This is a genomic window from Anaeromyxobacter soli (genome assembly GCF_022808855.1).
In the GTDB taxonomy this organism is placed as follows: Bacteria; Myxococcota; Myxococcia; order Myxococcales; family Anaeromyxobacteraceae; genus Anaeromyxobacter; species Anaeromyxobacter soli.
The window spans coordinates 17,120-73,235 of the sequence record NZ_JAKZLF010000008.1; the positions used below are offsets into that span (position 1 = coordinate 17,120).

48 protein-coding genes and 1 tRNA gene (1 of these 49 only partly in view) are annotated in these 56,116 nt (G+C 73.9%); 23 read left to right on the forward strand and 26 right to left on the reverse strand.

Going from position 1 to position 56,116, the window contains the following annotated elements; genetic code table 11:
* Positions 1–182: 182 nt before the first annotated feature.
* Positions 183–258: transfer RNA gene (locus tag MLV88_RS07925), tRNA-Asn, on the reverse strand.
* A gap of 283 nt (positions 259–541) precedes the next feature.
* Here MLV88_RS07925 and MLV88_RS07930 point away from each other — a divergent pair.
* Positions 542–1,372, forward strand: coding sequence for a SirB1 family protein (locus MLV88_RS07930; protein ID WP_242336598.1), 831 nt, complete (start codon positions 542–544; stop codon positions 1,370–1,372).
* Between the two features lie 26 nt (positions 1,373–1,398).
* Here MLV88_RS07930 and MLV88_RS07935 read toward each other — a convergent pair whose 3' ends face one another.
* Genes MLV88_RS07935 through MLV88_RS07945 form a run of 3 tightly spaced genes read right to left on the reverse strand, consistent with a single transcriptional unit; the run spans position 1,399 to position 3,519 of the window.
* Positions 1,399–1,782 (reverse strand): (2Fe-2S) ferredoxin domain-containing protein, encoded by a 384-nt coding sequence (locus MLV88_RS07935; RefSeq protein ID WP_242336595.1) that lies wholly within the window; start codon positions 1,780–1,782, stop codon positions 1,399–1,401.
* Positions 1,783–1,825: 43 nt separating this feature from the next.
* Complete coding sequence (locus tag MLV88_RS07940) at positions 1,826–2,608, reverse strand: SDR family NAD(P)-dependent oxidoreductase (protein WP_242336629.1); 783 nt, start codon at positions 2,606–2,608, stop codon at positions 1,826–1,828.
* A gap of 2 nt (positions 2,609–2,610) precedes the next feature.
* Positions 2,611–3,519 (reverse strand): HAD family hydrolase, encoded by a 909-nt coding sequence (locus tag MLV88_RS07945; RefSeq protein ID WP_242336627.1) that lies wholly within the window; start codon positions 3,517–3,519, stop codon positions 2,611–2,613.
* 126 nt (positions 3,520–3,645) lie between these two features.
* On the opposite strand from MLV88_RS07945, the gene MLV88_RS07950 reads away from it, so the two are divergent.
* Positions 3,646–5,493 (forward strand): serine/threonine-protein kinase, encoded by a 1,848-nt coding sequence (locus tag MLV88_RS07950; protein WP_243337253.1) that lies wholly within the window; start codon positions 3,646–3,648, stop codon positions 5,491–5,493.
* Between the two features lie 80 nt (positions 5,494–5,573).
* Here the strand turns inward: MLV88_RS07950 and MLV88_RS07955 are convergent, their stop codons facing one another.
* The 3 genes from MLV88_RS07955 to MLV88_RS07965 form a co-directional block, all read right to left on the reverse strand.
* A complete protein-coding gene (locus MLV88_RS07955) occupies positions 5,574–6,059 on the reverse strand; it encodes an FKBP-type peptidyl-prolyl cis-trans isomerase (protein WP_243337255.1) in 486 nt (161 codons plus the stop codon).
* Between the two features lie 289 nt (positions 6,060–6,348).
* Complete coding sequence (locus MLV88_RS07960; RefSeq protein WP_243337257.1) at positions 6,349–8,628, reverse strand: glutamine amidotransferase; 2,280 nt, start codon at positions 8,626–8,628, stop codon at positions 6,349–6,351.
* Between the two features lies 1 nt (position 8,629).
* Positions 8,630–9,397 carry a DUF4159 domain-containing protein gene (locus MLV88_RS07965; RefSeq protein WP_243337259.1) on the reverse strand — a complete coding sequence of 256 codons (768 nt, stop codon included), beginning with the start codon at positions 9,395–9,397 and terminating at the stop codon, positions 8,630–8,632.
* A 103-nt stretch (positions 9,398–9,500) separates the two neighbouring features.
* On the opposite strand from MLV88_RS07965, the gene MLV88_RS07970 reads away from it, so the two are divergent.
* Complete coding sequence (locus MLV88_RS07970; RefSeq protein ID WP_242354555.1) at positions 9,501–10,163, forward strand: hypothetical protein; 663 nt, start codon at positions 9,501–9,503, stop codon at positions 10,161–10,163.
* 126 nt (positions 10,164–10,289) lie between these two features.
* Here the strand turns inward: MLV88_RS07970 and MLV88_RS07975 are convergent, their stop codons facing one another.
* Positions 10,290–11,261 (reverse strand): sigma-70 family RNA polymerase sigma factor, encoded by a 972-nt coding sequence (locus MLV88_RS07975; protein ID WP_243337261.1) that lies wholly within the window; start codon positions 11,259–11,261, stop codon positions 10,290–10,292.
* Positions 11,262–11,501: 240 nt separating this feature from the next.
* On the opposite strand from MLV88_RS07975, the gene MLV88_RS07980 reads away from it, so the two are divergent.
* A complete protein-coding gene (locus MLV88_RS07980) occupies positions 11,502–13,511 on the forward strand; it encodes a DEAD/DEAH box helicase (RefSeq protein ID WP_243337263.1) in 2,010 nt (669 codons plus the stop codon).
* A gap of 191 nt (positions 13,512–13,702) precedes the next feature.
* Positions 13,703–16,171: a PAS domain S-box protein gene (locus MLV88_RS07985; RefSeq protein WP_242336570.1), complete on the forward strand. Its 2,469-nt coding sequence runs from the start codon at positions 13,703–13,705 to the stop codon at positions 16,169–16,171.
* A gap of 190 nt (positions 16,172–16,361) precedes the next feature.
* Here MLV88_RS07985 and MLV88_RS07990 read toward each other — a convergent pair whose 3' ends face one another.
* From MLV88_RS07990 to ruvX, 6 genes are all read right to left on the reverse strand, one after another.
* Positions 16,362–17,654 carry a M23 family metallopeptidase gene (locus tag MLV88_RS07990; RefSeq protein ID WP_242336567.1) on the reverse strand — a complete coding sequence of 431 codons (1,293 nt, stop codon included), beginning with the start codon at positions 17,652–17,654 and terminating at the stop codon, positions 16,362–16,364.
* 136 nt (positions 17,655–17,790) lie between these two features.
* Positions 17,791–19,281, reverse strand: coding sequence for a SpoVR family protein (locus MLV88_RS07995; RefSeq protein ID WP_242336564.1), 1,491 nt, complete (start codon positions 19,279–19,281; stop codon positions 17,791–17,793).
* Positions 19,282–19,289: 8 nt separating this feature from the next.
* Positions 19,290–20,396 (reverse strand): DUF444 family protein, encoded by a 1,107-nt coding sequence (locus MLV88_RS08000; RefSeq protein ID WP_242336561.1) that lies wholly within the window; start codon positions 20,394–20,396, stop codon positions 19,290–19,292.
* Positions 20,397–20,440: 44 nt separating this feature from the next.
* A complete protein-coding gene (locus tag MLV88_RS08005) occupies positions 20,441–22,513 on the reverse strand; it encodes a PrkA family serine protein kinase (RefSeq protein WP_242360461.1) in 2,073 nt (690 codons plus the stop codon).
* A 130-nt stretch (positions 22,514–22,643) separates the two neighbouring features.
* Positions 22,644–23,681, reverse strand: a complete 1,038-nt coding sequence (gene mltG, locus MLV88_RS08010) for an endolytic transglycosylase MltG (RefSeq protein WP_243337265.1) — start codon at positions 23,679–23,681, stop codon at positions 22,644–22,646.
* Positions 23,678–24,091 (reverse strand): Holliday junction resolvase RuvX, encoded by a 414-nt coding sequence (gene ruvX, locus MLV88_RS08015; RefSeq protein WP_242336552.1) that lies wholly within the window; start codon positions 24,089–24,091, stop codon positions 23,678–23,680. Before ruvX ends, mltG begins: the two co-directional genes overlap by 4 nt.
* A gap of 189 nt (positions 24,092–24,280) precedes the next feature.
* Here ruvX and MLV88_RS08020 point away from each other — a divergent pair, with 189 nt between their 5' ends.
* From MLV88_RS08020 to MLV88_RS08040, 5 genes are all read left to right on the forward strand, one after another.
* Positions 24,281–25,210, forward strand: a complete 930-nt coding sequence (locus MLV88_RS08020; protein WP_242336549.1) for a hypothetical protein — start codon at positions 24,281–24,283, stop codon at positions 25,208–25,210.
* 10 nt (positions 25,211–25,220) lie between these two features.
* On the forward strand, positions 25,221–25,637 hold the full coding sequence (locus MLV88_RS08025; protein ID WP_242336546.1) for a hypothetical protein: 417 nt from the start codon (positions 25,221–25,223) through the stop codon (positions 25,635–25,637).
* A gap of 179 nt (positions 25,638–25,816) precedes the next feature.
* The gene (locus MLV88_RS08030; protein ID WP_242336545.1) at positions 25,817–26,017 is read left to right on the forward strand and encodes a cold-shock protein; all 201 of its coding nucleotides are present in this window, start codon (positions 25,817–25,819) and stop codon (positions 26,015–26,017) included.
* 93 nt (positions 26,018–26,110) lie between these two features.
* Positions 26,111–26,332, forward strand: coding sequence for a translation initiation factor IF-1 (gene infA, locus MLV88_RS08035; RefSeq protein ID WP_012097326.1), 222 nt, complete (start codon positions 26,111–26,113; stop codon positions 26,330–26,332).
* Positions 26,333–26,365: 33 nt separating this feature from the next.
* The gene (locus tag MLV88_RS08040; RefSeq protein WP_242336542.1) at positions 26,366–27,490 is read left to right on the forward strand and encodes a heparan-alpha-glucosaminide N-acetyltransferase domain-containing protein; all 1,125 of its coding nucleotides are present in this window, start codon (positions 26,366–26,368) and stop codon (positions 27,488–27,490) included.
* Between the two features lie 63 nt (positions 27,491–27,553).
* On the opposite strand, the gene MLV88_RS08045 is transcribed toward MLV88_RS08040, so the two are convergent.
* Positions 27,554–29,470 carry a transglycosylase domain-containing protein gene (locus MLV88_RS08045; protein ID WP_243337267.1) on the reverse strand — a complete coding sequence of 639 codons (1,917 nt, stop codon included), beginning with the start codon at positions 29,468–29,470 and terminating at the stop codon, positions 27,554–27,556.
* Positions 29,471–29,585: 115 nt separating this feature from the next.
* Between MLV88_RS08045 and MLV88_RS08050 the strand changes: the two genes are divergently transcribed.
* From MLV88_RS08050 to MLV88_RS08060, 3 genes are all read left to right on the forward strand, one after another.
* Complete coding sequence (locus tag MLV88_RS08050; RefSeq protein WP_242336537.1) at positions 29,586–30,806, forward strand: energy transducer TonB family protein; 1,221 nt, start codon at positions 29,586–29,588, stop codon at positions 30,804–30,806.
* Positions 30,807–30,957: 151 nt separating this feature from the next.
* Complete coding sequence (locus MLV88_RS24530; RefSeq protein WP_242360468.1) at positions 30,958–32,070, forward strand: TonB family protein; 1,113 nt, start codon at positions 30,958–30,960, stop codon at positions 32,068–32,070.
* A 78-nt stretch (positions 32,071–32,148) separates the two neighbouring features.
* Positions 32,149–32,631, forward strand: coding sequence for a methylglyoxal synthase (locus MLV88_RS08060; protein WP_242336531.1), 483 nt, complete (start codon positions 32,149–32,151; stop codon positions 32,629–32,631).
* Positions 32,632–32,679: 48 nt separating this feature from the next.
* Here MLV88_RS08060 and gcvPB read toward each other — a convergent pair whose 3' ends face one another.
* The 6 genes from gcvPB to folD form a co-directional block, all read right to left on the reverse strand.
* Positions 32,680–34,251: an aminomethyl-transferring glycine dehydrogenase subunit GcvPB gene (gene gcvPB, locus MLV88_RS08065; RefSeq protein ID WP_242336528.1), complete on the reverse strand. Its 1,572-nt coding sequence runs from the start codon at positions 34,249–34,251 to the stop codon at positions 32,680–32,682.
* 2 nt (positions 34,252–34,253) lie between these two features.
* Positions 34,254–35,591 (reverse strand): aminomethyl-transferring glycine dehydrogenase subunit GcvPA, encoded by a 1,338-nt coding sequence (gene gcvPA, locus MLV88_RS08070; RefSeq protein WP_242360469.1) that lies wholly within the window; start codon positions 35,589–35,591, stop codon positions 34,254–34,256.
* 88 nt (positions 35,592–35,679) lie between these two features.
* The gene (gene gcvH / locus MLV88_RS08075) at positions 35,680–36,066 is read right to left on the reverse strand and encodes a glycine cleavage system protein GcvH (RefSeq protein ID WP_242336522.1); all 387 of its coding nucleotides are present in this window, start codon (positions 36,064–36,066) and stop codon (positions 35,680–35,682) included.
* Between the two features lie 17 nt (positions 36,067–36,083).
* Positions 36,084–37,166: a glycine cleavage system aminomethyltransferase GcvT gene (gene gcvT, locus MLV88_RS08080; RefSeq protein ID WP_243337270.1), complete on the reverse strand. Its 1,083-nt coding sequence runs from the start codon at positions 37,164–37,166 to the stop codon at positions 36,084–36,086.
* A gap of 200 nt (positions 37,167–37,366) precedes the next feature.
* Entirely contained in the window at positions 37,367–38,503 is a 1,137-nt protein-coding gene (locus MLV88_RS08085) for a metallophosphoesterase (RefSeq protein ID WP_242336516.1), read from the reverse strand.
* Positions 38,500–39,345, reverse strand: a complete 846-nt coding sequence (folD, locus tag MLV88_RS08090) for a bifunctional methylenetetrahydrofolate dehydrogenase/methenyltetrahydrofolate cyclohydrolase FolD (protein ID WP_242336513.1) — start codon at positions 39,343–39,345, stop codon at positions 38,500–38,502. Before folD ends, MLV88_RS08085 begins: the two co-directional genes overlap by 4 nt.
* 129 nt (positions 39,346–39,474) lie before the next feature.
* On the opposite strand from folD, the gene MLV88_RS08095 reads away from it, so the two are divergent.
* The 3 genes from MLV88_RS08095 (at position 39,475) to add (ending at position 41,252) form a co-directional block, all read left to right on the forward strand.
* Positions 39,475–39,693 (forward strand): hypothetical protein, encoded by a 219-nt coding sequence (locus MLV88_RS08095; RefSeq protein WP_242336510.1) that lies wholly within the window; start codon positions 39,475–39,477, stop codon positions 39,691–39,693.
* A 74-nt stretch (positions 39,694–39,767) separates the two neighbouring features.
* On the forward strand, positions 39,768–40,244 hold the full coding sequence (locus MLV88_RS08100) for a hypothetical protein (protein WP_242336507.1): 477 nt from the start codon (positions 39,768–39,770) through the stop codon (positions 40,242–40,244).
* 12 nt (positions 40,245–40,256) lie between these two features.
* Positions 40,257–41,252 carry an adenosine deaminase gene (add, locus tag MLV88_RS08105; protein ID WP_242336505.1) on the forward strand — a complete coding sequence of 332 codons (996 nt, stop codon included), beginning with the start codon at positions 40,257–40,259 and terminating at the stop codon, positions 41,250–41,252.
* Between the two features lie 68 nt (positions 41,253–41,320).
* Here the strand turns inward: add and MLV88_RS08110 are convergent, their stop codons facing one another.
* The 5 genes from MLV88_RS08110 to purM form a co-directional block, all read right to left on the reverse strand.
* On the reverse strand, positions 41,321–42,619 hold the full coding sequence (locus MLV88_RS08110) for a DUF6178 family protein (protein WP_242336502.1): 1,299 nt from the start codon (positions 42,617–42,619) through the stop codon (positions 41,321–41,323).
* A gap of 168 nt (positions 42,620–42,787) precedes the next feature.
* Positions 42,788–43,009, reverse strand: a complete 222-nt coding sequence (gene rpmB / locus MLV88_RS08115) for a 50S ribosomal protein L28 (RefSeq protein WP_242336499.1) — start codon at positions 43,007–43,009, stop codon at positions 42,788–42,790.
* A 129-nt stretch (positions 43,010–43,138) separates the two neighbouring features.
* Positions 43,139–44,692 carry an NAD(P)-binding protein gene (locus MLV88_RS08120; protein WP_242336496.1) on the reverse strand — a complete coding sequence of 518 codons (1,554 nt, stop codon included), beginning with the start codon at positions 44,690–44,692 and terminating at the stop codon, positions 43,139–43,141.
* 89 nt (positions 44,693–44,781) lie between these two features.
* Positions 44,782–45,474, reverse strand: a complete 693-nt coding sequence (gene purN / locus MLV88_RS08125) for a phosphoribosylglycinamide formyltransferase (RefSeq protein ID WP_242336493.1) — start codon at positions 45,472–45,474, stop codon at positions 44,782–44,784.
* Positions 45,471–46,505, reverse strand: coding sequence for a phosphoribosylformylglycinamidine cyclo-ligase (purM, locus tag MLV88_RS08130; RefSeq protein ID WP_242354617.1), 1,035 nt, complete (start codon positions 46,503–46,505; stop codon positions 45,471–45,473). The genes purN and purM overlap by 4 nt, the downstream gene beginning before the upstream one ends.
* A gap of 359 nt (positions 46,506–46,864) precedes the next feature.
* On the opposite strand from purM, the gene accD reads away from it, so the two are divergent.
* The 7 genes from accD to hisZ form a co-directional block, all read left to right on the forward strand.
* Entirely contained in the window at positions 46,865–47,722 is an 858-nt protein-coding gene (gene accD / locus MLV88_RS08135) for an acetyl-CoA carboxylase, carboxyltransferase subunit beta (protein WP_242336487.1), read from the forward strand.
* A 62-nt stretch (positions 47,723–47,784) separates the two neighbouring features.
* Positions 47,785–48,996 carry a bifunctional folylpolyglutamate synthase/dihydrofolate synthase gene (locus MLV88_RS08140; RefSeq protein WP_242336484.1) on the forward strand — a complete coding sequence of 404 codons (1,212 nt, stop codon included), beginning with the start codon at positions 47,785–47,787 and terminating at the stop codon, positions 48,994–48,996.
* Between the two features lie 91 nt (positions 48,997–49,087).
* Positions 49,088–50,635 carry an AMIN domain-containing protein gene (locus MLV88_RS08145; RefSeq protein ID WP_242336481.1) on the forward strand — a complete coding sequence of 516 codons (1,548 nt, stop codon included), beginning with the start codon at positions 49,088–49,090 and terminating at the stop codon, positions 50,633–50,635.
* Positions 50,636–50,676: 41 nt separating this feature from the next.
* Positions 50,677–53,172, forward strand: coding sequence for an LPS-assembly protein LptD (locus tag MLV88_RS08150; RefSeq protein ID WP_242336478.1), 2,496 nt, complete (start codon positions 50,677–50,679; stop codon positions 53,170–53,172).
* Positions 53,173–53,252: 80 nt separating this feature from the next.
* On the forward strand, positions 53,253–53,897 hold the full coding sequence (locus MLV88_RS08155; RefSeq protein WP_242336475.1) for a TetR/AcrR family transcriptional regulator: 645 nt from the start codon (positions 53,253–53,255) through the stop codon (positions 53,895–53,897).
* 204 nt (positions 53,898–54,101) lie between these two features.
* Entirely contained in the window at positions 54,102–55,688 is a 1,587-nt protein-coding gene (gene serA, locus MLV88_RS08160) for a phosphoglycerate dehydrogenase (RefSeq protein WP_243337272.1), read from the forward strand.
* A 115-nt stretch (positions 55,689–55,803) separates the two neighbouring features.
* Positions 55,804–56,116: the beginning of an ATP phosphoribosyltransferase regulatory subunit gene (hisZ, locus tag MLV88_RS08165; RefSeq protein WP_242336469.1), read on the forward strand. The gene runs 716 nt beyond the window's last position; 313 of the gene's 1,029 nt are visible here — the first part of the coding sequence; it begins with the start codon at positions 55,804–55,806; its stop codon lies beyond the right edge, outside the window.

Sequence of the window (56,116 nt, forward strand, 5' to 3'; positions counted from 1 at the left end):
TACACCTTCAGGTTCGTGTGGGCGGGGGCGGCGGGGGGTGCGGGGGGGGCGGTGTGCCCCCCGGCCCGCGCCTGACTCCCTCGGTGCGAGCACCCGCAAGCATCCGGGAGGATCCTGCGGAGAGTCTCGGTAGCTTCAATGGACGACGGGCGGTTGAGCCAGGCCCAACCGCCCGTCCGAAATGGCTCCCCAGGCATGACTCGAACATGCGACCCGGTGATTAACAGTCACCTGCTCTGCCAACTGAGCTACTGGGGAATGGCAGGGGCGCGAATCTAGAGAAGGACCGCGGGCGCGTCAAGAGGGTATGCGACCCGTTTCGGCGGGTCGCGTACCGCCCACGATCGACGCCGCGGCAGCGAACGATCTTCGCGGCGCAGGGCCCACGAACCGCCCACCGTGTGATCAGCCGAGGCCGACGGCGCGCCCGAGGGCCGGACCCGGCAGCTATACTCGGCTCCGTGACGACGCCTCTCGCCTCCTGCGGCCGGCTCGCCGGCACGCCCGCCGGCCGGGCGCTCGCCCCCGCAGCGGTGGCGCGATGACCGCCGGCGGCCTCGCGCGCGAGCGGTTCGCCGCGGTGATGGCCCGCGATCCCATCCCGCTCGACGAGGCTGCGCTGGCGATCGCGGCGGAGGAGTACCCACACCTCGACGAGGCTGCGTACCTCGCCCGGCTCGACGCGCTCGCGGCGCGGGTCGTCGCCCGCTCGCCGGCTCCCGCCCGCGCCGCCTCGTTGCTCCGCGCGCTCCGCGAGGTGCTCGCGGGGGAAGAGGGGATGCACGGCGGGTCGACGGATTACGACGACCCGCGCAGCTCGTTTTTGAACGAGGTGCTCGACCGCCGCGTCGGCCTGCCGATCACGCTGTCCGTCGTGTACATGGAGGTCGGGCGCCGCGCAGGGGTCTCGCTTGACGGCGTCGGGATGCCGGGCCACTTCCTCGTGCGCTACCTCTCGCCCTCGGGCGCCGAGATCTTCGTGGACGCCTTCCACGGCGGGGAGATGCTCTCCGCCGACGACTGCCTGTCCCGCTACCGCGAGCGCACCGGGCGCGATCTCGACCGGCGCCTGCTCGGTCCATCCACCCCGGGCCAGATCGTGCTGCGCATGCTGGGGAACCTGCGCCGCCTCTACACCGCGCGGAAGGACGACCTCCGCGCCTGGTGGGTGCTCGACCGGATCCTGCTCGCCGCGCCGAGCCAGCTCGCGGCGCTCCGGGATCGCGGCCTCGCCGCGGCCCGGCTCGGAGCGGGCCGCTCGGCGGCGCGCGACCTCGAGACGTACCTCGCGCGCGCCCCGGACGCCCAGGACTCCGACTCGGTCCGCGCGACGCTGGCTCAGCTCCACGACGGGCCTGAGCTCGCGAACTGAGCGGGCTCCCCGGCTGCGGCTTCCGCTCAGCGCTCGCCGCCGCTCTTCGGATCACCCGGCGGTGCCGCGTCGGCGGCGCGCGCCGGAGGTCCGGCCTCGAGGCGCCGCAGCCGGAGCCGCTCGACCGGCTCGCCGCCCACGAGGTGGCGCTCGACGATCTCCGCGACGTCCGCGACCGAGACGTGGCCGTACCAGACGCCCTCCGGGTACACGACGATCGACGGGCCGAAGGCGCAGGCGTCGAGGCAGCCGGCGGCGTTCGCGCGGATCTGCTTGTCGAGCCCGCGGCGCTTGAGCTCCTCCTTCAGCGCCTGGCGGATCGCGGGCGAGCCCTTGCGCCCGCACGAGCCTCGCGGATCGTCCTCGGCCCGCACGTTCTCGCACACGAAGACGTGGTGGCGGAAGCGCATGCGGTGGTCCTAGCGCCGCGGGCGCCCGCCCGCACGCGAGTCGCTACGGCTCGCGCGCGACGATCTGACCGCGCGGCACGACCAGCAGCGCGCCTCCCGAGACGCAGAGGTCGTCCCCCACGAGGTGCCCGGAGGCCTCGCTCGCGAGGTACAGGCACGCGTGCACGACGTCCGCGACCTCGCCGACGCGCCGGTTCGGGAGGGCGCCGGCGATCGCCGCGCCGACGTCCTTCAGCTCCGCCTCCGCCATGGGCGTACGCACCCAGCCCGGGGAGACCAGGTTCACCCGGGTGCGCGGCGCGAGCTCCACCGCGAGGCTCATCGCGAGCGACTGGAGCGCGCCCTTCGTCGCCGCGTAGTGGCCGTGGCGCGCCTCGCCACGCTGGCCGGCGGTGGAGCCGATGAACACGACGTTGCCGCGGCCGTTCCGCCCCAGGTACGGCGTCGCCTCGCGCACGAGGTAGAACGCGCTGAACACGTTGACGCGGAAGATCTCCTCGAGCTGCGGTCCGGCGATCCGGTCGATGGGGCCCTCGTTCCAGATCGCGGCCGAGTGCACGATCTGGTCGAGCCCGCCGAGCGCCTTCACCGTGGCGTCGACCAGGTGGACGCAGCCGGCCTCGGTGCCGAGCTCGGCCCCGATCGCCACCGCGCGCCCGGGGTAGCGGGCCGCGAGCGCCTCCGCGGCCGCGCGGTTCGAGCGGTAGTGGACGGCGACCTTCATGCCCTGCGCGAGGAACGCCTCGGCGACGCCGAGGCCGATGCCGGACGAGGCGCCCGTGACGAGCGCGCAGCGCCCTGCGAGATCCGAGTAGCTCACCTGCACGCTCAACGCCGCCTCCGCTTCGCGCCGCGCCGGGCCGCCGGCACGGTCGCCTCGGGCGCCGTCCAGCGCGCGCCGTCGAGGACGTCCAGGATCTGCACGAACGAGGCGATCGACAGCGGCCACCGCGGCGTGTCCACGTCGGCCACGTGGCGCCGCGTCACGGCCTTCGCCGAGATCACCGCGAGCCTCTCGCGGTACTCCTTCGAGATGTACGTGCCGTACTCGGCCCAGACCCCCACGGCGCCGCACGCCTGGGCGACCGGCATGTCCTTCTTCGGGTTGTCGCCGACGTAGAGCACCTCGGTCCCCTCGAGCCCGAAGTCGCCGAGGACCCGGCGCAGCCCCGCCGGGCTGGGCTTCTCCGCCGCGCGCGGCAGCTCCACGACCACGGTCTTCTTGGAGCGGTAGGCCCCGGCCGCGTCCTTGCGGCGGATCTCGGGGTCGACGTTCTCGGGCAGGTCATAGCCCTTGAGCGCGTAGACCGCGTCGAAGAGACCGTCCAGCTCGAGCATCTGGATGCGCAGCTCGAGCGCGTTCCGCGGCGCGTCGGAGAGGGCGATGACCTTGAGCCCCCGCGCGCGGATCTTCTCGAGCGTCTCGCGGACGTGAGGGTAGGGGTGAAGGTAGCGCCGGCGCGCCTCGGCGAACGCGCGCCGCGCGGGGCGGATGACGAGCGCGTCGAACGAGTCGAAGTCCGCCTCGTACGGCCGGAAGAGCGACGACTCCTGGATCGCGAACGGGTACTCGTTCGACTCGTGGCGGGTATAGACCGCCTTCAGGGACTGGACGATCTCGATGCGGGGGCGGCCCGTGGTCTGCTCGAGCGAGGCGACCATGGCCTCGAGGCTCGGGACGATGTAGTCGACCCATGGGTAGAGCGTGTTGTCGAGGTCGGTGACGACGGCCTTCATGCGCGGCACGCGCGCATCGTAGCCGGTGGGTCCGCCACCCGCCACGCCCGTGTGCCGACGTGGGCGTGGGTGCGCCGCGCGCTGCGGGCGGGCGCCGCGGGCGGGCAGGGTGTAGATTCGGCGGCGATGGCCCCGACCGATCGCTTCGAGATCATCGCGCCGCTGCCGTCTTCCTCCGGGTTCCGCCGCGCCCTCGCCGTGGACCGCTCAGGGCCGCCCCGCGCGGTCGTGCTCGCGTTCGCCCCGGCGCGCGTCGCCGACGATCCGGTTCGACTCGCGGCGCTCGCGCGCGACGCCGAGGCCGCGGCGCGCGTGCGGCACCCGAACGTCGTGCCGGTCGACGGCCTCGAGACCGTCGGGGGCGCCGTCGCGGTGGTCGAGCCGCACCGGCCCGGTCCTTCGCTCCGCGACCTCCTCGACGCCGCCGGGCGGCTCCCTCCGGACGTGGCCGCCCGCGTCGTCGCCGACGCCTGTGCCGGGCTCGCGCGCGTCCACGCGCTCGATCCCGGCGATGGTCGCCCACTCGCGCACGGCGCGCTCTCCGCCGAGCGGCTCGTCGTCGCAGCGGACGGAGCGACGGTGCTCACCGGCCTCGGCGCCGGGCTCGGAGAGGAGACGGCCGCGGACGTGCGCGCGCTCGCCGCGATCCTGCACGAGTGCCTCGTCGGCGAGCCCCCGCAGGCGCCGCTGCGGCCGCTCGACGCTCCCGGCATCCCGCCCGCGCTGGCGGCGGTCGTCGATCTCGCGCTCGGCGCGACGGGGGGACAGCCCCTGCGCTCGGCGGGCGTGCTGGGCGAGGCGATCGCGGCCGCGCTGCCGCTCGCGCCCCGCGAGGCGGTGTCGGCCTACGCCGAGGCCATCCTCCCGGCGGACGAGGGCGAGCGTGCGGCGCTCGCGCGCCTCGTCGCGCGAGCCACGGGAGAGGACGCCGAGGCCGATCTCGCCGTCGAGCTGCTGGAGGACGGCGAGCCGGCCATGGCGGCGGCCACCCCGACCGCGACCCCCACCTCGAGCGCGACCCCGACCCCGACCCCGAGCCCGACCCCGAGCCCGACCGCGATGGCTACGGGCAACCCGGTCGGAACGGAGACCCCGGCCTCCTCGGTGAACCCGCTCCTGCCGGAGCAAACGGCTCTGCCGGTGCAGCCGGTCCCGAGCACGACCCCCGTCCCGGCAGGACCGCGCGAGGCGGCTCTTCCTGAATGGTTCGCTCCCTCCGCGGCCGAGGCGCGCGCTGGCTCGGTGCTCCCTGAGCCCGTCGTCATCCCCGCGCGCGTCGCGCCACAGGCGCCCGCGCCCGCCGTCGCGCCGACGCCGGTGCAGGTCCCGCGTCCTGCGGATCCGTTCTCGCCGCAGCCGGTCGCCTCGGGCGGAGTGGCTGCTCCTTCGCCGGACACGGTGTCCACGTTCCCCGCGCCCGTCGCCGCAGCGCCGCGGCGCTCGCGGGCCCCGCTCGCGATCGCCGCGCTGTGCCTTCTCGTCGGGTTCGGCGGGGGCTTCGTCGCCACGCGCGGCAGGATCCTCCCCGACCTCGTCCGCGCGGACGTCGCCGGACGCGAGCCCGCACAGGCAGCCGAGGTCCGCCCCGAAGCGCCCGCAGCGGGCGGCGCGGCAACGGCGAGGCCCGCCTCCACGGCGCCCGCGGAGGACGCCGGAGCTCCGCCCAGGGCTGCCGCGGCGGAGCCTGCTGCGGCCGCGCCGGCGAAGCCGGCGAAGCCGGCGAAGAAGGCGCCGCCCCGCCGCGTCGCCGCGGCTGCTCCGTCGGCAGGGAAGGGGTTCCTCGTCGTGACCGCGCCGGCGGAGGCCGAGGTCCTCGTCGACGGAAAGCGCGTCGGTATGGGCGACGTGCGGCGCGAGGTCGACGTCGGCGCCCACCGCGTCGAGGTCCGGCTCGGCGGCGCCAGCGTGGCCGAGCGGTTCTCGATCTCGCGGGGCGAGACCTGGACCTACGACGTGACGCCCACCGTCAAGTAGCCGCGGGCGCCCGGACGAGGCTCCGCCCCGCGACGGCGCCGGGGCCGTCGCGCGAGGGTGAGCGTGAGCGGCATCCGTCTCTAGTGGTCGTGCCCTTCCGGCCCGTGGGCGTGACCGTGCTCCCGCTCCTCTTCGGTCGCCTCGCGGACGTCACGGACCGTGATGTCGAAGAAGAGCGTCTTGCCGGCGAGCGGGTGGTTCAGGTCGATCAGGATCTTGTCGCCCCGGACCTCCCGGATCACGAACGGGACGGGCTCGCCGTCCTCGCCTTCCGCCGTGAGCTCCATTCCGGGCTGGGGCTGGAAATCCGGCGGGAAGGCGGTGCGGTCGACCTCCTGGACGCCGCGCGCGTCGTGCTCGCCGTAGCCGTCCTTGGGCGGCACGGTCACCTGCTTGCGATCGCCGGCGGACAGCCCCTCGAGCGCCGACTCGAGGCCGGGCACGATCTGCCCCTCGCCGTGGAGATAGGTGAGGGGCTCGGCAGGCTCGGAGGCGTCGATGACCTTCCCGTCGCCGAGGTGGAGCGAGTAGTCGATGCCGACGACGGTTCCGTTCGAGATCTTCATGGCTCGAAAGATAACGCGCCGGCCGTCCCCGCGAACGGGTACGGCCGGCGCGCAGTCCGGGATTCGCAGCCGTGCCTGCTGACCCGGGAGGCGACTGGTGCCGCATGTCGACCTTTGCAGTCGACGTGCCGGTGGCCACCCGCGTGTGCGGGGAACGGCGCAAGGCCTGGAAATCCGGGGGCTCGGCTGGGTGGCCTCGGCCGCGGGCTCCCCCGGGGATCGCTCGGGGAGAGCGAAACGCCTGCGCGGCCGCGCTTCCGCCTCGAAAGCTTTGCGACCGCCCGCGCGGCTACCAGTAACCCCAGCGGCGCCGGAGGACCCACTCGACGGCGAGCACGCCCGCCAGGGCGGCGAGGTACCACCAGCGATCCCACACCGGCACCGACTTGCGCCGGCCGATCTCGACCACCTCGGGATCCGCGAGCTTCAGGTCGGGGAGGCGGCCGCCCGGAAGGGCCGAGAACGCACCGCCCGTGGCCTCCGCGAGCGCCGAGAGCAGCTCCGGGCGCGGCGCCGCGTCGGAGTCCTCCGGGCCGGAGCCGCGCACCGCCACCGCGCCGGTCGCGACCTCGCCGTCCCGGCCGTGCGCGACGATCTTGTAGGCGCCGGGGCCCGGCGCGACGAGCTCCACGCGCGCGACGCCGTCCTCCCCCGCCACCGCCTCGCCTCGCGCGACGCTCCGGCCGTCGTCGTCGACGAGCTCCGCCGCGACGCGGTCGCCGGCGGCGGGCCCGAAGTCCGGTCGCCGGGAGGTGACCGCGATCCCGACCGGCGCCCCGGGCTCGACGGCCGGTGCATCGGGCTCGACCTGCAGGGGCGCGAGGCCCGGATCGCGCACGAGCCAGCGCAGGGCCTGGTTCCAGAAGCGCAGGTACGCGCGGTTCCCCTGGCCCGACTCGGCGGCGAGGAACCCCCAGCGCCAGGTTGCGTCGGTCGCGACCGCGAGCGTGCGGCCCTCGCCGACCTCGCGCACCGCGACGAGCGGCGCGGGGCGGCCCTCGACGAGGACCGCGGGCGCCTCGAGCAGGACCGAGGCGCCGGCGCCGGGCGCGAGCGCGTGCGTGAGGTTCACCGCGGTGACGGGCGGCAACCCGCGCCAGACCCCCTCGTTCGCGGCGTCGCCCGGGGCGAGGCTCGTCACGGGGTGGCGCTTCCCCTCCGAGGTGAGCCGGGGCGCGATCTCGCCCTCCGCCATCGACGAGCCGTCGATCGGCGCGACGGGGAGGATCTCGGCGAGCGCCGTCTCGCCGTAGCGCCCGTCGCCGAAGCTCTGCTCGCCGCCGACCATGGCGAGCGCGCCGCCCCCGCGCACGTACTCGCGGAGCGCGGGCAGGAAGCGCTCGATCTCGAGCCCGCGGTACGGGGCGTAGGCGAAGTTCACGAAGACCACCGCGTCGAACGTCCGGAGCTGCTCCCCGAAGATCTCCGCCACCGGAAACGGGATGAGCGACAGGTCCTGCTGCGGCCCCGCGTCGTCGGCGTTCGAGCGGAGGATGAAGAAGCTCACGAGATCGACGTTGGGATCCTGCTTGAGCAGGCCGCGCAGGAAGCGCACGTCCCAGCTCGGCCGCCCGGCGACGAGCAGCACGCGGACGCGGTCCCGGATGACGCGCAGCACGAAGGAGCGCGCGTTGTTCTCGACGACCGCCTCGCCCGGGAACACCGGGGCCGCGACGGTGAAGACGAAGGTCCCCGTCGCGTCCGGCGCGAAGGAGAGCGGGACGGTGTAGCGGTCGCGGCCCCGCTCGAGGCGGACGGTGGCCGAGGCGACGACCGCCCCCTCGCGGCGCAGGACGAGCCGGACCTCCTCGTCGGAGAAGCCGCGCGCGCGGAGCGTCACGTCCACCGTGACGGTGTTCCGGACGAACGCGAACTCGTCGACCGCGACGCGCTCGATGGCGAGATCCTTGGGCGCCCCGCGCCCGACCGCGACGGCGTTCACCGGGATCCCGAGCGCGCGCGCCTTGGCGCGGGCCTCCGGGCCCACGCCCTCCGAGAGCGCGGCGTTGTCCGCTCCGTCCGACACCACGAGCAGGCCGGCGAGCCGCCGCGTCGAGCCGCTCGCGCCCGAGGCGACCGCGTCGAGCGCCCCGAGGAGGTCCGTCCGGCCCGCGCGCCCGGGGACGCCGCGCGCGGCCTCCGCCGGATCCACCGGCGCGACGTCCGCGCCGAACGTGTACCACTCGAGGTCCACGCGGTCCGAGAGCCGCTCGAGATCGGCGCGGTGCGCGGCGAGGAACGCCCCGGCCGCCGCGGCGCGGGGCTCGCCGTCCCGCTCCACCGGGAAGTTCATCGAGCGTGAAGCGTCGAGGAGGACGGCGAAGCGGTTGCGGACCCGCGCGGTCTGGAGGAGCTCGACGGCGGGCTCGAGCAGGAGGAACAGCGCGAGGACCGCCGCGAGGGCGCGGAGCGCGACGAGGGCTGCGCGCCGGGCGCGGCGCGGCTCGGAGCGCAGCCCCCGCAGCGCGAGGACCACGGCGCCGGCCGCGGCGAGCGCGGCCAGGGCGATCGCCCAGGTCGGCAGCGGCGTGAGCGCGGTGAGCCGCCAGGCGTTGTACCCGCCGTCCACGCTAGCTCCGCCTGCGGAGGATGAACGGGAGGTGCACGGCGTCGTCCTTGTAGTCCGTGCAGAGCGCGTACATCGCGAGGTTCACGCCGATGCGCAGCGCCGTCTCGCGCTGCGCCTCGCCGCCGGGCGTGCACGGATACTCCCAGTCGCCGAGCTCCGTGCGGGCCCATGCGCCGCCGAGATCGTTCTGCGAGTAGACCACCGCGAGTCGCCCGTCGAGCGTCTGCGCCTCGACCCAGGGCTTCACGAGCACGCGGCCGCCCTGGCGATCGAGGAGGTAGAACGTCTTGTTGAGGACGTGCTCGCGCGGCACGGGCGCGAGCGGGGAGGCGGGGAGCACCCGCGCGAGCTCACGGCGGACCGAGGCGTCGAACGGACCGGCCTCGGTGCCGTCGGCGGAGTCCACGACGAGGAATCCGCCGTACTGCAGGTGGCGGCGGAGGGCGGCGCGCTCGGCGTCGGCGAAGGGCGGGAGCGGGCCCGCCCCGGCGAGGTAGAGCCACGGCCAGCGGTGGAGCCCGGGATCGGAGAGCCGCACCGCGGCCGGTGCGCTCGCCGTCTCGATGGACGTCCGCCGCGCGAGCTCCCACCCGAGGCGGCGCAGCGCGGACGGTCGCGGGTTCCAGCTGCCGCCGTGCTGCACCTGGGCGAGGACGAGCTTCGAGGCGTCGGAGAACGCGCGAGCGCGCCGGGGGAGGGCGGCGAGGGTGGCGGCGGCCGCCGCCGCGGCGAGGAACGTGCGGCGTGGGATACGGGTCGGGCCGGGCATCGATCTCGCGCAGATCTTAGGCGGAAACCGGCGCGGGCGCCCGCGGAATCCCGGCACGGGCGCCAGGTTGGCGCGCGCTCCACCCGCTGCTAGGGTGTGCGCCGTGTCGGTGCTCAAGAGCGTCCTCGACCTCGCAGCGCGCGCCGTCGCGGCCGCGGCCGACCTGGGCCGCCTCGCGGAGCTGCTGCGCGACCGAGGGTTCGCGGTCGCGCTCGCGGCGGGGCTCCTCGGTCTCGCGGCGCTCACGGTCGCGGCGCGGTTCCCGCGCGGGCTGGCCGCGGCGGGCGGGGCGGTCCTCGCCGCCCTCGCCGCGTACGCGCTCCGCGGCGCGATCGCGGCGCACCTCGGGATATCGCTCGCCGTGGCCGCGCCCGTCCTCGCCGTCGTCGCGGGCGCCGCCTGCGCGCTCGTCCCGCTCGCGTTCCCCGCCGCCGTGGGCGCGCTGCCCGGGCTGCTGCTCGGCCTCCACGCGCCCATCGCCGGCCGCGCCGAGCTGGGCGCGGCGATCGGCGCGCTCGTCGCCGGGCTGGTCGGGCTGCTCTTCGCCCGGTTGGTGGCGGTCGGCTTCGCCTCCGCCGTGGGCGGCCTCCTGGTGGGCGCCGCAGCGGTCGCGCTCGGAGGAGCCCGCCCCCTCGCGCGAGAGCTCGTCACGCACCCGCTCGCGATCGTGGCCCTCGCCCTCGTGCTCGCCGTCGCGGGCGCCGCCTACCAGCTCGCCCACGGGGTCGCGCCGGCGCGCGCCCCGCGCCCGCCGCCAGCCGCCTGAGCGACGACGCTCGCGATCGACTCCCGGCGCGGCGAGTCACGCCCGGCCACGCGGGGCGTCCGGCTCAGGGCGTCGCTCGCTCGGGCCGGGCGCCAGCCGCCGGCTCGAGGGGCGCGATCGCGGCCATCAGTCCTCGGGCGGGCCGAGCAGCTCGAAGTCCGGGATCTCCGCGCGCAGGTAGTCCCGCAGCCGGGCCGTGAGCTTCGCCTCGATCTGGCGCGCCCGCTCGCGGGTGAGCTTGAAGCGATCGCCGATCTCCTGGAGCGTCAGGGGCGGCTCTCCATCGGGGGGCAGGAGGCGCCGGTCGAAGATGTAGCGCTCCTTCTCGTCCTTGATGGTCTGCGAGAACGACTGGAGCTTCTCGCGGAAGATCCGGCGGAGCTGCTCGTCGCCGATCTGCTCGTCGGGCGCGCTCGCGCCGTCGAGCGCCAGGCGATCGAGGCGGGTCTGGCGCGCGTCGTCCTCGTCGCTGCGGAGAGGGGCGTCGAGCGAGACGTCCTCGCTCGACATCCGCGCGGTCATCTCGAGGACGTCCTTCTCCTCGACGTCGAGGTTCTTCGCGAGGAGGCGGGGAGTGGGATCGATGCCGCGGGCGAGGAGCTTCTCGCGCTCCTTGGACAGGTTGAAGAAGAGCTTGCGCTGGGCCTGGGTGGTGCCGAGCTTCACCATCCGCCAGTTCTCCATGAGGAACCGGATGATGTACGCGCGGATCCACCACGCCGCGTAGGACGAGAGCTTCACGCCCTTCCACGGGTCGTACTTCTTGACGGCCTGCATGAGGCCCATGTTCCCCTCCTGGACGAGGTCCAGGACCTGGAACGCGGTGCGGCGGTACTCGTGCGCGATCTTCACCACGAGGCGGAGGTTCGAGGCGACGAGGCGATAGGCGGCGTCGACGTCGCCCGTCTCGCGGTACCGCACCGCGAGCGCGTGCTCCTCCTCGCGCGAGAGCACCGGGTGGCGCGAGATCTCCGCCATGTACGCGCGGAGCGGGTCGTAGCGGACGAGTCCGCCCGCCCCGGCCTCGCGCTCGGCGCGCGAGGGCAGGCGTGGGAGCGGCCGGGGGGTGGCCTCGTCGTCGCGCGTGGGCTTCGCCATCGGGGTTTCGGGCGCGGCCAGGCAGGAATGCCGGCGCGCGCCCGTCGTTGTGTTATATGAGGTGCGGCGCCGCGTGCAAGAACTGCGGCGCCGGCACCGGCGCGTGGCGGGTCTTCGCGGAACGGCGCGGGTTCCGGTCCTCCCTCAGGACCGAGGCCGACGCGGTCCCTAGCGAGATGCCGCCATGCGCCGCTCACGAGCCGCGCCCGACTCGGTCGAGGCGCGAGCAGGAGTCTACGCATGGAGAACCCCGCCGCCGGGGCGCCAGAGCTGGCGCCCTCTGACTACGTCTCACAGGCCTCCTTCGACGAGCTCGGGCTCTCGGAGGCGGTCCGCCGCGCGATCGCCGAGCGAGGCTACGAGCGGCCGACCCCGGTGCAGGCCGCGACCTACCGGCCCGTCCGCGACGGCAAGGACGTGATCGTCCGGTCGAAGACCGGCACCGGCAAGACCGCCGCCTTCGCGATCCCCATCCTCGAGCGCGTGCCGGAGGGCCGGCGCAAGCCCTCCGCGCTCGTGATGTGCCCGACGCGCGAGCTCGCCATCCAGGTGGCCGAGGAGTTCACCGCGCTCGCGAAGCACAGGGACCTGTCGGTCGTCGCGGTGTACGGCGGCGCGTCGATGGGCGACCAGCTCCAGAAGCTCGAGGCCGGCGCCGAGATCGTCGTCGGGACCCCGGGCCGCATCTACGATCACATCCGGCGTCGCACGCTCAAGCTCGACGACGCGATGGTCTGCTGCCTCGACGAGGCGGACGAGATGCTGAACATGGGGTTCTTCGAGGAGGTGACGCGCATCCTCGACAACCTCCCCCAGGACTGCCAGCAGCTGCTCTTCTCGGCGACGGTCCCGGCCGACATCGAGCAGATCATCCACGACTACCTCACCGAGCCGGAGACCATCCTCCTCTCGGGCGACGAGTACTCGGTCGAGAACATCCACAACGTGATGTACCCGGCGGTGGACGCGTACCCGAAGCCGCGCAACCTCCTCTACATGATCGAGACGGAGGAGCCCGAGACGGCGATCGTCTTCTGCAACACGCGCAACGACACCTCGCTCGTGGCGGCCGTCCTGAACCGGAACGGCTACGACGCGGAGCTCCTGAACGGCGATCTGCCTCAGAAGGAGCGCGAGCGGGTGATGGCGAAGGTGAAGCGGGGCGAGGTCCGCTTCATGGTCGCGACCGACATCGCGGCGCGCGGCATCGACATCTCGGACCTCTCGCACGTCATCAACTACTCGCTGCCCGAGGATCCCGCGGTGTTCCTCCACCGGGTGGGCCGCACCGGGCGCATCGGCAAGAAGGGCACGAGCCTCTCGATCGTGTCGGGCGCCGAGATCCACACGCTCACGGTGCTCCAGAAGAAGTACGGGATCACCTTCGAGGAGAAGAAGCTGCCCACGCCCGACGAGGCGCGGCGCCGCTGGACGGACCGCCACGTCGCGGAGCTGAAGGACAACATGAGCGCGTCGATCTTCGAGGCGTTCATCCCGCTCGCGCAGGAGCTCAAGAACCGCCCGGACGGCGAGTACCTCACGGCCTTCGCGCTCAAGTACTTCTTCACGCACCACCGCATGGAGCGGGCCCAGGATCGCGAGAAGGCGGAGCACAAGCGCGAGGAGCACGAGCGCCGCGAGAAGGCCGAGCCGCGCGAGAAGGCCGAGCCGCGCGAGGCCCGCGGGCGCGACCGCGGACATCGCGGCGAGCGGTCGGAGCGGTCCGGGCGCTCAGAGCGTTCGGAGCGCTCGGAGCGGCCGCGTCGCGAGCGCCGCGAGGTGGTCGAGGCGGTCGCGCCGGCTGGCGAGGCGGACGGCAAGACGCGCGAGGTGACCGCGACGACCGTGGACGCGGGCTCGCCCGCGCCCCGCGAGGGCAGCCGCCGCACCTCGCGCGGACGCGGTGACCGCCGGCGCGAGCCGTCCGTCGAGGGCGACGCGCCCGCGCCGGAGGGTGGCGCGGAGGGGAGCCTCGCCGGGGGGGCGGGGAGCGAGGACGCGGCGAGGCCGCCGCGCGCGAAGATCTTCCTCTCGCTCGGCGAGCAGGACGGCGCCGACGAGGGCCGCGTGCGCGAGGCCCTCTCCACCTTCGCGCCCGGCGTCGAGCCGCGGTCCGTCGAGGTCCGCCGCACGCACAGCTACGTCGAGGTCGCGCCCGAGGCGCTCGAAGGCGCGGTGGCGGCGCTGCACGGCAAGGAGTGGAGCGGGAAGACGCTCACGGCCGAGCGCGCCCGGCGCCGTCGCCGCTGAAGGCCGCCCCACGCCGCCGCGCGACGCGGGGACCTCCTCGCGCGCGGCGGTGTGCGCTCGCGGTGATTCTCCGGTCGACGGGGCCGGGCGGCCTCACGACGCGCCGCGTCTCGGCTTCGCCGGACGAGAGGCAGGCGATCGCACGCTGCGCGTCGTAGGATGCAGCCTCATTGCCACGCAGGGGAGGCGCGATGGCCCTGTCTACCACCCCCGAGCTCCTTCGCGAGCTCGCGGTCCTCTACAACCGCGTCGCGGAGCTCGAGCGGGCCGGCGGCCTGCGGCCCGGCGAGGGCGCTCCCGAGGGCCTGCAACGGCAGGTCGGAGATCTCGACACGGGGCTCCACGCGGCGGTGGCGGCGTTCTCGGACGATCTGCTCGGCGTGCTCACGCCCGCCGGCGACATCCTCTACGTGAACGACGCCGTCGAGCGGATCGCGGGCTACCGGCCGGACGAGGTGATCGGGAAGAACGCCTGGTCGTTCGTGAGCGAGGAGGACCTCGCGAGCCTCGCGAGCGCACGCTCGACGCCGCTCGACGACGCCATCCCGATCGAGGTCAGGGTCCGCTGCGCCGACGGCCGGCTGCGCTGGCTCGAGTTCTCGGCGCGCCCCTGGCCGCGCGAGAATCCGGTCTACATCATCGCCTGCTGGCGCGACCGGGAAGGCCGGCGCGCGGCGGCCGAGGGCGGCGAGGACGCGCTGCGCCTCGACGCCGAGCTCCGCCGCGCCGCGGCGCTCGCCCGCGTGAGCCAGCTCGCGCTCGGGCTCCCGTCCGTGCAGGATCTCCTGGACGCGGCCGCGTCGCTCGCCCCGAGCGCCCTCCAGCTCTCGGCGGGCGCGTACCTCGAGCCGGAGGGAGGCGGCCTCGCCGTCCGCGCCTCCGCTGGCGTCTCGGTCCCGCGTGGCCACGCCGTCCCGGTCGTGATGACGCTCGCCGGCCTCGCGCGCGCGGGCGGCTCGCCGGTCCACAGCTCCGACGTGGTCCGCGACGGCCGCCTCGCGGACTCGCTCCTCGCCGCCGCCGGCGCCGGCGCCGCGCTCGCCGTCCCCGTGCGCGGGAAGGAGCGCGCCCACGGGGTCCTCCTCGTCGCCGGCCGCTCGCCGCGCCACTTCGCCTCGGACGAGATCCACTTCCTCGAGACGGTCGCGAACGTGGTGGCGACCTCCATCGACGCGCGCGCCGCGCAGGAGGCGCTCCGCGTGCGCGAGCGGCTCGCCCGCGCCGTCTTCGACCACGCGCGCGACGGGCTCGCCATCGTCGACCGCGAGGGGCGCTTCGTCGACGCGAACGCGGCGGTGGAGCGGATCCTCGGCGCGACATTCGAGGCGCTGCGGGGGCACCGGCCCTCGGAGGTCGCCCGCACCGAGCTCGACCTCGCGGCGCGCACGCCGCGCCAGGGCGAGGCCACCGTCACGACGCCGAGCGACACCCGGCTCGTCGAGTGGGACGTGGTGCCCGACATCCAGCCCGGGGTGGCGCTCGCGGTGCTCCGCGACGTCACCTCGCGACGCGAGGTCCAGACCCGCCTCGCCCTCGCGGACCGGCTCATCTCGGTCGGCGCGCTCGCGGCGGGCGTGGCGCACGAGCTCAACACGCCGCTCGCGTACGTCGCCGCGAACCTCGAGTACCTCGCGGGCGCGGTCCCCCCGCTCGTCGCGGACCGCCCGAGCGCGGAGATCCGCGAGGCGCTCCAGGAGTCGGTGGAGGGGGTGGAGCGGCTGGGCCTCATCCTGCAGGACCTCCGCACGTTCATGCGCGCCGCGAGCGGCGCCGACGACGGCCCGGCGGACCTCGAGGCCGTGCTCCGCTCCTCGGTGGCCATGACCTGGAACGAGATCCGGCACCGGGCGCGGCTCGAGAAGGACGTCCGCCGCGTGCCCGCGGTGCAGGGCAGCCCGGCGCGCCTCGCGCAGGTGTTCGTGAACCTGCTCGCCAACGCGGCCCAGGCCATCCCGGAGGGAGACGCGCAGTCTCACGTCATCCGCATCTCCGCCCGGGAGCTGCCCGGCCGGAACGTCGCCGTCGAGGTGGCCGACACCGGCGCCGGGATCCCGCCCGCGGTCCTCCCGCGGATCTTCGAGCCGTTCTTCACGACGAAGCCGGCGGGGCAGGGCACCGGCCTCGGCCTCAGCATCTGCCGCAGCATCGTGCAGGGCCTGGGCGGGCAGCTCGAGGTGAAGAGCACCCCGGGCAGCGGCGCCACCTTCCGGGTGGTCCTGCCGGCGGCCGAGACGGCGCCGTCGGCGTCCGTCACGGCGGGCCGCGCCGCGGCGCCGCCCCCGGTCGCGCGGAGCCGCGTGCTGGTGGTGGACGACGAGCGGCTGGTGGCGGCGTCGCTCCGGCGCGTGCTCGCGGCCGATCACGACGTGACGGTCGTGGCGTCGGCCCGCACGGCGCTCCGGCTCGTCGAGCGGGGGGAGCGGTTCGACGCGGTGCTCACGGACCTCGTCATGCCGGACATGACCGGCCTCGAGCTGCACCGCCAGCTCCTCGCGATCGCGCCCGAGCTGGACGGCCGCGTGCTGTTCATGACCGCGGGCGCGTTCACCGACGAGGCCAGGCGGGCGACGGAGATCGAGCCGGAGGCGTGCCTCGAGAAGCCGGTGCGCCTCGACGTGCTCCGCGGCGCGCTGGCGCGCGTGCTCGCGCGGCGCGAGTGAGGGGCCCCCCGCCAGTCATCTCAGCGGGAGGGGCCCCGCGCAACGCGCGGGGAGGGGCGAAGCCGCTCCCGGCGGGGAACGGTCGCGAACCCGCGAAGCGGGCGCGACCGTTCACGGGCCCCGCCGAGCAGGGGTGGGGTCCCCAGCGGCTTCGCCGCTGGGGAGGGGACGCAGTCCCCGTGAGATCGACTCAGTTCAGCGCGACCGGCCCCGCGAGCTGGGCCCGCAGCGGCGCGATCTTCTCGCGGTAGTCCGGCAGCCACGCCGCCTGGACGGGCGCTTCGCGCGGGACCTGGATCTGCATCGGGTTCATGTACCTCCCGCCGCGCTTGACCGCGTAGTGGAGGTGCGGCCCGGTCGAGAGGCCGGTCGACCCGACGTAGCCGATGATCTGCTTCTGCGAGACCTGCCTCCCCGCCGACACCGCGACCTGCGACATGTGGCAGTAGATGGTCTCGAGCCCGTTGCGGTGGTGCAGGATCACGCTCTTGCCGCAGCCGCCGTTCCAGCCCGCCTGCCGGACAGAGCCGTCGCCCACCGCCCAGATGGGCGTGCCGACCGGCGCGCCGTAGTCGACGCCCTCGTGGGCCCGCGTGTAGCCGAGGACCGGGTGGCGGCGCATCCCGAACGTCGAGGTGACGTGCGCGTACTTGAGCGGTGACTTGAGGAAGCCGCGCCGCGCGCTGTTGCCCTCGTCGTCGAAGTAGCTCGTCTGGCCCGTCGGGTCGGTGTAGCGGAAGAGGCGCTTGCGGCCCGTCGCGGCGCCGTCGTACTCGGCCGCGAGGACGTCCCCGTACCGCAGGAGCTTCCCGTCGGCGTACACCTTCTCGACGAGGATCCGCATCCGGTCGCCGTTCCGGACGTCCTGGTAGAAGTCGACGTCCCAGGCGAGCACGTCCGCGGCGAGCACCGCGAGCCCGGGGTCCTCCTCGGCGCGCGCGAGCGACTCGTAGAGCGACGACTCGATGGTGACCGCCACGCGGGCGACCTCGGTCGTGAGCTCGACCGGGCGCTTCGCGCCCTCGAGCGTGCCGTCCGGGGCCCGCTCGACGATCCACTCATCCGCCGCGCCCTGCCGGTAGCTGAAGCGGTGCAGGTCGCCGTCCGCGGTGCGCTCGATGCGGAGCTGGTCGCCGGGCCGCGCCTTCCGGAAGGGGAAGTGGCCGCGGAGCGCGTCCACCACCTGGTTCACCTCCGCCGCCGCGAGGCGGAGCGAGAACAGCGCCTGGTTCAGGGTCTGGTTCTTCTGCAGCCGCACCGCGACCGTCGTGAAGCGCACCGGCTCGACCGCCGGCGTGGCCTGGGCCGACGGCCCCGGCGCCGGTTCCGCCTGGATGATCGCGGGGTTCGCTTCGGGCGGGACCGCGCGGAGCCGGCCGGCGGCGCCCACCAGGGCGACGGCGAGAATGGTGAGGAAGCCGAGCCCGGCGAGGACGGCGGGGAGACGGCGGCGGCGGGGCAGGTCGTCGGCGCGGTTCTGCATCGGCCGGCAATGTAGCAGCAGGTCCGGCGGATCAGAAATCCCGGTGTTGGGCGTGTGGGAGTGGGTACGTCGGGTGCCGGGCCGCTACCGGGCGGGGAGCGCTGCCGCGCCGCGTCGGAGCGGCCGCCGGCCGGGGTCAGAGCTCCACGCGCCGGTCGCCGTGCTCCTTGCCGTCGAAGCGGAAGAGCGTGCCGCGGCCCTCGATCTTGGAGACGAGGTTCACGGGCCGGCGCCAGAGCGACTGGAGGTGCTTCAGGGTGTCGCGCGCGTAGTCGAGCTTCAGGTCCACCCCGTCGTGCTTGTGCACGAGGAGGAGCTCGCCGCGGTTGTCGAAGTTGCCGTCCTCCACCGCGATCATCGGCTGGCCGAAGTTGGTCAGCATGTGGAGGAGCTTCTCCTTCACCTTCTTGAACTCGCGCTCCATGACCTCCCAGCGCTGGTGCTTGTCGTTGTAGCCGTAGGTGAACAGGCGCTGATCGAGCACGAACTCGAGGGTGAGGAACTCGTCGATGAAGGTGACGTCGTTGTAGTGCTTGCGGACCTCGAAGATCTTCTCGCGGCCGAGGCCGAGCCGCTTGTCCCAGTGCTTGCGCTCCACGAAGGAGTCGCAGTCGTCGTACTCCTTGCCGAAGCGCCCCTTGTTCCAGCGGTCCTCGATGTCGCGCCAGAGCTCCACGCCGAGCTTGTAGGGGTTGAGCTGGCCCGGGTGCGTGGCCAGGGTGCCGGAGTGGTGGTCGGCGTAGTCGATGATCTCCGACGCGTCGAGGGCCTTCTCCGTCATGATCTTGGAGTGCCAGTAGGTGGCCCAGCCCTCGTTCATGATCTTGGTCTGGCCCTGCGGCGCGAAGTAGTACGCCTCCTCGCGGACGATGGAGAGGACGTCGTGCTCCCACCGCTCGAGGGGCGCGTTCTCCAGGAGGAAGAGCAGCACGTCGCGCTCCGGGCGCTCGGGGAACTTGCGCTTGCGGGCGGCCTCCTCGTCGAGCAGCTTCTGCTGCGCCTTCAGGAACTCCGGCGGGTTGATGAACTCCCGCATGTACTCGCGCTCGGACTTGAAGCCCTTCGCGACCTTCCGCTCGCCCTCCTCCTCCGGGTGGTCCGGACGGCGCTTCACGTAGGGTGACTGGTAGTCGATGAGGTTCTCGATCGAGAGGCAGCGATCGATGAAGTCCTCGACCAGCTCCACCCCGAGCTTGTCCTGGTAGCGGCGGACGCGCGTCGCGTGGTTCGCCATCTGGTCCATCATCTTCCGGTTGGTGTGCCGGAACATGAAGTTGTTCTTGAAGAAGTCGACGTGGCCGTAGACGTGGGCCATCACGAGCTTCTGGTCCACGTCCATGTTGGACTCGAGCAGGTACGCGTACGAGGGGTCGTTGTTGATGACCATCTCGTAGATCTTGGAGAGGCCGTACTCGTAGCCCTTCGCGAGCCGCTCGTAGTCCATCCCGAACCGCCAGTGCGGGTAGCGGTTCGGGAAGCCGCCGTAGGCGGCGACCATGTTGATCTCGTCGAAGTTCAGGACCTCGAAGATCGTGTCGAAGAAGTCGAGCCCGTACTCGCGGGCGTAGCCCTCGATGCGCTTGCGGATGTCGTGCAGGTGCGCCGGGAGCTGCGTCTTGCGATCCATGCCGTCCCCTAGTTCCCGGTCCCGAGGAACGTCTTGATGGAGCCGTAGATCCCGTCCTTGTCGGCGATCTCCGAGAGCGCCACGTTGTCGTGCGCGCCGATGGCGTCCTTCAGGTCCTTGATGAACTGGCCGGAGCCGTACGGGCTCTCGACCTGCCCGTACGCGAACAGGTTCACGGCGGGCAGGATGCGGTTCTGGAGCAGGTCCACGCAGAGCCGGGTGTCGTCCGCGCTCCAGTTGTCTCCGTCGGAGAAGTGGAAGGGGTAGACGTTCCAGCTCCCCGGCGAGTACTCGCTCTCGATCATCTCCAGCGCGAGCTTGTACGCGGACGAGATCATCGTCCCGCCCGACTCGCGCGTGTGGAAGAACGTGTCGCGGTCGACCTCGCGCGCGACGGCGTCGTGGATGATGTAGCGGGTCTCGAGGCCCTTGTAGTGCTTGCGCAGCCAGGTGTCGATCCAGAAGGACTCGATGCGGACGATCTCCTTCTGCTCGTCGCCCATCGATCCCGACACGTCCATCATGTAGATGACGACGGCGTTCGTCTCCGGGAGCGGCACCTGCTTCCAGCTCCGGTAGCGCCGGTCCTCGCGCACCGGGACGATGAGCGGCTTCCGCCAGTTGTACGAGCCGCTCGCGATCTGCCGCCGCAGCGCCTGCTTGTAGGTGCGCTTGAAGTGGCGCAGCGACTCGGGCCCGGCCGGCGCGACGCCCGTGTACTTGAGCTTCGTCGCGACGATCCGGTCCTTGCCCTTCGGCTGGATGCGGGGGAGGGAGAGCTCCTCGCCGAGGATGTCGGCGAGCTCCTCGAGCGAGACGTCCACCTCGAGGATGTGCTGCCCCTCGCCCTGGCCGGCCTGCCCGGAGCCGGGCTGCCCGTCCCCGGGCGAGAGCGGATCGCCCGGCTCGCCCTCGCCCTGGCCCACCCCGCCCTGCGACCGCTCGCCGAACACGAAGTGGGGGATGTCGATGGTCGGGACGGGGATGGTGATGAACTCCTTCCCCTTCTTGCCGATCATCTCTCCCTTCTGGACGTACTTCTTCAGGTTCCGCTTGATGCGGCCGCGGATGATGTCGCGGAAGCGGGCGTGGTCCTGCTTGATCTTGAGTGTCATGCGCCGACCACGCTCCTCGCCCGCGCTCCGGGCCCCGCTGCTGGCTAGTCCTTCGCGTCGCCGCGCGCGAAGATCGAGGCGACGTAGTTGAGGACGTCGGTGGAGCAGACCTCGCAGTAGCCGTAGTTCTTGATGAGGCGCTGCTTCACGACGTCGATCTTCTCCTGCGTGTCGCGGTCCACCACCGAGGCGACCAGGTTCTTCAGCTTGATCGAGTCCTTCTGGTCCTCGAAGAGCTTCAGCTCGAGCGCCTTGTGGAGCCGCTCGTTCGTGCGGTAGTTGAAGGTCTTCCCCTCGATCGCGAGCGCGCCGATGTAGTTCATGATCTCGCGGCGGAAGTCGTCCTTCCGGCTGTCCGCGATGTCGATCTTCTCCTCGATCGAGCGCATCAGCCGCTCGTCGGGCTCCTCGTACTGGCCCGTGTACTTGTTGCGGACCTTCTCGCGCTGCGTGTACGCCTTGATGTTGTCGATGTAGTTCGCGCACAGCTTCGTGATCGCGTCCTCGTCGGCGCTGATCGCGCGCTGGACCTCGTTCTTCACGACGTCCTCGTACTCGCGCTTCACGTCGGTGAGGAGGTCCCGGAAGCGCTTGCGCTGCTCCTCGGAGGAGATGAGCGAGTGCTGCCGCAGGCCGGACTCGAGCTCGTTCAGCACCATGAACGGGTTCACGCAGCCGTCGCCCTTGTCGGAGACGAGCGCGTTCGAGATCTTGTCCTGCACGTAGCGCGGGCTGATGCCCTCCATGCCCTCGCGCTGCGCCTCCTTGCGGAGCTCCTTGATGTTGTCCTCGGTGAAGTTCGGCAGCGACTTGCCGTTGTAGAGCTTCAGCTTCTGGACGAGGGTGAGGTTGTGCTTCTTCGGCTCTTCCAGCCGGGTGAGCACGCCCCACATCGCGGCCATCTCGAGCGTGTGCGGGGCGATGTGCTTGCCCCGGATCTTGTGGCTGTTGTAGTCGCGCTCGTAGATCTTCACCTCCTCGTCGAGGCGCGAGATGTACGGGATGTCGATCTTGACGGTGCGATCCCGCAGCGCCTCCATGAACTCGTTCGACTGGAGCTTCTTGTACTCGGGCTCGTTCGTGTGGCCGACGATGACCTCGTCGATGTCGGTCTGGGGGAACTTCTTCGGCTTGATCTTGTGCTCCTGCGTGGCGCCGAGGAGGTCGTAGAGGAACGCCACGTCGAGCTTCAGGATCTCGACGAACTCGATGATGCCGCGGTTCGCGATGTTGAACTCACCGTCGAAGTTGAACGCGCGCGGATCCGAGTCGGAGCCGTACTCGGCGATCTTCCGGTAGTTGATGTCGCCGGTGAGCTCGGTCGAGTCCTGGTTCTTCTCGTCCTTCGGCTGGAACGTGCCGACGCCGACGCGATCCTTCTCGGAGAGGATGAGCCGCCGCACGCGCACGTGCGTCATCACCTTCTCCCAGTCGCCCTTGTACTCCGTCATCAGCTCCTTGAAGACGAAGCGGCAGGCCGGGCAGAGGTCGCCCGTGTCCGGGATGGTGAAGCCAGCCTCCGGCGGGGAGAGCTCCGCGTAGACCTTCGCGCGCCACTCGTGGGGCACGAGGTGCAGCGGCTCCTCGTGCATCGGGCAGGGCATGAGCTCGCGGCGCTTCACCCCGTCGAGGTTCGTGCGCTCGATGTCCCACGCGTAGGTGTAGACCGCGCCCTCCGGGCTCCTGGAGTACGCCTCGAGCCCCTTCTTGAGCAGGCGCGCGATGGTCGACTTGGACGAGCCGACCGGGCCGTGCAGGAGGATGACGCGCTTCTCCGTCCCGTACATCTGCGCCGCGCTCTTGAAGACGTTCACGAGCTTCATGAGCGGGATGTCGAGCCCGTAGATCGCGTCCTTCCCGCCGAACATGGGGTCGGTGAAGAAGTCGTAGCGGATGAGCTTCTTCTTGTTGTCGATGTACTCGGTCTTCCCGTGCGACAGGATCATGTCGTAGACGCGCTGGAACGCGGTCCGCGTGACCTTCGGGTTCTGCCGCACGATGGCGAGGTACTCCTCGAAGGAGCCCTCCCAGTGCTGCTCCGAGTACCCCTCGCGATCCTGGAGCGCGGCGATCCGCGACACCCAGCCCGTCTGCGTCACTTCTCGGACGTCTCGCATGCGTGCCCTCGAGCTTGCGCCGCCCGAGTTGCGGCGGCTCAAGGGAGCATAAGGTCCGGCGAGGCGCGCTGCAGAGACGCAGGGCCCCGCGCGCGCCGAGGACTCCCGGGTGGGGAGCGGCCGCGCGCGCTCAGCGCGCGCCGCGCTTGAAGAACTCCACCTGCCAGCGCTGCACGGCCGCGTTGTGGCAGGCGAGGTCGGGGCAGAAGACGTGCGAGCCGTCGTTGCGCGAGACGAAGTAGAGATCCTTGCACTGCGCGGGCGCGAGGACCGCGCGGAGCGCTGCGGCTCCCGCGCTGGCGATCGGCCCGGGGGGCAGGCCCGCGGTCGTGTACGTGTTGTACGGATGGGGCGTGAGGAGGTCCGCGCGGGTGATGTTCTTCGACCATCGCCCCGTCCGGAGCATCGTCGCGTACATCACGGTGGGGTCCGTCTGGAGCGGCATCCCGATGCGCAGCCGGTTCAGGAACACGCACGCGATCCGCGGCCGCTCGTCCACGCGTCCGGTCTCCTTCTCGACGATGGAGGCGAGCGTCGCGACGCGCCCCTCGTCGAGCGCGATCCCGGGGGCCCGGAGCGCGTGCGCCTTCCGGTACTCGTCGTCGAAGCGAGCGACCATCGCCTCGGCGATGGCGCGCGCCGAGGACCCCCTCGCGAAGCTGTACGTATCGGGGAAGAGGAACCCTTCCAGGCTGGCGTACGGCACGCCCAGCGCCCGCGCGACCGCCGGGTCGCGTGCCACGGCGAGGAACTCGGCCTCGCTCGCCAGCCCGCTGCGGGCCACGATCGCCGCGATCTCCTCGGCGCGGAGCCCCTCGGGCACGGTGAACCGGTACAGCTTCACCTCGCCTCGGAAGACGCGCTCGATGACCTCGTCGGGCCGGAGCGGCCCCGCGAACGCGTACTCGCCGGCGCGGAAGGTGCGCCGGTCCCGCTTCACGAACCGAAAATAGCGCCACGCCACCCGCTCGTCGGAGAGCACGCCCGCCTGCGCCAGCGCGCGGATCACGGCGCGCGCGCTCGAGCCGGGGGGCACCACGACGACCTTCTCGTCGGGGCCGCCGTACGGCGTCTCGCGGAAGACGGTCACGTCGCGCCAGGCGAGGGCCGCCATCGCGGCGGCGGCGACGAGCGCGACGAGGACGACGGCGAGGACGAACCGCTTCAAGCCTGCCTCCGATCGAGCCAGCCCTGCAGGATGATCGCCGCCGCCTCGGCGTCGACGCGCGCGCGGACGTCCCGCGACGAGAACCCCTGGTCGCGCAGCCTCGACTCGGCCTCGAACGAGGAGAGCCGCTCGTCGAAGAGCTCGACCGGCACGCCGGCCGCGCGCCCGAGCTCCGCGGCGAACGCCCGCGCGTGGCGGGCCTCCGGTCCTTCGGTCCCGTCCATGTTGAGCGGGAGCCCGACGACCGCGGCCTCGACCTCCCACTCCCGCATGGCGGCGAGGATGGCGGAGAGGTCGGCCTCGCGCGATCGGTGCTGGACGACGGAGAGCGGCCGCGCAGTGCGGAGCACGTCGTCGGCGAGGGCGAGGCCGATCCGGGCGCGGCCCAGGTCCAGGCCGAGGTAGCGCATCGCGCGGAATCTAGGCGCCGACCGGGCGTGCCGTAAAGGCCGGAGCGCGGCCGAGGGGAACGCGGCGCGGACCCGCGAGGTGCGTGGAAGTGCGCGGAACCACGGCGCAGCGGGGTGGCACGCGCCGCGCTGTGGGGGGCGACGCCGGCGCGCTCCTGACCTCGCCGGCCCCAGGAAAGGATCTCACACATGATCTCCGCCGCCAGCTCCGGCTCCGCCCCGTCCGCCGCGCCCGTCTTGACCCCACCGCTGGAGGAGGCGCGGTCCTCCTCGCTGCACGCCGCGGCCGGCGCCGCCGTGCGCGGCCTCGCCGAGCTCGCGATCGAGACCCTGGTCCCCCAGGCCGCCCGGACCACGAAGGCGAAGCGCACGAGGAGCTCCGCCGCGCGGCGCTCCACCGCCTCGCGCTCCTCGAGCGCGGGCTACGCGAAGAAGACGTCCAGCTCCACCGCGTCGTCGAGGTCGTCGTCCTCGAAGACGACGGCCGGCGACCCGTTCGCCTTCCTCGACGACCCCAGGCTCTCGCTCGAGGAGAAGCTGATGCGCCTCCTCGCGCAGCTCAACGCCCGGTACGAGGAGGAGATGAAGCAGCACATGGACGTCCTCGCGGGCAGGTCGTCCTCCGCGAGCAAGTCCGGGTCCACGGGCGGGACCTCCGGGACGAAGAAGAAGAAGGGCGGGATCTTCGGCGCGCTCGCGTCGGTGGTGAAGAAGATCGTCCCCGGCGCGGGCCAGCTCGTCGACATCCTGAAGGACAAGACCTTCCAGGCCGCGCTGAAGAAGCTCGGCGGGCCGGTGCTCGCGGCGGGCGCCACCGCCCTCGGGTTCCCCGCGCTCGCGCCGGTGCTCATGAAGATCGGGCCCGACCTCGCGAGCGGCGCCGTCGACCTCGCGAAGGCCCTCGACGCCGAGATGAAGTCGTCGAGCGGAGGCTCAACCGCGTCGGGGTCGTCGAGCACGGCGGACGGCGAGAGCGCGCTCTCCCAGAGCGAGCAGCAGCTCGAGCTCATGAAGCTCCAGCAGCTCCAGGAGAAGCAGAAGGAGATGTTCAACCTCGTGTCCTCGATCTTCCGCATGCAGCACGAGACCCGGTCTTCCATCATCGGGAACCTCCGCTAGGAGCCGCGCCATGAACGTCATCGAGGGAACGGAGCAGGGGACGCTCGCGGAGCTGCAGGGGATCCCGCCGGACGTCGGCGACGCCATCGCCTGCCTCGCGGAGGCGGAGCTCGAGGCGGGACGGGTGGAGACCGCGCGCGCGATCCTCGAAGGGCTCGTCGTCACGAACCACGAGGACGCCGGCGCGTGGGCGCTCCTCTCCCAGGCGCACAGGCGCCTCGGCCAGCCGCTCGCCGCGCGGTTCTGCGCCGAGGTGGCGACGAAGCTCGCCCCGGCCGATCCGTTCGTCCGGCTGACGCGCGCCGAGAGCCTGCTCGCGACGCCGGGTGCCGACAGGGCGGAGGCGTGCGCGGAGCTGCGCGCGGTCGCCAGCGACGTCGAGGTGGGGGAGCGGGCCACGGCGCTGCTGGGCGCGCTCTCGCAGTGAAGGGCGGCCCCTCCGCCCCGGGACCTCCAGAGTCCACTTCCTGGCGGCGGATCCGGAGCGCGTTCGCTTGACGATTCGCGGGTGTTTCGGGGATATTTCGCGCCCAGGCTGGGGGGTCCGCGCCACCCTGCCGCCCGGACCGACGGTCGGTCCGGTGACAGGACGAAGGAAGAGAAGCGATGGCGATCGGCACCGTGAAGTGGTTCAACGACGCGAAGGGCTACGGGTTCATCTCGCAGGAGGGCGGGGAGGACGTCTTCGTCCACCACAGCGCCATCGAGATGGACGGGTTTCGCACCCTGAAGGAGGGTGAGCGCGTCGAGTTCGACGTGACCCAGGGCCCCAAGGGGCTTCAGGCAGCCAACGTCCGGAGGCAGTAAGACCGGGCCTCCTGCGACGATCGAGCGGCCTCGGGTCACCGGGGCCGCTCGCGCTTCTGGCGCGGGCCGCGGCAACGAACGAGAAGGGACTGAATGAGCGAGAAGGAAGCCGGCATCGAGGTGCAGGGGACGGTCGAGGAGGCCCTCGCCGGCGGCATGTATCGCGTCAAGGTGGACCAGGGCCCGACCGTGCTCGCGTACGCCTCGGGGAAGATGAAGAAGTTCCACATCCGCATCATCCCGGGCGACCGGGTCAAGCTCGAGCTGTCGCCGTACGACCTCACGCGCGGACGCATCACCTACCGCGACAAGTGACCGGCGCGGCGGCGCCGCGCCGCGCGGTGCCCGATGACGCCCTCCCGACGCAAGCTCTGGCTCGACTGGCAGCGCGGCCTCGCCGTGCTGTTCATGGTCGAGGTGCACGTGCTCGACGCCTGGCTCGCGCCCGACGCGCGCAGCGGCGCCGCGTACCACGCGCTCCGCATGCTCGGCGGCTTCGCCGCCCCCGGCTTCCTGTACATGGCGGGTCTCTCGCAGGCCCTGGCGGACGCCGCCGCCGTGCGGAAGGGGATCGCCCCCGCCGCCCGCCGCGCCTCCGCGGTCCGGCGTGCGCTCTGGCTGCTCGGGGTCGCGTACGGGTTCCGCGCCGTCGAGCTGGTCGTCGGCGGAGCCTGGCGGCGCGAGGGGGGCTGGACGGATCTCCTGCGCGTGGACGTCCTGAACGTCATCGCGGTCGGGCTCCTCCTCTCGGCCCTCCTCTCCGTCGGCAGATCGGCCCGGGTGGGCGCGCTCCTGGCCGGCGCAGCGGCGCTCGCGATCGCGCTGGCCACGCCCGTCGTCGCCGAGGTGCTGCGCCACTACGATCTCCCCTCGGCTGCGGCCGCGGCGGACCCGGCCGCGCGGCAGGCGCCGAGCAGGCTCGTGGACGTCCTCTTCGCGTATCTCTACGGAAGCTGGCCGCGCGCGAACTTTCACCTGTTCAACTGGGCGGGCTTCCTCCTCGCGGGCGCCGCCGCCGCGCCGCTCGCGCGCGGTGACAAGCGGCCGGTGCTCTGGCTCGGGCTCGGCGCGGCGCTCTTCGCGCTCGGGTGGTGGGCGGACCGCTGGGCCCCCGTCTACGCGTACCAGCAGTTCTGGCGGACCTCGCCCTCGTGGTTCGCCATGCGGCTCGCGGTGTGCCTCGCCCTCACCGGCGCGCTCCAGCTCCTGCCGGACGCGGCGGAGCGCGGGCTGGGCTGGCTGACCCTGCTCGGGCGGCAGTCGCTCGTCGGGTACATCGTCTCGGTCGAGCTCACGTACGGCGCGCTCGCGTGGCGGGTGAAGCGCGCGCTCTCCTTCCCCGCGACCGTCTTCGGCATCGTCGCGATGGTCGCGGTCACGTGGGCCATCTCGCTCGCGTGGGAGCGCTACCGGGCCCGGAGACGAACGGGCGGGCAGCGCGGCGCGGGGACGCTCCGCGGCGTGGGCGCCTGATCGGGCCGCGCGCCGCAGGGCGCGAGCCCGTCGCGCGGTGGCGCGCGCCGGGCGGGCGGCGCGTCAGCCCTCGCGGAAGACGATCGGCTCGGACAGCGCTCGGAGCAGGTCCTCGTCCGAGAGCGCGCCCTGCTCGGTCATCTTGTGCAGGATGTCCTCGACCCGCTGCTCCCACGCGTCGCTCGGGCTGCCCCGGGCGCGCATGCCGTGGTAGCGGATCGGGTTCGGGATGATGGAGGCGAGGAACGCGGCCTCCTTCGCGGTGAGCGCGCGGGCGTCCTTGCCGAACCAGTGCTGCGCGGCCGCCCCGATGCCGTACACGCCCGGCCCCCACTCGACGAGGTTCAGGTAGATCTCGAGGAGGCGCGCCTTCGGGACGGTCGCCTCGAGCGCGACCGTGATGGCCGCCTCGCGGATCTTGCGCGCGAGCGTCTTCTCCCGCGAGAGGTAGAGGTTCTTCGCGAGCTGCTGCGTGATGGTCGAGCCGCCCCGGACGACGCGTCCCTCCTCGGCGCCGCGCGCGAACGCGTCGGCCAGCTCGGCGAAGTCGAAGCCGGGGTGGCCGAAGAAGCCCCCGTCCTCGCTCGTGGTGACCGCCCGGATGACGTGCTCGGGGAGGTCCGCGATCGGGACGAAGGTCGGGGTGCGCGGGCCGATCTCGAACGCGCGGCCGCGCTCTCCCTCGCCGTTCACCGGCTGGTAGGGGAAGGGGCGGCGCAGCGCGACGGGCTCTCCCTTGCGCGAGGCCTCGCGCATCCGCGTGAGGTCGAGCCCGGCCCCGACGGTCCAGGCGGCGGGAGCGAGGAGCGGGCCGGAGACGTCGAGGTGCGCGTCGAACGTGCCGCGCGCGCGCGGCGCCTCGGGAGGCGGGGCGAGACCCGGTGGCAGCGCCTCGACGAAGGCGGTCCAGTCGGCGCGATCCGCGTGCAGCGAGGCCGTGAACGGCACCCCCGAGCCGAGCCGGGCCTCGGCCGTCACGCCGACGCGCAGGTCGGCGCCGAGCGAGAGGACGCCGTCCCGGAACGCGACCCGACGCTCCGCTGCGTCCCAGGTGACGGTCCCCTCTGCGCCGAGCCGGAACGGGCCGAGCGGCTCGTCCCCGACCCGCTCGCCGGACGCGAACAGCCGCTCACCCGAGGCGCGCAGCCGTGCCTCGACGTGCGAGAAGCCCTCGTCCGACTCGGCGTCGAGCTCGAGCGCCACGGCGCCGTCGCTCAAGGTCGCGGGGCCGGCGCGCAGCGCGGGCGGGAGGAGCGCCGGCGAGAGGTGTCCGAGCCGGACGTGGGCGCGCCAGCGGTCGTCGGCGGTGGTCTGCGCGGTGACCTGGCCGGTGCCGCCGCCGGGCAGGCGCAGCGCGAGCGTGAACGACGCGCCGGCGGCGTCGCGCGCGCCGCCGAGCTCGGCGTCCACCGGGCCCAGCTCCACCTGACCGCGCTCGAGGGGGAGCACCACGACGAGCCCGCGCACGTGGACGGACGGGAGCGCCGACCGCGCCGAGGGGCGCGGGCGCGGCGCGGCGGGCGGGGCTGGCTCGGCCGTTCCCGGACGCTGCCGCCGCTCGAGGAGCGCGCGGAGCGCGCGCCCGCGCGGACCGACGGAGACCCGGACGCCGGAGAGCGCGATGGAGGCGGGCTCCAGCCGGCCTCGCAGCAGCCCGAGGAGGCTCGGACGCGCGGCGATGCGCTCGATCCGGACGAGCGGCTCGCGCGGGCTCGCGCCGGGGAGGGTGACGGGGCCGAAGGTCGCCCGGAAGAGCGGGTCGATCGCCACGCCGGGCGCGACGGTGACCTCCGTCCCGAGACGCGCGCGCAGCTCCGCGCCGATGCGCTCGCGCAGCCAGCGGTCCACCGCTGGCAGCCGGACGACCCCCTGCACGGTCGCATAGAGGGCGAGCAGCGCGGCGAGCGCCGCGAGGAGCGCGCGCCGTACCCAGACGGGAGGCCGGGCCGGCGACGGCCGCATGTCTCGCTCGGCGCGCATCGGCGCGCGCTGTTTACCGGCCCGCGGCCGGGAGGTCAACCACGGAGCCGGCGGCACGGACGCACGCGAGCGGGAGGAAAAGGAGAGGTGCTCTGTTACATTCTCCCGGGAACTCATGGCCCCGTCCCGCACACGCCTCCGGCGACGCATCCGCCGCGACCGTCTCGGGGTCCGGACGCTCCTCGCCATCGCGCTCTCGCTGGGCGCGAACGCGGGGCTCCTCTGGGCGCTCCTCTCCGCCGGCGCGTTCGCGTTCCGCGCGCCGGGGCCGGCGCGACCCGTGGCGCTCACGCACCTCTCCCAGTCGCAGTGGGACGCGAACCGCGCCATCGGCAACCGCCCTCCGCCGCCTCCCAGCGCGGCCCCCGCGCCGCAAGCGCCTCCCGTGCCGCCCCCGGAGGAGCAGCGCGCGGCGGGCAAGGTGGTCGAGCTCGCCCCGGACGCACCGGGCGAGGACGCGGCGCCCAAGGACAGCCGCTTCCTGTCCGAGCGGAACCGGCGGGTCGAGAAGGAGACGGTCTCGCGCTACGCGGGCAATTCGCAGAACCTGCGGTCGCAGCCGTCCCCTGCGTCGCCGGGGCGCCAGGCGTCGGGCGAGGGCGGCAAGGCGGAGCGAAAGACCGAGGCGAAGGAGGGCGCGCCCGGCCAGCGAGGCACGGGCGCGGATCGCCTGCGCATGCCGCAGCAGGAGCAGAAGCCCGAGCAGGCGCAGGAGAAGCTCGCCCTCGCGCCGAGCGCGGGAGGCGAGACCCCGCTCCATGAGCAGCAGCGGAGGGAGCGCGTCGAGCAGGGGGCGCCCTCGCCTGCGCTGCCGGGCGCGCCGGGGGACGGCTCCGATCGGCTGCAGGGGCCGAAGCGTCCCGACCTGTCGCTCGGGCAGGACACGCTCGCGCGGCTCGCGGGCGGGCCCAACATGGACGGGTTCCGCGAGGCGGAGGAAGGCGACGTCACCGCCCTCAACACCCGCGAGTTCAAGTACGCCACGTTCTTCAACCAGGTGCGCCGCGAGATCGGCGCGGACTGGTACCCGCGCGTGCGCGCCGCCGTTCGCGAGCGCGACCCGGAGTTCAAGCACTTCTTCTACAAGGAGCGGACGGTGGTGGTGAGCGTCACGCTCGATCGCTCCGGCCACGTGACCGATCTGTCCGTGCTCCAGTCGTCCAACGTCGACTTCTTCGACCGCGTCGCGATGGCCTCCGTGCGGCAGGCCCAGCCGTTCCCGAACCCGCCCGGCGGGTTGTTCGGCTCCGAGCCGACCACCCGCGTCCCGTTCACCTTCACGCTCTACCCGTCCGATCGGCGGCCGTTCGTGATGTGGGAGCGCCCGGAGCAGTGACCGGGCGTCCGCCTGGCCGCGCACGCGCGCGGGCGAGGAGCGGTCGCACGCGCCGGCGGGGTCGGGCAGGAATGGCGACGCCGCCGTGTTCCCACGGCGCGTGGACACCTCAGCGAACCGCAGCGCTGCGCGCGTTGCGCACGAGCGTCCGGTGCGGCGCGCCCTCGTCGCGCTCGTCGCGTCGGTGGCCCTGAACGCGGCGGTCTTCGCCGCCATCCACTCCGCGGGCGCGTTCGCGCTCTCCCGCCGCGCGGAGGCCGTCGCCCGGGTCGGGCTGGCCGCGGTGTCCGCAGCGCGCTGGCGCGCGAACCGGCTCGTGTCCGCGGAGCGCGCTCAGCCCACGCCCCTCGAGCCCGCTCGCCGCCCGCCGTCGGCGGTGGACGAGCGCCCCGACCCCCGCGGCGAGGTCGTCGCGGCGCCCCCGTCCGCGGATCGGCGCGCGCCAGAGCGCTGGCGGTTCCTCTCCGACCACGACGGCAGCGCGCCGCGCGACGTGCAGTCTCGCGAGGCGGGGAAGCGGCGCTGGGACACCCCGCTCGCGCGGCCCACCCCGGGCCCGGAGGGCGCCCAGGGGATCCCACGGAACGGAGAGGGCGGCAGCGCCGAGACGCCCGTGCCCGGCCGCGAGGGCTCCGCGGACGCGGGCGAGGCGGTCGCGCGCGCGCGGGCGGCGCTCGCGCCTGCGCCCGCCGGAGAAGCTCCCTCGGGTTCCGCCGCCTCTGCAGCCCGCGAGGCCGCCCCCGCGGCGGCGGCCGGGGAGGGTGGCGCGCGCAGCACAGGACCCTACGACCCGCGCCTGCTGCCGACCGCGTCCACGTTCGAGCGGCTCGCCGGCGGACCGGGCGAACGGCTCCACGACGTGGAGGAGGGCGACGCGACGGGGCTCAACACCCGCCGGTTCCGCTTCGCGGAGTTCTTCCTGCGCGTGAAACGTGCGATCGCGCGCGAGTGGGACCCGAACCGGACCTGGGACGCGCGCGACCCCGCCTCGCAGCGGTACGGCCGGCGGACCCGCGGCACGACGGTGGACATCGTGCTCGAGCCGGCGGGCGGCGTCCGCGACGTGCGCCTCGTGGCGAGCTCTGGCCTCGACTTCTACGATCGCGAGGTCGTGCGCGCGATCCGCGCCGCCTCGCCCTTCCCGAACCCGCCGCGAGCGCTCGTCGGCGCCGACGGGCGGATCCTGCTCGCCCGGTGGCGCTTCGAGCTCGCCTGGGACGACGCGCGGCCGAGGTTCGCCCTGCCGGACGCACCTCGGCCCTGAGGGCGGCCGCTCGCCCGGGCGCCCGTCATGTCACCGACGCGCCATGTTCCTGAGCGGCGGATGCGGTATATCCCCCCGATGGATCAGCCGCAGCGCGTCAAGATGGAAGGCGTCAAGAACGTCGTGCTCATCGCGCACGACAGCCGGAAGGACGATCTCCTCGAGTGGGTGAAGTACAACCGCGAGGTGCTGAAGGAGCACCGGCTGTTCGCGACCGGCACGACGGGCGGCCTGGTGCAGGCCGCGACGGATCTCCGGATCACGCGCTTCAAGAGCGGGCCGCTCGGGGGCGACCAGCAGGTCGGCGCCAAGATCGCCGACGGCGAGCTCGACGTGCTCATCTTCTTCTGGGATCCGCTCGAGCCGCAGCCCCACGATCCGGACGTGAAGGCGCTCCTGCGCATCGCCGTGCTCTACAACATCCCCACCGCCTGCAACCGGTCGACGGCCGACTTCATCGTCGCCTCCGAGCTGTTCCACGGTGAGTACGACCGGATCGTCGAGGATCACGCCGCGGTCCGCGAGGCGTACCTGCGCTCGCGCGCGGCCCGCGGTTACTGAGCGCGGGCGGGGCACCCCGGGCCGAGGCCGCGGGGTGCCGGCCCGCCGTCACTCCACCTTCATCCCGGGGCGCCACCGCAGGATCGGCTTGCGGGCGGCGCGCGTCTCGTCGAGCCGGGCGCGGAAGGGCCGGGTCGGCGCCGCCTTCACCGCCTCGGGATCCGCCTGCGCCTCCTCGGCGATCGCCTTCATCGCGGTGCAGAAGCGCTCGAGCGTCTCCTTCGACTCGGTCTCCGTCGGCTCGATCATGAGCGCGCCGGAGACGACGAGCGGGAAGTAGACCGTGGGCGGATGGAAGCCGTGGTCGATGAGCCGCTTCGCGACGTCCATCGTCGTGACGCCGTGAACCTTCTGCAGCTTGTCGTCGAAGACCACCTCGTGGAGCGAGTCCGTCTCGTAGGGGAGGTTGTAGGTGCCCTGCAGGAGCTTGCGGACGTAGTTGGCGTTCAGCACCGCGAGCTTCCCGGTCTCGGCGACGCCCTCCGGGCCGTACTCGCGGATGAGGGCCCAGGCGCGGACGAACATCCCGAAGTTGCCCCAGAACTCGCGGAGCTTCCCGATCGTCTGCGGCCGCTCCTTCGGCTCGACGAGGAGGCGGTACCGCTCGCCCTCCTTCACGACGACGGGCAGGGGAAGGAAGGGCGCGAGCTTCGCCTTGACCGCGACGGGCCCGGAGCCCGGGCCGCCCCCGCCGTGCGGCGTCGCGAACGTCTTGTGCAGGTTGTACTGCATGACGTCGAAGCCCATGTCGCCCGGGCGCGCGACGCCGAGCAGCGCGTTCATGTTCGCGCCGTCGCCGTACACCAGGCCGCCCTTGGCGTGCACGATCTCGGCGATCTCCGCGATGTTGCTCTCGAAGATCCCGAGCGTGTTGGGGTTCGTGATCATGATCGCGGCGACGTCCTCGTCCATCGCCGCCGCGACCGTCTCCGGGTGGAGCCGGCCGTCCGCGCCCGACGCGAGCTGCACGACGTCGTAGCCGTTCAGCGCCGAGGAGGCCGGGTTCGTCCCGTGCGCGGTGTCGGGGATGAGCACCTTCTTGCGCGGGTTGCCGTGCGCCTGGTGGTAGGCGCGGATGAGCATGAGCCCGCACAGCTCGCCCTGGGCCCCGGCCGCGGGGACGAGCGTCGTCTGGTCGAAGCCGGCGATCTCCGAGAGCGCCCGCTCGAGCCGGTACATGAGCTCGAGCGCCCCCTGCGCGAGCTCCGCGGGCGCGAGCGGATGCACGTTGGCGAAGCCCGGCAGGCGCGCGAGCGCCTCGCTCGACCTCGGGTTGTACTTCATGGTGCAGGAGCCGAGCGGGTAGAAGCCGGTGTCGATCCCGTGGTTCCAGGAGGACATCCGCGTGAAGTGGCGGACCACCTCGAGCTCGGAGACCTCCGGCATGCCCTCGACGCCGTCGCGCAGCAGCGCGGCCGGGAGCTCGCGGGCCGGGTCGAAGTCGCCGCCCGCAGCGGGCAGCGACACGCCGCTCCGGCCGGTCGAGCCGCGCTCGAACAGGAGCTGCTCCTCGTGCACGAGCCCGCGCGTCGCGCCGCCCGCGCCGACCTCCGCGTGCGCCGTCGCCGTCACCTTCGCGTCCTTCTCCATGCTGGGCTTCCAGCCGGTGGGGTTTCCCATGGCTATCCCTTCACCGCCTGCGCGAAGAGCTCGATGAGCTCGGGGGTGTGCAGCTCGGTCGCGACGCAGAGGAGCGCGCCCTTGGCCCCGCGGAGCTCCGGGTACCAGCGCGCGAGCGGCGCGCCGGCGGCGATGCCGCGCTTCGCGAGGCGCGCCACCACCGCCTCGGCGTCCCCGACGTCGAAGGCCAGCTCGTTGAACGACGGCGCGGAGAACACCGGGGAGATCCCGGCGCGCCCGAGCGCGTCCTTCAGCAGCCGCGCGCGCGTGAAGTTGAGCCGCGCGAGCTCGGTGAGGCCCTTCTTGCCGAGGAGCGACAGGTGGATCGTCGCGGCGAGGGCGCTGAGGCCGGAGTTCGTGCAGATGTTGGAGGTCGCCTTCTCCCGCCGGATGTGCTGCTCGCGCGTGGAGAGGGTGAGGACGAAGCCGCGGCGGCCGTGCTTGTCCACCGTCGCGCCGCAGACGCGGCCCGGCATCTGCCGGACGAACTGCTCGCGCAGCGCGAAGAAGCCCGGCGCAGGGCCGCCGAAGGCGAGCGGGTTGCCGAAGCTCTGGAAGGTCCCCACCGCGACGTCGGCGCCGAGCGCGCCCGGCGCCTGGAGGAGGCCCAGCGCGACCGCCTCGGCGGTCACGGAGATGGTGAGCGCGCCGGCCCGCTTCGCGATGGCGGCGGCCTCCGGGAGCGCGTCCACGACGCCGAGGAAGCTCGGGTAGCCCACGATGACGGCGGCGGTCCCGCCGTCCACCGCCTTCTCGAGCGCGGCGAGGTCGGTCCGTCCGTCCGGGCCGAACGGCACGGTCGCGATCTCGTCGCCCGTGGACCGCAGGTAGGTCGCGAGGACCTTGCGGTACTCGGGGTGGACCGCGGCCGAGACCACGATCTTGCTGCGCCCCGTCACCCGCGTGGCCATGAGGGCCGCCTCGGCCATCGCGGTCGCGCCGTCGTACATGGAGGCGTTCGAGACGTCCATGCCGGTGAGGAGGCACACGAACGTCTGCCACTCGAAGAGCGCCTGCAGCGTGCCCTGCGAGACCTCCGGCTGGTACGGCGTGTAGGCGGTGAAGAACTCGCCGCGGAGCAGGAGCTGGTCGACGACCGGCGGGACGTGGTGCGGGTAGCAGCCGGCGCCGACGAACGGCGGGTGCGCGGTGTCGTTGCGCGCGGCGAGCGCGCGGAGCTCGGAGAAGAGCGTGACCTCGTCCGCCGCGGGCGGCAGGTCGAGCGGGCGGGAGAGGCGCAGCCGCTCCGGGATCGAGCGGAACAGGGCGTCGAGGCTCTCCGCCCCGATGGCGTCGAGCATCGCCCGGACGTCCTCGGGCGTGTGCGGGTGGTAGCGCAAGGCGCGGACTCCTGTGGCGCGCGCGAACCCGTCCCGGGACGGCCGCCCGCGAATGTCTCGGTGACGACGCCCGCCGGGCGGCGGACGCCTACTCCTGCTCCTCGACGAACGCGCGGTACGCCTTCGCGTCCATGAGCGCCTCGAGCTCCTTCGGATCGGAGGGCTCGACGACGATCATCCAGCCCTCCTCGTACGGATCGTCGTTGATCGTCTCGGGCGCGTCGGCCAGCGGGTCGTTGACCTCGACGACCTTGCCGGAGAGCGGGGCGAAGAGCTCGGAGACGGCCTTGGTCGACTCGACGACCCCGAACGACTCCCCCTTCTTCACCGTGTCCCCGACGTCGGGCAGCTCCACGAACACGACGTCGCCGAGCTGATCCTGGGCGAAGTCGGTGATCCCGATGACGACCTGCGTGCCCTTCGTCCGGGCCCACTCGTGCTCGCGCGTGTACTTCAGGGTGTCGGGGATTTCCATGGCGTCCCTCTCCTCGGTCACTTCCGCGTGTAGAACGGCGTCTTCACGACCTTCGCCGCGGCGGCGCGGCCGCGGATCTCGACGCCGAAGGTCGAGCCCTCCGCGGCGAGCGCCGGCGGGACGTAGGCGAGGCCGATCGAGGTCTTGAGCGACGGGCTCTTCGTCCCGCTCGTCACCTCGCCGACCTTCCGCCCGTCCTGCACCACCGGATACCCGTGGCGCGCGATCCCCGCGTCGGTCAGCACGAAGCCGACGAGCTTCCGCGCGAGGCCCTGCTCCTTCTGGCGGACGAGCGCGTCGCGCCCGATGAACTCGCCCTTGTCGAGCTTCACCACCCAGCCCAGGCCGGCCTCGAGCGGCGTCGTGCCGTCGTCCATGTCCGAGCCGTAGAGCCGGTAGGCCATCTCGAGCCGGAGCGAGTCGCGCGCGCCGAGGCCGCACGGCTGGATGCCCTCGGCCTGGCCTGCGTCGAGGAGCGCGTCCCACAGGCGCGGCGCGGCGGCGGGGGGGCAGAAGAGCTCGAAGCCGTCCTCGCCGGTGTAGCCCGTGCGCGCGACGAGGCAGGGCACGCCCGCGACCTCGCCCCGGGCGAAGCGGTAGGAGCGGATGGGCATGAGATCGAGCGGCGTGAGCCGCTGGAGGAGCTGCGCGGCGCGCGGCCCCTGCAGCGCGAGCTGGGCCCAGTCGTCGGACTCGTTCTTCACGTCCGCTCCGCCCGGGTGGCCGGACAGCCAGTCGAAGTCCTTCTGCCGGTTGCCCGCGTTCACGCACACGAGCAGGTCGTCGGCCGCGCGGCGGTACACGACCACGTCGTCGACGATCCCGCCGGACTCGCGGCAGAGGCAGCCGTACTGCGCCTGGCCGTCCGCGACCTTCGAGAGGTCGTTCGTGAAGAGCCGGTTCAGCGCCTCGAGGGCGCGCGGGCCGCGGAACACGACCTCGCCCATGTGCGACACGTCGAACAGGCCGACGCGCGTGCGGACCGCCTCGTGCTCCTCCAGGATGCCGGCGTACTGGACGGGCATCTCCCAGCCGGCGAAGTCCACCATCCGCGCGCCGGAACGGACATGCGTTTCGAAGAGGGGCGTTCGCTGGGCCATGGGGCGCCTCGGGGACCGGAAGGGCGGGCGGATTCTATCGGGGTCGACTGTCGGGTCAAGCGCGCCGGGACCGGCGGAAGATCTCGCGGGGACGCGCCCTTGGACTACCGCTCCCGCGAAGGGTCCGCAAGGCAGGAATGGCGGAGGCGCCCCGCGCCCCCCGGAACGGGCGCGCTCGCGGCGCTCGCACTCGAGGCGTATCAGGGGCAGGCGACGGGCTCGCAGCGTCCCGCGCCCACGGCCGCGCAGCAGTAGAGCGGTGCGCCGCCGTCGTCCTCGAAGCGGTAGCGCCAGCCCGCCCGCGCGACCTCGAGCACGCCGAACCCCCACCGCACCGACGCGAAGATCACCTCGGTGCCCGGGACCGACGCGGTGTCGAACCGCTCCGACGGGCGGCCCCGCGCTCCGTTCCCCGAGACGAGCACGTCGAGGCCGCTCGGCGCGCGGAGGTGCTGGAGATCGTGATCGTGCCCGGCGAGGAAGGCGCGGACGCGTCCCCCGCCCGCGGCGAGGAGCCGGTCCATCCGCGCGAGGTAGTCGGGCGTCGCGTCGGTGCGGTGCCCGCCGGCGGCGACCGGCGGGTGGTGGCCGACGAGGAAGCACCAGGGCTTGTCGCAGCCGCCGGGCTCCGCGTCGCAGGCGTCGGCCCGGCAGCCGGGCGCCTCCTCGCGCACGAAGGCGACCTCGTCGTCGAGCGCGAACCCGCCGTACGCGCCCTTCACGAGGTTCGTGTCGACCACGAGGAAGCGGGCCGCGCCGCGATCGAGCGCGTAGTGCCGCGCCGGCATCTGCCAGAGCGGCGACCGGTGCGCGACCTCGAGGCAGGCCTTGAGCCGACCCTCGGCGACGGGGTCCCCGCCCTGGCTGCAGCTCCCGCCGGACGCCACGTCGTGGTTGCCGAGCGCGAGGTAGACCTCCGCCGCCGGCGTGCCGGCGAGGGTCGAGAGCGGCCCCTCGTGGCGAGCGAACCCGGGGTCCGCGGGCGCCGCGAAGCCGGGGGCGAGGGTGTTGCCGTCGGCGCCGAAGGCGCAGGCGGACGCCCCGGGCACGGTCGTGCTCGGGCCGCACGGGTAGACGTCGTCGCCCGGGAAGAGGGCGAGCGCGAAGGGCGACCTCCGGTGGGCCGAGGACACGGCGCGGGCGACCTCGCGCTGCTGGTCGGTCCCGTCCCCGAAGTCGGCGAGGTGGAGGACGCGCAGGAACGGTCCGGCGAGCTCGGGGGCGGGCCCCGGCCGGCGCGCGCGCTCGGAGCGGACGGTGAACGTCGGGCTCGATCCGCAGCCGCCGGCCGCGAGCGTGAGCGCGACGAGCGCCGCGGCGAGCCGGGCCCGGATCACCGCGCGCGCGCCCTCGCGAGGTCGATCGTGTTGACGAGCAGCATGGCGCGGGTCATCGGCCCGACGCCGCCCGGCACGGGCGTGATCGCGGAGGCGCGCCGCGCGGCCCCCGCGTACTCCACGTCGCCCACGAGCCGCCCGTCCTCGAGCCGGTTCATGCCGACGTCGATCACGACCGCGCCCTCGCGGACCCAGTCACCCCGGACGAGCTCGGCCTTGCCGATGGCCGCGACGAGGATGTCGGCGCGGGCGACCTCGCCGGCGAGATCCTGCGTGCGCGAGTGGGCGATCGTCACCGTGGCGTGCTTCTCGAGCAGCATCGCGGCCATGGGCTTGCCGACGATGTTGGAGCGGCCGACGACGAGGGCGCGCTTGCCCTTCGGGTCCACCTTGGCCTCCTCGAGGAGCCGCATCACGCCGGCGGGGGTGCACGGGCGCGGCGTGCCGGGGATGCCGATCGAGAGCGCGCCGACGTTGAACGGGTGGAAGCCGTCCGCGTCCTTGCGGGGATCGATCGCGTCGAGGACGGTGCGCTCGTCGAGGTGCTTGGGGAGGGGGAGCTGGACCAGGATGCCGTGGATGGTCGGGTCGGCGTTGAGCCGGCCGACGAGCGCGAGCAGGTCGGCCTGCGACGTCGTGGCGGGGAGGTGGTGCTCCACGGAGCGGATCCCGACCTCCTCGCAGTCCTTGCGCTTTCCGCGCACGTAGATGGCGGAGGCGGGGTCTTCGCCGACCCGCACCACCGCGAGGCCGGGGGCGATCCCGACCGCCACGAGCGCGCGAACCGCCTCCGCGACCTCACTCCGCACCTTCGCCGCGATGAGCTTACCGTCGATGATCATAGGGCTCGGCAGTATAGCGAAGGCCGCCGGGAGCGGCGCCCCCATCCTGGCCGCTTGGCGCGGAGCCCGGCCCGCCCCACCGTCAGGGTCATCCCTCGGTCCGCTCGCACGCCGCCCCGGAGGCCGACCATGGCCCTGTATCGCTTCCTCTTCGCTCCGGCGCTCCTCGCCCTCGCCGTGCTGGCCGGCCCCGGCCGCGAGCAGGGGCCCGTGACCCAGGCCGAGCCGCCGCGCGTCGTCGCGCCCGAGCGCGCCGCGGCGGCGCCCGCGCCGCAGGCCCAGGGATCGCTCTCGCGCGCCGTCGCGAAGCACGCGCCGCGAAACCCCGCGCGGCCGGCGCGGCGCTGATCGCGCACGGGGCGAACGCGACCGGGTCCGGCTAATATCCCGTCGCGCGCCGACGCGCTCCGGGAGAACCGCCGATGGCAGAGCTGTGCGAGAAGTGCACGACGCCCCTCGACGACGCGGGCCACTGCGTCACGTGCGAGGCCGACGCCGAAGGGCTCGCGCTGGTCACGCGCTCCGGCTACGCCTCGGTGCGCGAGATGATGTCGCTCCTCGAGGTCGAGGGGCTCGGGCCGGAGATGGAGAAGGTCCCGCCGGCGCGCCCCGAGGAGCGCGCCCATCCGCTCTGGAACCTGTACGTGCCGCGGGACGAGGCCCCGCGCGCGGTGGAGTTCCTGCGGAGGGACTGGGCGGAGCTGCTCGAGGATCCCGAGGCCGCGGCGGCCGCGGCCCGGGGCCAGGCGGGCGTGGATCTGGACCAGGACGGGGACCTCACCTGCCCGGCCTGCGGGCACGTGTTCGCGGTGCGCGGCGGGGAGGAGGCCGAGTGCCCGGAGTGCGGTCTCGGGCTCGGCGCGCCGTCGAACGCCGCGCCGGACGAGTCGCAGTCCTAGGATTAGAGCCCCATGCCCAGGGAGCTCGCGGACCTCCACATCCACGTCGGCGGGGCGGTCGCGCCCCACGTCCTCTGGTCGATCGCCCACGAGCAGGGGTTCAAGCTGCCCGTCTCCGACTACTGGGAGTTCAAGGAGCTCGTCTCCGCCCGGCCGGGGAAGGTGAAGTCGCTCGACGAGTACCTCGCCGTCCTGCACACCTGGACGGAGAAGATCCAGTCGTCGCCGCAGGCGATGGAGCGCAGCGTCTACGAGGTCATCGGCAAGGAGTACCGCTCCTCGCGCGTCTCGCTCATCGAACTGCGCTTCAACCCCATGAAGCGCAACGTCGGCGGCGAGCGCGATCTCGATCACATCATCCACGCGGCGCTCCGGGGCATGGACCGCGCCCTCCTCGAGTACGGCGTCCGCGCCGGGCTCATCTTCTGCCTCGCCCGCGAGTTCGACGCGCACCTCAACGAGATCCTCGTCGAGAAGGCCATCAAGTACCGGCGCCGGGGCGTCGTCGGGATCGACCTCGCGGGGACGGAGCGGAACGCCCTCGAGCTCGACGGCCGCGAGGTGAAGCGCTACCGCGAGCTCTTCGCGCGCGCCCGCGCGGCGGGGCTCAAGACCACCGTGCACACCGGGGAGACCGCCGGGACGGGCGCCGAGGGGGTGCGCGCCGTCGTGGAGGAGCTCGAGCCCCAGCGGATCGGCCACGGGATCTGCGCCGCGAAGGACGAGCGGGTGATGGATCTCCTGCGCGAGCGGGGGATCGTGCTCGAGATCTGCCCGAGCTCCAACCTCGCGACCCGCGCGGTCGCGTCGCTGGCGGAGCTCGGGGGGATCCTGCGGCGGTTCTGGGAGCGCGGGGTGAAGTTCACGATCAACACCGACGGCCCGTACCTGCTCGACACGGACATGCGCACGGAGGTGCGGCTCCTGCGCGACGGCGGCATCCTCTCCGACGAGCAGATCGACCAGACGCTCGCGTGGGCCCGCGAGGCGAGCTTCATCGAGGATTGATCACACGGGGCCTGCGGCCCCGGCCCCGGCGGGCTCGCTTCGCTCCGCCCCACGACCGCCGCGCTCCGTCAGCCCGCAGCCTCCGCCTCGGCCGCATCCAGCGCGGCGGCGGTGCGGGCGAGGTCCTCGGACGAGCGGAAGTGACGCGGCTCGAAGGCGGCCGCCATCGGGGTGCCCCACTCCTCGGGCGGCGCCTCGATGCCGGGGAAGTACCGAGGCCGCCGGTGCACCAGGGCGGCGAGCATCTCGGAGAGCGGCGAGCGGAAGCGCTCGGGGCCCCCCGCCGCCGACAGGATCCGCTCGGCGCGCCAGCGCAGCTCGAGCACGCGCCCGAACCCCTCCTGGAAGATCCGCTTCACCGGCGTCTCGGCGAGCGCCTCGATCGCGCGGCCCTCGTCGCCGCCGGCGAGCTTCTCGAGCCCGAGCTCGAGGTAGGCGCGCGCCGCCTGGAAGACCCCTCGCACGGCGTCGAGGTCGCCGGGGTCCACCGCGTCGGCGACGAGGACGGCGTTGGCGGCCGACACGATCTGCCGCTCGACGGCGTCGCGCTCCGCGGGCGAGAGCGCGGCGAACGCGCGGTCGAGCAGCGACGCCTGCGCGAGCGTCGCGAGGAAGAAGCCGGGCGGACGCGCGGCCAGCCCGGGCGCCGCGGCCGGCGTCCGCGGCGGGCGCGCGAACCACGAGAGGGCCTCCTCGAGGGACGGGTAGCCGAGATCCGCGAGGCGGGCGGCGCGCCAGCGGAGGGCCGTCTCCTCGAGCTCGCTCGGGAGGTCCCAGCGGAGCGAGGAGAGGAGCCGCGTCGCGGCGAACGGATCCTCGGCGTACAGGTCGTCGAGGACGCCGCGCACCGCCATGTACTCGGTGCCGTCCACGAGGAACTCGATCACGAACTTGTTCTCGGGCGTCCGCATGAAGCGGTCGCTCGTGAGCTCCGGATCGGGATCCTGCTCGAGGTCGTGGATGCGCAGGCTCGTGCGCAGGACGAGGTACAGCACCTCGCGGTCGAGCGCGGCGAGCTTCCGCTCCCAGCGGGCGGCGGCCTTCGGCTCGAGCTGCGCCCCGGCGCGCGCGGCGCGGAGCCACGGCAGCGCCTTGCGCGGCTCGAACCCCGACCGCGACCAGGCGTCGAGGTCGATGAAGGTCTTGAACTGCTGGGCCGAGGCGAGCTGCACGATGAACGCCGCGTCGGCGAGGCCCACGTCGCGGATCGTGAAGTACAGCTCGTCGGCGGGCAGGGCGCGCACGAGCGCCTGCGGATCGCGCGCGTCGAGGATGACGTCGAGCCGCTTGCGCCCACGCGCTGCGGCCAGCGCCGCGCGCGCGTCCCTCAGCTCGGCAGGCGCGAGCGCCCTGTTCTCCCTGGCCATCACGCACCCCCATGGTGCGCCACCCCGCGGCGGCGCAACGCGCTGCGCGGACCGCTTCGGGGCGGCAGCCCACCGGACGGACGACTGGAGAGACCGCGCGGCGCCGGGCGTCGTGGTGGCGCGCGCGAGGCCGGGGGAGGCGCCTCGGAGGCCGAGGCCGGCCTCGCGCTACGCCCGCGCGGCGGCGCGGGAGGCGCCGTGGGCGACCTTCACGATCTTGCCGGCCTTGAGGCAGCGCGTGCAGACGCGCACGTGCTTCACGGTGCCGTCGACCGTCGCCCGGACCGAGCGGAGGTTGGGCATCGAGCGGGTCTTCGTCTTGTTGTTCGCGTGGGAGACGTTGTTCCCGACGAGCGGGCCCTTCCCACAGATGTCGCAGCGGCGTGCCATGGCTTGCTCCGAAAATCCGAAAGAGCGCGGGATATTACGCAACGGCGGCGGAAATGCAAGAGGCTGGTTCACGCGGCGGGCGCTCGCCGCCGCCGCGCAGCAGTGCGGGCGTGACCCGCGCGATCCCGCCTACTTGAGCGGGTTCTTCGACCCCAGGAGCGCGGCCACGTGCCCGGCCGCCTGGATCCCCGCGTAGAACTCGCCCTCGATGCCGAGGCCCGGGAGCACCTCGCGGCCGGCGAAGAACAGGTTCTTCCAGGGGCCGCGCACCGGCACGCCGGTCACGCCCAGGAACTCGTCGAGGTTGGCCTCGTAGAGCGGGTGGACGGGAGGGAGATCGGCGGCCTCGGGAGAGGCGAGCAGGGGCGCCGACTCGGCGATGAGGTGGCGCTCGAAGAAGGGGATCGCGTCCGCCACCGCCTCGCGGATCCTGGAGGCGGCCTGCTGGAGCGCCGGCCGGCTCCGGACGTCGGCGGGGACGAACCCCGACGCGCAGACGACGCGCTCGTCCGAGACGGGCTCGCCGCCCGAGCCCTTGTCGCCGGGGCCCTTGCGCCCCTCGCGGCGCGCGGGGAGCACCTGCAGGAACACGGCGTTGTCGAGGCCGTCGCCGGCCGAGGCGTTGCGCAGCGCGATCACGTTCTCGGCGAGCGCCGGCGGGAGCGCGGCCTGCTTCACCACGAGGTTCACCGAGACGAGCTGACGCCGCGGGCGAATCCCGCGGAGCGGCTCTACGGCGCGCGACTCGCGGAGATCCGCGGGCAGGAGGTCGAGGAGGCGGTCCGCGTCGGTGGCCACGATGAAGGCGCGCGCCACGTGGGCGTCCGGGGAGTCGGCGAGCCGCACCGCCTCGACCTTGCCGCCCTCGATGTCGAACCCGGTCGCGACGGCCGGCTCGCCGGGGCCCCCGCGCAGCTCGCCGCGGGACTCCGCGATGCGCCGGCGCACCATCTCGCGCAGCGTGCCCTGACCGCCGGGGAGGCGGCTCGTCCCCCGGAACGCGCCGCCGAGGAGCCGGACGAGCGAGAGCGGGGAGGGCTCACCGTCGAGGTACGTGAGGAAGCGGTGCGCGATGGCGACGCTCTGGGCGAGCTCGTGGTCCTCGAGCCCTGCGAACGGCCTCGCGACGCCCACCGGCTCCTTCGGCGCGCCCGGCGCGGTCGAGGCGAGCTTGATGGCCTTCTTCACCTCGCGCCGCTCGATGAACCCGTCCGGAGGGAGCGGCGGCGCGGAGCGCAGGAAGAAGCCGGCGAAGTCGAAGAGGGTCCCGAGCGTCGCGAAGGCCGCCTCGAGCGCCTCCGCCTCCTGCGGCCACTCGCGGCGCAGCTCCGTGCGCAGGATGGCGGGATCGCGCGAGAGGTCGGCGCGGTGCTTCGGCAGGAGGAGCTGGAAGTCCGGATCCGAGGGCACGAGCGCGCGCGAGAAGTCGGTCGCTAGGCCGAGCTCGGAGAGGACCGCCTCCGCGCTCGGCAGCTGGCGCGGGGAGGGGACGACCGCCGGTCCGAAGGGCAGGATGTAACCCTGGTCGGCGTAGTGGAAGCCGGGGTCGTCGTGGGCGACGTGCAGGACGCGGAGGCCGCGCCGGGCGAGCAGCGCGCCGGCCACCACGCCGCCGAGCTGCGAGCCGACCACGCAGACGTCGTAGATGCGCTGGGTTGCGGGAGGACGGAAGGTCTGCGCCACGGGCGCGGGAGTCTACCCGGGTTCGGCCGCGCGCCAAACCTCTTCTCGACCCCGCCGCGATTCCGCGGCCGGGCGGCCGGCCGCTCGCTTCACGCCAGCTCCACGAGCGGGTTCGTGACCGGCCCGGGCGGAGCGAGCCGCGCACCCTCCACCCGCACGCGCCGCCCCTCGACCGAGAGCCGGCCCGCCGCCAGCCACTGGATGGCCTGGGGGTAGAGCCGGTGCTCCTGCTCGAGGATGCGGGCCGCGAGCGCCGCCTCGTCGTCGTCGGGCAGGACCGGCACGATGGCCTGCGCGATCACGGGGCCGGTGTCCGTCCCCTCGTCGACGAAGTGCACGGTGCAGCCCGCGAAGCGCGCGCCGTACTCGACGCACTGGCGCTGGGCGTGGAGCCCCGGGAAGCTCGGCAGCAGGCCGGGGTGCACGTTCAGGACGCGCGGGCAGCCGCGCGACGCGGGCGTCGGGCCGAAGGCGCGCAGGAAGGCGGGCGTGACGAGCCGCATGTAGCCGGCGAGGCACACGACCTCGACCCGGTGCGCGCGCAGGACCTCGACGAGCCGGAGGTCGTAGGCCTCGCGATCGGCGACGCCCTTCGACGGGAGCACCTCCGTCGCGACGCCCGCGCGGCGCGCCCGCTCGAGCGCTCCGGCGGTCGGGACGTTCGAGACGACCACGGCGACCTCGGCGTCCACGCGGCGTGCGGCGCCGCCTGCCCCGCAGGCGTCCAGGATGGCCTGCAGGTTCGTGCCGCCGCCCGACGCGAGGACCCCGAGCCGGATCACCGCACCACCTCGCAGGTGGCCTCGCCCGTGCCGTCCTCGATCTGGCCGACGGTCCACGCGTCGAGGCCGCGCGCGCGCAGCGCGGCGTGCGCTGCCGCCTCGTCGCCCGGCGCGACCACGGCGACGAGCCCGAGCCCCATGTTGAAGGTCCGGTACATCTCGTCGCGCGGCACGCCGCCCTCGCGCTCGACGAGGTCGAAGATGGCCGGCCTCGGCCAGCGCCGCTCCTCGAGCACCGCGCGCGTGCCGTCGGGCAGCGTGCGCGGCACGTTGCCGGGCAGGCCGCCGCCGGTGATGTGGGAGAACGCCTTGACCGGGACCGCCTCGAGGAGCGCGAGCACGTCCTTGGCGTAGATGCGGGTCGGCTCGAGGAGCGCCTCCGCGAGCGTGCGGCCTCCGAGGGCGTCGAAGCGCCGGTCGAGTGGGTTCTTCTCGAGGAGCGCCTTGCGCGCGAGCGAGTAGCCGTTCGAGTGGAGCCCGGTCGAGGCGACGCCGATGACGAGGTCGCCCTTCGCGACCGTCTTGCCGTCGACGATGCGCGAGCGGTCCACGCAGCCCACCGCGAAGCCCGCGAGGTCGTACTCGCCCGGGGCGTAGAAGCCGGGCAGCTCCGCGGTCTCGCCGCCGATGAGCGCGCAACCTGCCTGACGGCAGCCCTCGGCGATGCCCTTCACCACCTCGGCGCCCTGCTCGGCGGACAGCTTCCCCGTGCCGTAGTAGTCGAGGAAGAAGAGCGGCTCGGCCCCCACGACCGCGACGTCGTTCACGCACATCGCCACGAGGTCGATGCCGATCGTGTCGTGGCGGTTCGCCTCGAAGGCGACCTTGAGCTTCGTCCCGACGCCGTCGGTGCCCGAGACGAGCACCGGCTCGCGGTACTTCTTCACGTCGAGCGCGAAGAGCCCGCCGAACCCGCCGATCCCGGCGAGGACCTCGGGGCGGAGGGTGGGACGGGCGTGGGGCTTGATGAGCTCGACGAGGCGGTCGCCCTCGTCGATGTCGACGCCCGCGTCGCGGTAGGTCAGGGACATGGCGGGCCATTACCGCGACGGCGCGACGGCCGCAAGCTGCTCCCGCGCCGGGCAGGGCGACGGGGCGGACGCCGGCCGCCGCGCGCCGTGGCGCACGTCGTGGCCGCGCCCGGGGGGCGCGGTTGCTCCGGGTCGTCGCCTAGAGCGCGACCGCGAGGAGCAGGAGGGCGGCGAGGAGTACGGTGGTGAGGCGCATCGGGAGCGGCTTTCGCTCGGAGTGCTGGCAGGCATCGTAGCGGAGCGATCCGTCATCGCCAGTTTCCGGCCGCGTTCGTGCCGCGCCGCGTCGCGGGCGGTTCGTTGACACTGGCGCGTGAGGTCGGCTAAGCACCACTTCCTTCCGAGGTCACGCACCGCAAATGCCCTGGTTCTCCAAGCAGAAGAAGGTGAAGGCGAGGGAGTCGACCCCCGCCGCCCCGCCGCCGCCGCCCGCCAAGGGCGAGGGCATCTGGCACAAGTGCGAGGGCTGCGAGAGCGTGGTCGCGCGCGCGGAGCTCGAGCGCGAGTGGAACGTCTGCCCATCGTGCGGCCAGCACGAGGCGCTGCCGATCCGCCGCCGGTTCGAGCTCGTGCTCGACCCCGGCTCCTTCGAGGAGCTCGACGCCGATCTCACCCCGCAGGATCCGCTCGGCTTCGTGGACGCGAAGAAGTACCGCGACCGCCTGAAGGGCACCTACAAGAACACCGGGCTGCGGGACGCGTTCATCTCGGGGGTGGGCTCGATCGCCGGGCAGCAGGTGTCGATCGGGTCGTTCGCGTTCGAGTTCATGGGCGGCTCGATGGGCTCGGTCGTCGGCGAGAAGGTCACGCGGGTCTTCGACCGCGCCTTCGAGCGCCGGCTGCCGGCCATCGTCTTCAGCTCGACCGGCGGCGCCCGCATGCAGGAGGGCATCTTCTCCCTCATGCAGATGGCGAAGACCTCGGCGGCGCTCCACCGCTTCCGGGCGGTCAGGAAGCCCTACGTGTCCGTGATGCTCCACCCGACCACGGGCGGCGTGGCGGCCAGCTTCGCCTGGCTCGGCGACGTCGTCATCGCCGAGCCGAAGGCCCTCATCGGCTTCGCCGGGCCCCGCGTCATCGAGCAGACCATCCGGGAGAAGCTGCCGCCGGGCTTCCAGCGCAGCGAGTTCCTCCTCGAGCACGGGATGATCGACGCCATCGTGCACCGCCACGACATGCGGGATCGCCTCGGGCAGCTCCTGTCGCTCCTCGGCTGACCCGCGCGCGAGCGGCCGCGCCCGGCCCGGCGCGGTCCCGCGGCGCGCGCTAGCACACCGCCATGGCCGATCCCCACGCCTACCTCGCCGGGCTGCAGCCGCTCGCGATGCGCTTCGGGCTCGAGCGGATGCAGCGCGCCCTCGACGCGCTCGGCCGTCCGGAGCGCGCCTACCCCGTGCTGCACGTCGGCGGCACGAACGGCAAGGGCTCCACCTGCGCGATGGCCGCCGCCGCCCTCGAGGCCGCCGGCCACAGGGTCGGCCTCTACACCTCGCCTCACCTCGTCCGCTTCAACGAGCGGATCCAGGTTGCGGGCGCGCCCATCGGAGACCTGGACCTCGCCTCGGCGATCGAGGAGATCCGCCGGGCCTGCCCGTGGCACGACGCGGGCGAGGAGGGCGACCGGCTGACCTACTTCGAGTTCGCGACGCTCGCCGGCCTCCTCCACTTCGCGCGCGCGGGCGTCGGCGCCGCCGTGGTGGAGGTGGGGCTCGGGGGGCGCTTCGACGCGACGAACGCGATCGTGCCGCGCGTCACGGCGATCGCCGCCATCGGCCTCGACCACACGCAGCTCCTCGGCGACACCGTCGAGCAGATCGCCTTCGAGAAGGCCGGGATCTTCAAGCCCGGCGTGCCGGCGGTGGTGCACGGGCGCCAGCCGCCCGGGGCGCTCGAGGCGCTGCGGACGGAGGCGGCGCGGCGCGGCGCGCCGTTCGTCGTGGCCGCCCCCGACTACCCGGGCCCGATCGCGCTCTCCGGGCCGCACCAGCGGGGGAACGCCGCGCTCGCCCACGCGGCGCTGCGCGCGCTGGCGCGCGCCGGGGTCGCGGTTCCGGACGAGGCGATGGCGCACGGCATCGCGACCGCGCGCTGGCCGGGGCGGCTCGAGGAGCTCTCGGGCGTGCTGCTCGACGGCGCACACAACCCGGACGGCGCCGCCGCCCTCGCCGCCGCGCTCCGGGCGATGTACCCCGGCCGACCGGTCGAGCTCGTGTTCGGGGTGCTCGCCGACAAGGACCACGCGCACATGCTGGCCGCGCTCGTCCCGGCCGTCCGGGCGCTGCACGTCGTCACGCCTGCGTCCGCGCGGGGGCGGCCCGCGGCCGAGGTCGCCGAGGCGGCGCGCCGCCTGGGGGCCCGGGCGGACGTGCACGGCTCGGTCGCCGAGGCGATCGACTGCGCGCGAGGCGCCGCGGCGCCGGACGGCGTGGTCTGCGTCGCCGGCTCGCTCTACCTCGTGGGTGAGGCGCGCGGGCTCCTCGCGCCCAGGTAGTCAGATATCGCATTGGAACCCCTGGGCTTTTTTTGAGGGGGCGGCCGGTCGCATGCTAACCTGCCCGCCGACCTCTCTGGGGAGCCCACGCATGCGTCCTCGCCACCTCGTCGCGCTGGTCCTCGCCTTCGCGGGCAGCAGCGCCCGCGCCGCCGGCGCCCTCAACGTCGTCACCGCCGTCGAGGTGAAGGACGAGGGCGCCGCCGTGGTGCTCCAGGTGAAGGGCTCGAAGCCGCCGAACTTCACGACCTTCTCGATGGCCGATCCGCCGCGCTTCGTGATCGACCTCTCCGAGGCGCGTCTCCAGGGCGTCCCGGAGGACCTCGTCGTCCGGAACGGCGTCGTGAACCTCGTGAAGAACCTGTCGTACGGCTCCGAGGCGACCGCGATCGCCCGGATCATGGTGGCGTTCCAGGTCGAGGTCGATCCGCCGGAGGTGCTGGCCGAGGGGAACACGCTCGTCGTCCGGGTCGCGAAGCCGGCGGGGGCGTCCCCGGCCGTGGCGGCCGACGACGGCGCCCGCGCGCGCGAGGCGGAGGAGGCGAAGGCTCGCGCCGCGGCCGAGAAGAAGGCGCAGGAGGAGGCCGCCGCCCGCGCCGCAGCCGAGGCCCAGGCGCGCGCCGAGGCGGAGAAGGCCGAGGCTGCGGCCGCGGCGGAGAAGGCGCGGGTCGCCGAGGTCGCGGCCGCGGAGGAGAAGGCGCGAGCCGCCGAGGTCGCGGCCGCGGAGGAGAAGGCGCGGGCCGCCGAGGCGGATCGCGCCAAGGCCGGGGTCGAAGCCGACGCGCAGCCGGCGAGCGCGGCGGCGGAGGAGCAGTCCCGCGCGGAGGCCGAGGCGAAGGGCGCCGCCGAGGCGCGCGCGGCGTACGAGAAGGAGCGGCAGGAGGAGGTCGCGAGGTCCGAGGCCGAGGCCCAGGCCCGGTCGCGCGCGGAGGGGGAGGCGCGCGAGGCCGAGGCCAGCGCGCGCGCGGAGGCGGACCGTCGGGCAGAAGAGGAGGCCGGCGCGCGCGCTGCGGCCGAGGCTCGGGCCGCATCGGAGCGCGAGCTCGCCGCGGCGAACGGCAAGGCCGCCGCGCTCGACGAGGCGCCCGCGCCGGAGCGGTCCCGGGGGGCGGCAGCGGAGTCGCATCCGGAGCCGGCGGCCGCGGTGGCCGAGACGGCCGCCGAGGCGTCCGCCGGGCGGCTCGACGTGGGGGCGCCGCGGGCGCAGCTCCGCGAGGTCGGGTTCAAGCAGATGTCCGGGGTCTCGCGCGTCTTCGTGCGCACCAGCGTGACGCCCCGGTTCTCCGTCCAGGACGTGGGCGAGAACGTGATCCGGGTCGAGCTCGAGAACACGCGCGCGACGCGCCGGAACGACCTGCGTCACCTCGACACGTCGTTCTTCTCCTCCGCGGTCGCGGTCGTCACCCCGGCGCGCCGCGGCTCGAGCTACGTCCTCGACATCAAGCTGCGCGAGCGGGTCCCGTACCAGCAGCGGATCGAGGGCGACATGCTCGCCATCGACTTCGAGCGGCCCGCCGCGCCGGCGTCACTGCCGGTGGCGGGGCCCGCCGGGGCCGCGCCGGGCGGCGGCGCCGCTGCCGACCCCGTCCCGGCCGCGCTCGAGGGCGAGGCGCCCGCGACGACGCCGGCCGCGAATTGACGCGACAGCGACGGCGCGCCGCGTAGAATCGCGCCCTCGCCGTGCACCGCACTCCGCTCCTCGCCGTTGTCGCGCTCGCGGCGCTCGCCGCGCACCTCGCCGCCGCCCAGGCGCCGGCGACCGCTGCGCGTCGGGGCGCCCTCCCGGAGGGAGACGTCCACGTCGACGCCGGGACCGTCACCTACGACGCGTCCACCGGGAGCTTCCTCGTCGAGGACGGGGCCGTGCTGCGGAGAGGCACCGTCGTCCTGCGCGCGCGGACCGCCCGCTATGACCCCGAGACGGGCCAGGTCGTGGCGACGGGCGGCGTCCTCCTCACGGACGCCACGCGCGCGGTGGCCGCGGATGGGGTCACCGCGGTGCTCGGCGGCCCGTTCGAGGCGCAGGACGTCGTCGCGTTCCTGAAGAGCGGGCCCGTGGAGCTCGGCGGGGCCGAGTCCATCGACGCGGCGCGCGGCCTCGGCCAGAACCGGCTCGTTTTCTCCGGCAAGTCGCTGCAGGGGGACCCCTCGGGACGGCTGAAGCTGTCCGGCGCCCGCCTCACGCTCTGCGACTGCGGGGCGGGCCGCGCGCCCTCGTGGGAGATCCGCGCGGCGAACGCCGAAATCATCGCGGGGAAGCGCGCCACGCTCTCGTGGCCCGTCGTCTACGTCACGCCCCGGTTCCTCTTCGTCGATCACCCCGTGCCGGTCCTCCCGCTGCCGTGGCTCTACCTGCCGCTCGGCGAGCGGCAGACGGGGCTCCTGGTCCCGCAGCTCGTGTCGAGCGGCGCGACCCGCTTCGCCGTCGACGTCCCCCTGTTCGTCACGCTGGGGCGAAGCGCCGACCTGACCTTCACGCCGGGCTACGCGTTCGGCCCGGGCAGCGCGGCGGTGGACAAGGGCAAGCCCGCCGTGCGCGGGCCCACCGCGCGGCTCGAGGGCCGCTGGGCCCCGGCGGTCGGGGCGGCGGGCCGGGCCGAGCTGACCTGGCTCCGGGACCTGGACGCCGAGCCGGGCGGTGAGTCCGGGAGCCGCTACGCGGTCGCCCTCGCCCACGCCCAGCGCTTCTCCGAGCGCACCTCGCTCCGCGCCGACCTCGCGCTCTACAGCGACCCGCTCCTCGCGCGCGACTTCTCGACCGACATCCTCGCGCGCGGCACGAGCTACCGGCGCTCGGACCTCGTGGTCGAGCACGCGCGGGACGCGCTCGTGCTGGAGGCGGGCGCCTCCTACCTGCAGCCGTTCCTCGTCTCGCCGGAGGGCTACGGCCTGTTCGGACGCGACGTAGACGAGCTGCACCGCTGGCCGTGGGCCTCGGCGACGCTGCTTCCGAGCTTCCTCGGGCCGCTGCGGGTGGAGGGGAGGGCGGGCGCGGCCCGCTTCGCGCCGGCTGCGTCGCTCGACGGAGGGACCCTCCGCGGCCTCGTCGCCGATGGCGCGGCAGGTGTGCCGTACGAGCTCCCGCGTCCGTCGGGCGTGGACCGGGTGCTGCGGCCCGGCGCCTCTCGCGGCGACGTCGGGCTGGAGGTCGCGGCCCCGCTGCAGCTCGGGAACGCGCTCGTGGTGGAGCCGTTCGTCCGCGGTGCGGCGCTCGGCTACGCGTTCGAGGACGGGACGGATCCCGCCATGCAGGCGTGGGGAGTCGCCGGCGCGCGCCTCGAGACGACCTTCGGGCGCGCGTTCGGGGCGATCCGGCACCGGGTGACGCCCTGGGTCGAGTGGCGGCTCGGGAGCGAGTCGGCGGGCAACGCGGATCTCCCGGCGGCGTACGACTCGCTCGACCGGGTCGAGCGCTCGTCGCTCGTGACGCCCGCGGGCGCGCCGGGGCCGGTGGAGCTGCCGCTGCCCATCCTGTCCGCCGCTCCGCGCGGCCGCTTCCAGCAGCTGCGTGCCGCGGTCGACACGCGCCTCTCCCTGCGCGGGGCCGACGTGCTCCGGCTCGAGCTCGGCCAGGACTACGACGTCGAGACCGGCCGGCTCGCGGAGACGTTCACGAGCGGCGAGCTGCGGGCGGGCCGCTTCAGCGCGGACGCCGCGGCGCGCTTCCTCGCCTTCGGCGGGCGCAAGGAGCCGGTGCCGCTCACCGGCGTGCCGCGGCTGCCGTCCTCTCCGCTCGATCGACTCACCGAGCTCCGAGCCTTCGGGTCCGTCTCCGATCGGCGCGGAGATGCGCTCCGGCTCGGGCTCCTCTCCATCGGGAGGGGCGCCTCGGGCAGCCTCGTCGCCGGGCTGGATCCGCTGTTCGATCTGCGGCCCGCGCCGCTCGAGGCGGTGGCGCAGGGGAACGCCGGCGTCACCGCCCGCCTTGGGGGAGCGACGGCGACCTACGACGTGCTCTTCCCGGGCCGTCCGGTGGTCCGCTCCTGCCCGGACCGTACCCGCGAGGTGGGTGCGCTCCACATCCAGCAGCACGTCGCGACGTTCGCCTGGCAGTCGCCCTGCCGCTGCTTCCGGGTGGCCGCCAGCCTCACCCTGAACGACTGTGGGGGGTTCACTCCTCGGATGATGATCGATTTGGCCCCGGTGGGGTCGACTCTCGCAGGTGCGAGTCGGTAGACTCTCTCCCCCCAGGCGGAGCGACTCGTCCGCCATTCGCGGGGGTTGCGATACGTGAACCTCGACTGGAGAATCGACGGGTGAGCCGGACCCGAACACCGCCGCCGCACGCCGCGCGGAACGCCGAGGGGAACGAGCCCGAGAAGCGCCGCGCCATCCTCCACGCCGCGGTGCGCGTGTTCGCGGAGAAGGGCTACCACGGCTGCCGCATCGCCGACGTGGCGCGGGCCGCCAACGTCGCGTACGGGCTCGTGTACCACTACTTCCGGAACAAGGAAGAGCTGCTCGAGAGTGTCTTCGCCGAGCAGTGGACGATCCTCATCAACGCCATCCGGGCCATCGACGAGGGGCCCGGTACGGCGGCCGACAAGGTCGCGGCCATCTTCGGGTTCGTCTTCGACGTGTACAAGGCGGCCCCCGCCGCGGTGCGCGTCCTCATCCTGGAGGTGACGCGCACGCCGCAGGGGCTCCGCGCCGGCTCGACCCGCGAGACCTTCGACCGCGCCGTCCACCTGGTCGCGGACGTGGTCCGTCAGGGCCAGCAGGCCGGCGAGCTCCGCGCGGAGCTGGACCCGGTCATCGCCGCGGCGGGCCTCCTCGGCGCCCTCGAGCTCGCGATGACCGGCATGGTGATCGGCATCGTGCCCGCGGGGGACGAGGCCGCGGTGGACCGGGTGAAGGGCGAGGTCGTCGAGCTCGTCTGCGGCGGGCTGCGGCGCCGCTGAGCGGCACCCGGCCCCCGATCGACTGCGCGCGCCCCGCCGGGAGCTTTTGCCGGGCGGTGCCCCCGAACAGAATCCCTTCCCCCATGCCGCGCTGCGGCGTCGGTGGTCGCCGGCCGGATCGCCCGGGCGGCGGGCTCGTGATCTTTCGCCGGCGCGCGGCGCGCTGCCGGCATCCGGCCCCGCGGGGCCGAGCAAGGGTGAGTGATGGCGGCGCGCGTGCTCGTGTCGGACGACCTCTCGCCGGAGGCGGTGAGGATCCTCCAGGCGGCAGGGCTGGACGTGGACGTGAGGGTGGGCCTCAGGCCCGAAGAGCTCGAGCGGATCATCGGCGACTACGACGGCCTCGCGGTGCGGAGCGCCACGAAGGTGACCGCGCGCCTGCTCGAGAAGGCCGCCCGGCTCAAGGTGATCGGGCGCGCCGGGGTCGGCGTCGACAACGTGGATCTCGCGGCGGCCACCCGCCGCGGCGTCGTGGTGATGAACACGCCCGGGGGCTCGTCGATCACGGTGGCCGAGCTCGCGCTCGCCATGATCCTCGCCCTCTCGCGCCACGTGGCCGCCGCCACCGCCAGCGTGAAGGGTGGCAAGTGGGAGAAGAAGCGGTTCCAGGGCCACGAGCTCGCCGGCAGGACGCTCGGCGTCGTGGGCATCGGGAACATCGGCTCGGTCCTCGTCGAGCGGGCCCTCGCGATGCGCATGCGCGTCGTCGCGTTCGACCCCTTCATCTCGCCCGAGGCGGCCGCCAAGCTCGGCGCGTCGCTCGTGGACCTCGAGACCCTCTGGCGGGAGGCGGACGTCGTCTCGGTCCACGTGCCCCTCACCGAGAAGACGCGGAACCTCGTCGACGCGGCGGCGCTCGCCAAGATGAAGAAGGGCGCGATCCTCGTGAACTGCGCCCGGGGCGGCATCGTGGACGAGCGGGCGCTCGCCGAGGCGCTGCGCTCGGGACACCTCGCGGGCGCGGGGCTCGACGTCCTCGAGCAGGAGCCGCCGCCCGCCGATCACCCGCTGCTCGCGCTCGAGAACGTGCTCCTCACGCCGCACATCGGCGCCTCGACCGAGGAGGCGCAGTCGGCGGTGGCCATCGCGGTCGCCGAGCAGCTCTCGGACTACCTGGTGCGGGGCGTCGTGCGGAACGCCGTGAACGCGCCGGGGCTGCCGCCGGAGATGATGGAGCAGCTCGCGCCGTACCTGCCGCTCGCGGAGAAGCTCGGCGCGCTCGCGGCGCAGCTCGCGCCGCCGGGCCCGACCGAGGTCGCGGTGGAGGTCGCCGGCGAGCTCGCCTCGGTGCCGCTCCGCCCGCTCGTCGCGCGCGCGCTCGCCGGCATCCTGCGGCCGTTCCTCGACACGCCGGTGAACGAGGTGAGCGCCCCGGCCATCGCGCGGGAGCGCGGGCTCGCGGTGCGGGAGACGCGCTCGGCCGAGCCGCACGACTACGCGAGCCTGGTGACCGTCACGGTCCGCGGCGCGGGCGGCGAGGCCCAGGTCGCCGGGACGGTGTACGGGAAGCGGGACGCGCGCATCGTGCGGGTGAACGCGTTCCGGGTCGAGGCGGTGCCGGACGGGCAGGTGATCCTCTGCGAGAACGACGACGCGCCCGGCGTCTTCGGCAGCCTCGGCACGACGCTCGGCGCCGCGGGCGTGAACATCGCCCGCATCTCGCTCTCGCGCGTGGAGGATCGCTCGCGGGCCTTCGCCTTCCTCAACGTGGACTCCGCGCCGTCGCCGGAGCTCCTCGAGCGGCTGCGCCGCCTGCCTCACGTCCGGTCGGTCCAGGCGATCTCGCTCTAGGCGCGGTCGCGCCGGCGCTCCAGCGGGCGCGTGGCGGCGATCCGGGCCGGCGATCCGCGCGGCCCGCGGGCGATCCCCTTTCGCGTCCGGACCGGGGCGGATAGAGTCGCGCGCGATGCTCGACCTCTCGCTCCCGTCCGGCCTGCGCGACCTCCTCCCCGATCACTCGGCGCACCTCGCCGAGCTGTCCGCGAAGCTCCAGGAGGTGTTCTCGCGCTTCGGCTACCGGCGCGTGTTCCTGCCCACGCTCGAGCGGCTCGACGTGGTGGAGCGCGGGCTCTCGGCCGCGGCGCTCGCGGACGTCATGAAGTTCGTCGAGCCCGGCTCCGGAGAGGTCGTCGCCATCCGGCCTGACATCACGCCGCAGATCGCGCGGCTGTACGCGGCGCGCCCGGACGCGCTGCCGTCGCCGGCGCGGCTCTGCTACG

What these genes read in the sequence shown, in the direction of transcription:
- MLV88_RS08060 (WP_242336531.1), top strand. Translation starts at nt 32,149, where the DNA reads ATGGATCAGCCGCAGCGCGTCAAGATGGAAGGCGTCAAGAACGTCGTG.
- accD (WP_242336487.1), top strand. Translation starts at nt 46,865, where the DNA reads ATGCCCTGGTTCTCCAAGCAGAAGAAGGTGAAGGCGAGGGAGTCGACC.
- infA (WP_012097326.1), top strand. Translation starts at nt 26,111, where the DNA reads ATGAGCGAGAAGGAAGCCGGCATCGAGGTGCAGGGGACGGTCGAGGAG.
- MLV88_RS08040 (WP_242336542.1), top strand. Translation starts at nt 26,366, where the DNA reads ATGACGCCCTCCCGACGCAAGCTCTGGCTCGACTGGCAGCGCGGCCTC.
- MLV88_RS07955 (WP_243337255.1), bottom strand. Translation starts at nt 6,059, where the DNA reads ATGAAGATCTCGAACGGAACCGTCGTCGGCATCGACTACTCGCTCCAC.
- MLV88_RS08110 (WP_242336502.1), bottom strand. Translation starts at nt 42,619, where the DNA reads ATGGCCAGGGAGAACAGGGCGCTCGCGCCTGCCGAGCTGAGGGACGCG.
- MLV88_RS08145 (WP_242336481.1), top strand. Translation starts at nt 49,088, where the DNA reads ATGCGTCCTCGCCACCTCGTCGCGCTGGTCCTCGCCTTCGCGGGCAGC.
- MLV88_RS08045 (WP_243337267.1), bottom strand. Translation starts at nt 29,470, where the DNA reads ATGCGCGCCGAGCGAGACATGCGGCCGTCGCCGGCCCGGCCTCCCGTC.
- gcvPB (WP_242336528.1), bottom strand. Translation starts at nt 34,251, where the DNA reads ATGGGAAACCCCACCGGCTGGAAGCCCAGCATGGAGAAGGACGCGAAG.
- MLV88_RS07935 (WP_242336595.1), bottom strand. Translation starts at nt 1,782, where the DNA reads ATGCGCTTCCGCCACCACGTCTTCGTGTGCGAGAACGTGCGGGCCGAG.
- MLV88_RS07990 (WP_242336567.1), bottom strand. Translation starts at nt 17,654, where the DNA reads ATGCAGAACCGCGCCGACGACCTGCCCCGCCGCCGCCGTCTCCCCGCC.
- MLV88_RS08050 (WP_242336537.1), top strand. Translation starts at nt 29,586, where the DNA reads ATGGCCCCGTCCCGCACACGCCTCCGGCGACGCATCCGCCGCGACCGT.
- MLV88_RS07975 (WP_243337261.1), bottom strand. Translation starts at nt 11,261, where the DNA reads ATGGCGAAGCCCACGCGCGACGACGAGGCCACCCCCCGGCCGCTCCCA.
- gcvH (WP_242336522.1), bottom strand. Translation starts at nt 36,066, where the DNA reads ATGGAAATCCCCGACACCCTGAAGTACACGCGCGAGCACGAGTGGGCC.
- add (WP_242336505.1), top strand. Translation starts at nt 40,257, where the DNA reads ATGCCCAGGGAGCTCGCGGACCTCCACATCCACGTCGGCGGGGCGGTC.
- MLV88_RS08000 (WP_242336561.1), bottom strand. Translation starts at nt 20,396, where the DNA reads ATGACACTCAAGATCAAGCAGGACCACGCCCGCTTCCGCGACATCATC.
- MLV88_RS07980 (WP_243337263.1), top strand. Translation starts at nt 11,502, where the DNA reads ATGGAGAACCCCGCCGCCGGGGCGCCAGAGCTGGCGCCCTCTGACTAC.
- MLV88_RS08100 (WP_242336507.1), top strand. Translation starts at nt 39,768, where the DNA reads ATGGCAGAGCTGTGCGAGAAGTGCACGACGCCCCTCGACGACGCGGGC.
- MLV88_RS07950 (WP_243337253.1), top strand. Translation starts at nt 3,646, where the DNA reads ATGGCCCCGACCGATCGCTTCGAGATCATCGCGCCGCTGCCGTCTTCC.
- rpmB (WP_242336499.1), bottom strand. Translation starts at nt 43,009, where the DNA reads ATGGCACGCCGCTGCGACATCTGTGGGAAGGGCCCGCTCGTCGGGAAC.
- serA (WP_243337272.1), top strand. Translation starts at nt 54,102, where the DNA reads ATGGCGGCGCGCGTGCTCGTGTCGGACGACCTCTCGCCGGAGGCGGTG.
- ruvX (WP_242336552.1), bottom strand. Translation starts at nt 24,091, where the DNA reads ATGCGCTACCTCGGCCTGGACCTGGGCCGCGCCCGGATCGGCCTCGCC.
- MLV88_RS07995 (WP_242336564.1), bottom strand. Translation starts at nt 19,281, where the DNA reads ATGGATCGCAAGACGCAGCTCCCGGCGCACCTGCACGACATCCGCAAG.
- MLV88_RS08030 (WP_242336545.1), top strand. Translation starts at nt 25,817, where the DNA reads ATGGCGATCGGCACCGTGAAGTGGTTCAACGACGCGAAGGGCTACGGG.
- MLV88_RS07945 (WP_242336627.1), bottom strand. Translation starts at nt 3,519, where the DNA reads ATGAAGGCCGTCGTCACCGACCTCGACAACACGCTCTACCCATGGGTC.
- MLV88_RS07930 (WP_242336598.1), top strand. Translation starts at nt 542, where the DNA reads ATGACCGCCGGCGGCCTCGCGCGCGAGCGGTTCGCCGCGGTGATGGCC.
- purM (WP_242354617.1), bottom strand. Translation starts at nt 46,505, where the DNA reads ATGTCCCTGACCTACCGCGACGCGGGCGTCGACATCGACGAGGGCGAC.
- MLV88_RS08025 (WP_242336546.1), top strand. Translation starts at nt 25,221, where the DNA reads ATGAACGTCATCGAGGGAACGGAGCAGGGGACGCTCGCGGAGCTGCAG.
- folD (WP_242336513.1), bottom strand. Translation starts at nt 39,345, where the DNA reads ATGATCATCGACGGTAAGCTCATCGCGGCGAAGGTGCGGAGTGAGGTC.
- MLV88_RS08020 (WP_242336549.1), top strand. Translation starts at nt 24,281, where the DNA reads ATGATCTCCGCCGCCAGCTCCGGCTCCGCCCCGTCCGCCGCGCCCGTC.
- MLV88_RS08140 (WP_242336484.1), top strand. Translation starts at nt 47,785, where the DNA reads ATGGCCGATCCCCACGCCTACCTCGCCGGGCTGCAGCCGCTCGCGATG.
- MLV88_RS08095 (WP_242336510.1), top strand. Translation starts at nt 39,475, where the DNA reads ATGGCCCTGTATCGCTTCCTCTTCGCTCCGGCGCTCCTCGCCCTCGCC.
- MLV88_RS08005 (WP_242360461.1), bottom strand. Translation starts at nt 22,513, where the DNA reads ATGCGAGACGTCCGAGAAGTGACGCAGACGGGCTGGGTGTCGCGGATC.
- MLV88_RS07965 (WP_243337259.1), bottom strand. Translation starts at nt 9,397, where the DNA reads ATGCCCGGCCCGACCCGTATCCCACGCCGCACGTTCCTCGCCGCGGCG.
- gcvT (WP_243337270.1), bottom strand. Translation starts at nt 37,166, where the DNA reads ATGGCCCAGCGAACGCCCCTCTTCGAAACGCATGTCCGTTCCGGCGCG.
- MLV88_RS07985 (WP_242336570.1), top strand. Translation starts at nt 13,703, where the DNA reads ATGGCCCTGTCTACCACCCCCGAGCTCCTTCGCGAGCTCGCGGTCCTC.